Here is a 57,671-nt window from a genome sequence, read left to right as displayed (position 1 = left end):
TGCTCGATGACCGCATAACTACGTGCGCCAAGCCCTGTACCCAAGAACACATCGACCACATCACGGCGGCGACAGCGCGTACCATTGATAAAGTAGTCCGAGCGTCCCTCTAAATTTACCTGACGGCGGACAGACAGCTCGTGATAGAGATTAAATTCATGGCGAATCCCCGTCTGCTCGTCTTGGGTATGCTCAAAGGTCAGCTCAACACTGGCAACACTTTTGGCGGCTTTATCTTGCGTGCCGGCAAAGATGACATCACTCATCGCCCCGCCGCGTAATTGCTTGGCGGAAGTTTCGCCCAGCACCCAGCGTATGGCATCAATGACGTTGGATTTGCCGCAGCCGTTTGGCCCGACGATGGCGGTGATACCATGACGGAAGGTAAAAGTGGTTGGATTGGCAAAGGATTTAAAGCCTGCCAGCTTGAGAGATTTTAGGCGCATGAAATATCGATAAACTTAGCAAAAACAGGCGGCTATTCTACCGCAAATTGTGACGAGTTTTTAGAGTTTATGAGGAATGCTATAATAGTGCTGAGAATCTACATAATTCATCTAAAAAATAAAAATTAAGGCGATGACAATGACTGAAGACAATTTTGAAAAATATAATCCGCAAGAATTACAGCAAAAATATGAAGAATGGTGTGAGCTGCATCGTCAGCAGCTTGAAGCGCAGCAGCAGTTTTTGCGCGCTGAAGCCTTGCAAAACGAGTTGAAAAAGTACTATCTCAACCCGCAATGGATGACAGACCGTGAAGCGGATCTGCCGATTGAGCACTCGGGTCAAGCGCACTCAATCTTTAGTGAAGATGCGCTATGGAGTATGCTCAGCGACCATGATGAGCTGGCCAGAAAGTGGATGCGTTTGGGGCTTGATGCGATTGATAGGAGATAAAGTCTAAATCACCCCAATCCCACTTAACAACAACTGACCGCCTGCAAATAACAGCAGCACCCCAAAAGCGCGTTTCAGCGTCAGCGCGGGCAATACATGGGCAAGCTTAGCACCGACTTTTGCCATCGTAAAGCTAGCGACAGATATGCATAAAAAGCCCGTGATATGCACAAATCCTATCGTACCTATGGGCAGATTGACCACGTCTTGACCGAACCAGGCAAAGCCTATCGCACCAGCGACGGCAATGGGCAAACCGCAAGCAGCAGACGTACCGACCGATTGTTTCATCGGCAATCCTGCCCAGTTTAAAAACGGTACGGTCAAACTACCACCGCCAATCCCAAAAATAGACGACGCCAAACCAATCCCTGTCCCTGCCCCAAACTGAATGCCAGTTGACGGTAACGGCTTACCTATCTGCTCTTTGTTAGACAAAAACAACATTTTTAAAGCAACCAATAACGCCCCGACACCGATGATGGCTTGCAAGACTTTTCCGTCAATCATATCGGCGATACCGGCACCAACCAAACTGCCAATGACCAAGCCCAACGCCATTTTGCGCCACACTTCCCAGCGTACGCCGCCGCGCTTATTATGGGCAGTCAGTGAGCTGATAGAGGTCACCACAATTGTCGCTAGTGAGGTGCCAATCGCCAAATGGGTGACCACTTCGGGTGAAAAATGATAGGCGGTAAAAATCCAAACCAATGCAGGTACGATAATCATGCCACCACCGACGCCAAATAATCCGGCGCTGACACCCGCAAACGCCCCTGCAATCACAAACCACACATATAACATCATCGAATCGGCCTTTTATCCTGCCTCTTTTTTATTAAAATCGTATAATCATCTAATTGTATAGTCACTCGAACATTACCTGCTCAATCGCATTTGCTAAATCATAATCCGACCTTTATGCTGTTTATTTTGTATTGTTAATGAGCAACAATCGCTCAGTATATCAAAGTTTATCCACGCCAATTTACTCCATCGACGAAACTTATTATGCCGCCATTTAATCCATCATCTGACGCTTTGTCTGCCCAACCTTTTGAGTCATTGGAGTCATTAGAGCTTGAGCATTTACCTAAGCTTAACCATCACCACCTTGCGAGTAGCGGCTCGACCAATAGTGAGCTGATAGCAGCGTTGCAAAACGGCAGCCTGAATGCAGCCGAGATGCATCTACTAACAGCGGAAACCCAAAGCGCTGGTCGCGGACAACATGGGCGCTCTTGGCAGTCGCCACGCGGCAATGTTTACCTGTCGTTATATCATCCCGTGCACATGCCGATTAGCGGTTTATTGTCGCTGATTATCGGCGTTGAACTGGCAAAAATGCCTGTCATTCAAGCGCTCAATGAGCAATTGCGCAAGCAAGGCTTGGCAACAATCGGGGTAAAATGGGCCAATGATTTGGGCTTTTATTCAAAGCAATATTCGCAGCAGCATTCATTTCAAAAACAATCTGAACCTGAATCGAATGACGCTACTTTAAAGCCGCTTGAATCTACCAAACAAACCCTACCCTTTCATAAACTCGCTGGCATTTTAATAGAGCCCGTAACGAAGTCAGGTAAATTGGTCGGCGTGGTGATGGGCGTAGGTCTAAACGTGCAAGCTACGCCTAAGCTTACGGCGCAAACTTGCGAGGGTATGAGTTATCGAGCGATTAGCTTACGAGATATTGGTGCCATGCTTGAGCCAAAAGCGCCGCCTATTTCACTTCCAGACCTAAAAACACTTTATCAGCAAATGAGTGAAGCTTTAATAGCAGCGATGACCCGCTTTGAGTATTTAGGATTGGAGAAGCCAACCGGGCAGCGTTATTATTTGGACAGTTTTTTGGCGCAGTTTGACGCGATGGATGCATTGGCAGGGCTACGCTTGCGCGTCACCCAAGACTACAACGGCAATGTCGAGACGCTGACCGGTTATGCATGCGGTCTTGATACACATGGATGTTTGCAATTACGTGAATATAACGGTAAGATTTCTGCGCTTTTTACCGGTCGCATTGATGTGATTGGTGACGCTTAAACCTTTCAGCCTCACCCTTAAAAAACCATACTGAACGAGCACCATATAAAGGGATTTTTATGCTCTGGTTAGATCTTGGCAATACCCGTCTTAAATACTGGCTCACCGATGATATCGGGCAGATAGTTGCGCACGATGCCAAGCAGCATTTGCAAGCGCCCGCCGAACTGCTCATGGGTCTAACCGATCGTTTTGCGCGTTATGCGCCGGATTTTATTGGTATCTCGTCGGTATTGGGCGATGACTTAAATGTAAAAGTATCTGAAACCTTGAGCCGCCTAAATATTCCGTTTGAATTTGTCCACGTCGATGCTGAGCATGCCTTGATGAAAAGCGCCTATGATGACGAACAGCTCGGCTGCGATCGCTGGCTACAGATGCTAGGCGCGGTGGATAAGAAAAAACGCCAGTGTGTGATTGGTTGCGGTACAGCGGTGACGATTGATTTGATTGATCACGCTGAGCATTTAGGCGGTTATATTTTCCCCAGCATCTATCTGCAACGTGAGTCGTTATTTTCTGGTACCAAGCAAATTACGATTTCTAATGGCACTTTTGATAGCGTGAGCCCTGGTATCAACACAAAAGACGCCGTCCATCGCGGCATTATGTTGTCCATCGTTGGCGCGATTAATGAAATCAGTAACCGTTATCCAAACTTTGAGCTCATCATGACCGGCGGTGATGCGCATATCATTGCCCAACATATTAATCGTTCGGTGCGTATGCGCGATGATTTATTATTAAATGGTCTGGCCCGTTATTTTGACCATAGCAAACAGACATAGTGTTTTGAGCGTTTGTATAAATAAAAAAAGCAGGCCGTTTTAAGCGACCTGCTTTTTTATTTTTAGTTTATTCGATTTAAAAGCGATGCTAGGTGCTTATGGGATGATTTTTTTGCAGCCTCCGTCACGCCTACGAACAGCAAGCAAGAAAAAATTAGCCCATGAGCAAGAGTTTAGTATATAAAGAACATTCTATAATTTCTACTTAGTCTCGTTAAATAGCTCACGGCCGATTAGCATCCGACGAATCTCACTGGTACCTGCGCCGATTTCATACAACTTGGCATCACGCCAGTAGCGACCAAGTGGATATTCATTGGTATAGCCGTTACCGCCAAAGATTTGAATGCCCTCACCTGCCATCCACGTGGCTTTTTCGGCACACCATAAAATTACGCTGGCGCAATCTTTACGTACTTCGCGGCTATGACCGGCGCCGCGTTGATCGAGCATATCGAGATTTTTACCGACCGTATATAAGAAGCTGCGTCCCGCTTGCAGGATGGTATACATATCGGCGACTTTACCTTGGATAAGCTGAAATTCACCAATTGCTTGCCCAAACTGCTTGCGATCATGAATATAAGGCACGACGTTATCCATCACCGCTTGCATGATACCGATAGGACCTGCGGCGAGTACCGCGCGCTCATAATCAAGCCCGCTCATCAGCACTTTGACGCCTTCACCAACCCCGCCCAAGATATTTTCTTTGGGCACTTCAACATTATCAAAAGTCATCTCACCGGTATGACTACCGCGCATGCCAAGCTTATCGAGCTTTTGCGCTGTACCAAAACCTTCCATACCTTTTTCAACAATAAATGCGGTCATACCTTTTGCGCCAAGCTCTGGATTGGTCTTGGCATAAACCACCATTACGTCAGCATCTGGGCCATTGGTAATCCACATTTTGCTACCGTTTAACACATAATGTCCGTCCTTTTCTTCGGCTTTAAGCTTCATACTCACTACGTCTGAACCAGCGCCCGGCTCACTCATCGCTAATGCGCCAATGAATTCACCACTAATCAGCTTGGGCAGATATTTTTGCTTTTGTTCCTCTGAACCATTACGTTTGATTTGGTTAATACACAGGTTAGAATGCGCCCCGTAGCTGAGCGCCACAGAAGCAGAAGCCCGGCTGATTTCTTCCATCGCTACCATATGCGCGACATAGCCCATGTCAGATCCGCCGTACTCTTCAGGAACGGTAATACCATGCAGACCGAGCTCGCCCATTTTTTGCCATAAATCCATTGGGAACTCATCGCTGCTGTCGATTTCGGCTGCGCGTGGGGCAATTTCTTTTGCCGCAAACTGCTGCACCACATCACGTAATGCATCAATATCTTCGCCAAGCTGAAAATTTAATCCAGGTAAACTCATAGTCATTCCTTGTATGTAAAAGTTTTAAATCTTAAAAATTTAGATCCATTTAAAAAGAGACCATATAGCGGGTACAAATTTTTATCGCTTGCTGTACGACTGCATCACTCCAGAGGCTTCAAAAATGTATACCAGCTATCTATTTATTTATTTCTGTTCTTTTATTTCTGTTCTTTTATTTCTGTTCATTTATTTCTATTCATTTAGCTTATGACTGGCTTGATTTTTTAGTTAAGACTGACGTTTATTAATCAATGCTCGCGCCACGCTTGAACCATTGCGGCGACCCAAGAATTCACTGATACGCTCGCCAGCCACGACCAATTTATCCAAATCAATACCCGTACTGATACCCATACCGTGCAGCATATAAACGACATCTTCGGTGGCGACATTGCCGGTTGCGCCTTTGGCATACGGACAACCGCCAAGCCCAGCCACTGAGGTATCAAATTCGCTAACACCCATTTGTAAGGCAGCTAAGGTATTACTCACGGCTTGACCATAAGTATCATGAAAATGTCCTGATAGCATGCTGATATCAGCGTATTCTAAAGCGGCTTGCAGGGCGCGCTGTACTTTTAATGGCGTACCAACCCCAATCGTATCGGCAATACCAATCTGCTCAGCACCAATCTCAACCAAACGCTTGGTCACATAAGCCACTTCGCTAGGAGCAATCTCGCCTTCATAAGGGCAACCGACTGTGCAAGAGATGACGCCGCGTACTTTGATACCCTGCGCTTTTGCCGCAGCGGCAACGGGCGCAAAACGCTCAATGCTTTCGTCAATACTACAGTTGATGTTTTTTTGGCTAAAGGTTTCACTGGCTGAACCGAAAATGACGATTTCATCAGGACGATGGACAATAGCATTTTCAAAACCGCGCATATTTGGCACCAGTACCGAGTAGCACACCTCCGTCTGACGTGTAGGCGCTAGCGCGTCAAGTAGCGCGCTATTGTCGCCCATTTGTGACACCCATTTTGGCGAAACAAAACTGGTCGTTTCGAGCTTTTTGACGCCTGCTGCGATTAAATCGTTGATCAGCGTTTGCTTAACCGAAGTCGGTACCGTCATAGACTCATTTTGCAGGCCATCACGTGGACTAACATCAACGATTCTGACGTGGTCTGGGTACGAGAGTTGCATGTTTCTAATCCTTTTTTATGCGCCTTTTCATAGTAGTTTTCATTTAGAAATATTACAGGACTGCTGGAATAAATTTTGCGAAGCCTCTGGAGTGCGAAGCGCACAGCAAGCAAGGAAAATTCATACCAGCAGAGCGCTATTTTAAACGAACCACTTTTATATTGAATTGGCTATGTTATCAGCACCTCAGTTACTAGCCTTCACTCGTCTCACTATCGATGCGCAGTAGCTCGTCGCCATCGGCAACCAAATCGCCCGCGGCAAATAATAACTCTGCTACCACCCCATCCGTCGGTGCGGTAATCGTATGTTCAATTTTCATCGCTTCGATAACGGCAAGTGGCTCGCCTTTTTTCACACTATCGCCAACAGCGACTTTGAAGGCGACGACTTGTCCTGGCATTGGTGATTTTAAGCTACCGACCGCCGCAGACTCTTCACCGACATGTGCCATGATATCAATCAGCGTAATCTCATCACGCCCGCCATCGGTAAAGACATAAACGGTCTCGTTATTTGTCCAGCTTTGGGCGCTGATACGGGCGCCATCTAACCATAAGGTATGATTGTGCGCGTCAGTACTGTCATAGTTAATTTCACTTTCATAGACTTTTTCTGTCTGGGCGGCGACATTGGCATTGGTTTTTTCTTCGTTACTTGCGATTTCTTTTTCAATCACTAGGGTAAAGCTGCTGCTATTTTCAGCCCCTTTTTTACTTTCCGCACTATTTGCATTGTGCCAGTTGCTAATACGTGCTTGGTACGCCTGCTCATCATAAACCAAGCTAAACGAGCGCGTATAATCACTATAAGCACGGAAACCAGTCGGCTTACTGAATGGATCGATGTCTGACCCTTGTGCTGCGCCTTCACTAGCAAGCTGCTGCGTAATGGCAGTCACGACCAGCGTCGATAAATCAAGCGGATGCTGATTAAACAGCTCGTCCGCCTCACGCTCGATAAGCGCCGTATCAAGATTGGCTTGGCTAAACGACTCAGTATTTAAGATATAGCGCAAAAACGCCACGTTATTTGGCAAACCAACGATGCGCGTTTGTGCCAATGCGCGGTCGAGTTTCGCCAATGCTTGCTCGCGAGTAGGCGCATGGACGATAAGCTTCGCAATCATCGAATCGTAAAACGGGCTAATCACATCGCCCTCGCGCACGCCATCGTCGATACGCACATCGGTAATATTGAAGGTGCTGTGCTCAGGCTTTTGATAAGTAAATAAAGTACCCGTCGCTGGCAAAAAGCCGTTATCAGGATTTTCAGCGCAGATACGCGCTTCGATAGCATGCCCATTTATATTTAACTCGTCTTGCTTTTTCGGTAATGGTTTACCTGCTGCAACCAACAGTTGCCATTCAACCAAATCGACACCCGAAATCGCTTCACTAACTGGATGCTCCACTTGCAGGCGGGTATTCATCTCCATAAAATAGAAATTCATCGCCCCTTCGCGCTGCTCAACGATAAATTCAACCGTACCTGCACCAAAATAATTGACCGCACGCGCCGCTTCGATTGCCGCTGTTCCCATTGCTTCGCGCATGGCAGCGTCAACACCGGGTGCTGGCGCTTCTTCTAATACTTTTTGATGGCGGCGCTGTACCGAGCAATCTCGCTCAAACAAATGCACATAATTGCCATGCATATCGCCAAATACTTGAATTTCGATATGGCGAGGTTTTAGGGCATATTTTTCAATGAGTACTTGGTCGTCACCAAAACTGGTAATCGCTTCACGGCGACAGGAATCTAGTAAGTCAATAAAATCGCTGCTATTTTCTACAATACGCATGCCTTTACCGCCGCCGCCAGCGCTGGCTTTAATTAAGACGGGATAACCGATACTGTCTGCTTGCTGTTGTAAAAACTGGGCATCTTGATTGTCACCATGATAACCCGGTATTAATGGCACGCCAGCCGCTTCCATCAAACGCTTGGATTCAGACTTGCCGCCCATCGCCCGAATCGCGTCGGCAGATGGGCCAATAAACATCAAACCTGCATCCTGACAAGCCTGAGCAAAGTCCGCATTTTCACTTAAAAAACCATAGCCTGGATGGATTGCTTGGGCGCCAACATCGAGGGCAATCGCAATAATCGCATCGCCTTTAAGGTAGCTGTCTTTTGGTGCAGAACCACCTAAATAAACCGCTTCATCACAGACAGCAACGTGCTTGGCGCCGCGGTCAGCATCAGAATAAACAGCGACGGTACGAACACCCAAACGCTTGGCAGTCGCAGCAACACGGCAAGCAATTTCACCACGGTTGGCGATTAGAATTTTAGAAAACATAACTATCCCTGTAACTTATCGTTTTTATTTATCGGTTTGACTATCGTTTTTGCTACTATTCTGTCGTTAACCAATCAGGTTTACGCTTGTGCAAAAAGGCTTGCACGCCTTCCTTTCCTTGCGCTGAGGAGCGAATATCAGCAATACCTTTGACGGTATCAGCAACAAGCTCATCGGTAATCGGTGCACCTGCGACTTCGTGCAATAAACGCTTGCAAGTCTTGACCGCATTGGGGCTATTATTAACCATCTTGGCGCACAAGGCTGCGACTGTGTCGTTAAGTGATTCTTCACTAACGCGCTCATGGATAAAGCCAAGCTGCCGTGCCTTTTTGGCATCAAACACTTCCGCACTAAAGAAATAACGTTGTGAGGCTCTAGCCCCTAATGCTCTTACGACATATGGACTAATGGTGGCAGGGGCTAATCCCAGACGTACTTCGCTTAAGCAAAAATTGGCAATCTTAACCGCGATGGCTATATCACAGACGGCGACTAAGCCCATACCGCCTGCATAGACATCGCCTTGAATGGCAGCAACGGTTGGTTTTGGACATTCATAGATAGTTTTGAGCATTTGCGCCAGTTTATCAGCATCGGCAAGATTTTCTTCATAGCTATAATCTGCCATCGCCCGCATCCAATTAAGGTCAGCACCAGCGCAAAACGCTTTTCCCGCAGCTGCTAAAACGATGACACGCACATTATCATCAGCGCCAAGCGTGGTGAAAATCTCAGTCAGCTCGGCAATCATTTCATCGTTAAAGGCATTGCGTATCTCAGGACGGTTTAATGTCACCGTCGCGACGTGCTGCTCTACTTTAACCAGTAAGCTTTTATAATTATTCAGATTTTTTTCCATAACCTTCTCTATTTTTTATATACGTGAAATGCTTGCCCATATTCCGTTTAATGCTACATTCTAAACACCCCAAACGTCGTCTCTTCAACCGGGGCGTTATAGGCAGCGCTAAGTCCTAATGCTAATACATGACGAGTATCGGCGGGGTCAATCACCCCATCATCCCAAAGACGTGCTGTCGCATAATAAGGGTGACCTTGCTCTTCGTACATGTCGAGAATCGGCGCTTTAAATGCGGCTTCTTCTTCCAAGCTCCACTCTTCACCTTTACGATCAAAATTATCACGCTTGACGGTTGCCAGTACGGAGGCCGCTTGCTCTCCGCCCATCACCGAGATACGCGCATTTGGCCACATCCATAAAAAACGCGGACTATAAGCGCGGCCACACATGCCGTAGTTACCCGCACCGAATGAGCCGCCGACGATGACGGTGAATTTTGGTACTTTCGCGTTGGCAACCGCCATCACCATTTTGGCGCCATGACGCGCAATACCTTCGTTTTCGTATTTACGCCCGACCATAAAGCCAGTAATATTTTGCAAAAATACCAAAGGAATTTTACGTTTACAGCATAGCTCGATAAAGTGCGTGCCTTTTTGTGCTGATTCACTAAATAAGATGCCGTTGTTGGCGATAATACCTACTGGTATACCTTCGATATGGGCAAAACCGCAAACCAACGTCGTGCCAAAGCGCGCTTTAAATTCATCAAACTCGCTATCATCGACGATACGAGCGATGATTTCTTTAATATCAAAAGGTTTGCGCTTATCGGTTGGAATGATGCCGTATAACTCTTTGGCATCATAGCGCGGTGGACGCGGTTTGATTTGATTGGGGATTTGCTTAGCAGGACGGTTTAAGTGGCTAACGATATTACGCGCTATCGATAGCGCATGGGTATCATTTTGCGCCAGATGATCGACCACCCCTGACAGACGCGTATGCACATCGCCGCCGCCTAAGTCTTCAGCGGTGACCTCTTCACCCGTTGCCGCTTTAACGAGTGGCGGACCGCCCAAAAAGATAGTCCCTTGGTCTTTGACAATGATAGACTCATCACTCATCGCTGGCACATAAGCACCGCCTGCGGTACAACTACCCATAACCACAGCGATTTGCGGAATACCGGCCGCACTCAGGTTGGCTTGGTTAAAAAAGATACGGCCAAAGTCATCTTTATCAGGGAATACTTCGTCTTGATTGGGTAAGTTTGCACCGCCTGAATCGACCAAATACACGCAAGGTAAGTTATTTTCTTGGGCGATTTCTTGTGCACGTAAATGCTTTTTGACCGTCATCGGATAGTAAGTGCCGCCTTTTACGGTGGCATCATTACAGACAATCATACACTCGGTACCGTTGATGCGGCCGATACCCGCAATCACGCCCGCCGCTGGTATCTCTTCGCCATACATATCATGCGCTGCCATCGGCGCGACTTCTAAAAATGGCGTACCGACATCGAGCAGGCGCTCAACACGCTCACGAGGTAGCAGTTTGCCACGCGCTAAATGCTTGGCACGCGCGCGCTCTGAACCACCTTGAGCGACTTTACGCAGGTGCACATATAAGTCATCGACTATCTCTTGCATGGCGGCACGGTTTTGCTGAAAATCGGCAGCGTTCGGACTCAGTTTACTGGTTATAATAGCGCTCATGATATCCCTTTTTATACTTGTGTTTATTATTCAATAACTTCTTAAAATCTTGACCGATTTTTTGACTACTCTATTCCTAGCTCCGCCTTCATCTGCTCGATAATTTTATACTTTTGAATTTTACCGGTGATGGTCATCGGATATTCAGTCACAAAGCGATAATAAGTCGGCACTTTATAATGGGCGATATGCTCGCTACAGAATTGGCGCACTTCATCTTCGGTTAAGCAGCCCGGCTCTTTTGATATGATCAAAGCAGCAAGCACTTCTCCATAACGCTTATCTGGGATACCGACAACTTGGACGTCACGAATTTTTGGATGACGATACAGATAGTTTTCGATCTCAACTGGGTAAATGTTTTCACCGCCGCGAATGACCATATCTTTACTACGACCAACGATTTTGACATAGCCGTCCTCATCCATCGTCGCCAAATCACCGGTATGCATCCAGCCGTCTTGTATCGCTTCACGGGTTTTAAAGCGGCTGCCCCAATAGCCTTTCATCACCGAATAACCACGCGTTAGCAGCTCTCCCGTCTCCCCTAAAGGTACAATCTCGCCCGTTTCGGTATCGACGACTTTGACTTCAAGCGCAGGCTGCACAAGTCCGACCGTTGATACTTGTTTCTCTAATGGCGTATGCTCATTGGTCTGACAAGAAACCGGACTGGTCTCGGTCATGCCGTAAGCAATGGTCACCTCTTTCATATGCATCTTATCAATGACGCGGCGCATGACCTCAATCGGGCAGCTAGAGCCGGCCATAATGCCAGTCCGCAAGGTCGACAAATCAAATTTATCAAATTCCGGATGGTCAAGCTCGGCGATAAACATCGTCGGTACGCCATGCAAAGCCGTACATTTCTCTTCTTCAACCGCTTGCAAGACGCTTAAAGGCTCAAAACCATCGTTCGGATAAATGATACAACCGCCATGGGTCAAAATCGCTAAGTTGCCAAGCACCATACCAAAGCAATGATATAAAGGCACGGGAATACACAGTCTGTCTTCCTCAGTGAGATTCATGGCCTCACCGATAAAATAGCCGTTATTTAAAATATTGCGGTGGCTTAGGGTCGCGCCTTTTGGCGTGCCAGTCGTACCACTGGTAAACTGCACGTTAATCGCGTCGGTGTTTTTAAGCTGGGCTTGACGCTCGGCGACGCGTGGATCATTGGCATCGCCTTCCGCCATCCAAGCAGAGAACTTCTGCATAAATTTAAACTCTTCATCAGAGTCTGGCTCATCAATCCAAATAATGCGCTCAATGGTTGGAATCTCGACCAAATCCAGCTGGGTATAGTCTTTATGATAAATTTCAGGACAAAGCTCACGAATCAGCTGCGCATAATCGCTGCTTTTAAAGTGGCGCATCAATACCAAGGCTGAGCAGCCGAGTTTATTTAACGCATATTGCAGCTCAAAGGTACGGTAGGCAGGGTTGATATTAACGAGGATAACGCCGACTTTTGCGGTCGCTAATTGCATCAGCAGCCACTCAGCATTGTTGTGCGACCAGATACCGATGCGATCGCCAATCTCAAGCCCCATTTCAATCATGCTGCTGGCTAATTGATTGACCTGCTGTTGTAGCTCGCGATATGTCCAGCGGATATTTTGATGACGGACGACCAGCGCTTCACGCTCCGGATATTTGGAGACAATCGCATCAAAAAAATCGCCGATAGTCGCCTCAATCAGCGGTACATCGGGGCCTTTATCATAGCTTTGAATAAGCGGCGCATTTGCCGAGCGCGCGCCCATATTTACGGTGGGAATATTATTTAGAATGCTATCGAAGTCAGAAACTTGAGTCATAACGAGTCCTTTCGTTTTACTTTTTACAGCACGCCTGAATGGTGCTAATTTTTCGCTTGTTCCTATTCTTTTTTCCTTGAACAGGTCTTAACAAGCATGAGCTACTATACCGCCTTAAATCGAAGGCTGTCAATCATAGTAATACATTATGTATCATTTAAATTAATTAATAAAAAGCATTACCCAGTAAAAGATAGCATAAAATCACGCGGTTATTATATGCAAAAAAGCCAGTTATGTATTGCTACACAGCTGGCTTTTAATAAGCATTAAGACTAGAATTTAAAGCTAAAAGTTAAATCTGCAATGGTTAAGCATTGATTAAGATTTCACCATTGGCGGTGCTTTAATCGTTACCGTCGCAGTGACGGCATTGCTATTATCAAGCAAATCAATAACCAGCTCGTCATCCGTTTCAGTAGTCACTTGCCAATTACCAGCAGCCTGCGGTACGCCAGTGACCATCACCGAAATGGCTTTATTTTTTAAGCGAATCATCGGCGGCTTATGATCATAACCGCTGTGCTCGTGACCCAAGATATCGTCAGCAATCGTCGCTGCCTGCGCACGTAGTGGCGCGACATAGCGGCAGGCGACGCCGTTGATGGACATACAATCGCCAATCGCATACACATTGGACGCATGGGTACGTAACGTGGTGGCATCGACCACGATACCAGTGCGACGATTGAACTCAACTCCAGCAGCGGTTGGTAATTTATCATCGACCGTCAGACCCGTACTAGCAATCACATGATCAACGATTAATGGCTCTGGCTGCTGCGCCGTATCGCTGTCGGTAGCGGCAACTGGTGCATAGCTGACTTGCAATTTACCATCATCATGACGCGTGACATTGGATACTTGATAACCGCCTAAAAAGTGAATCCCTTGCGATTTTATTGCTTTAGCAATACGCGCGGTCGCTTGTGCCGGTAGCATTTGCGAGAGCGGCGCGTCATTTAAGTCAATCAACGTCACTTCATGACCCGCTTTTAATAAATCCTCAGCAATCTCCGTCCCGACCATACCAGCGCCAACGATAGCAACACGCTGACTGCCCGCTGCCAGCTTTTCTTGCAGCTGCCCAAAACGCTCGATATGATTGACATGCCAAACCAAATCTTCAGGCAGACTTTTTGGAAAAATAGGATGGGCGCCCATTGCCAGCACCAGTTTGTCATAGCTAATAGTGGCGTAATTGGTATACACGGGGTCCGAGCGCAGTGCTGAGATAAGCTGTACCGTTTGGCTAGCAGGGTCGATATCAGTCACTTGCGTATTGGCAAGCAAATTGATATTTGCCGCCTTTGCCGCATCGCTACCGGTCGCCCGTACCAAATCCGCGGCGTTTTTCTGCTGGCTAATTGCCATGGTTAGCATGGGTTTATGATAACGGTCGCCATTATCAGCTGTGATTAAGGTGATGGGAATGTTTTTATCTTTTGCGCGAATGGCATCAATCACGTGCCAGCCTGCTAAGCCTGCGCCAATAATCACAATACCTGCTGATTGGTTTTCTACACTCATAATGACTCCGAAACACTATTTATTATTTGTTATGAATTTGGAATAGGATTAAAAACTGATGGCGTCTATTGTAGCAGCAAACAGGGAACACTTGTAAGCTGAGAGTAATGAACAAAAAGTAAAAGACATAAAAAAGCGCCTTTATTAAAGACGCTTTGATAGATACTTAAAACACAGTACTTAGTTTCAATGATTGAGAATTTTTGATAAAAACAGCTGCGCGCGCTCACTTTTTGCGCCTTCAAAAAACTCATCCTTACTACAGTTTTCGACAATATGCCCTTCATCCATAAAAATAATCCGATTGGCCACCTGACTGGCAAAGCCCATTTCATGGGTCACGCACATCATGGTCATGCCATCGCGGGTCAACTCGACCATTACATCGAGCACTTCTTGAATCATCTCTGGGTCAAGTGCGGAAGTTGGCTCGTCAAATAGCATCGCTACCGGATCCATCGCCAAAGCACGCGCAATCGCTACCCGCTGCTGCTGTCCGCCTGATAGCTCGGCGGGGTATTTTGGCGCTTGCGCACTTAAGCCCACACGGTCGAGATAGGCCATGCCTTTTTTCTTAGCCTCATCTTCTTTACGGCCCAACACTTTGATTTGCGCGACCGTTAAGTTATCGATAATAGTCAGATGCGGAAACAACTCAAAATGCTGAAACACCATGCCTACGCTACTACGCAGCTTAGGCAAGTTGGTTTTTGCCGCGCCAACTGAGATACCATTGACCATGATATCGCCCTTTTGAAACGGTTCAAGGCCATTTACGGTTTTAATAAGGGTCGATTTGCCACTACCCGATGGACCACAAACCACCACCACATCGCCTTTATGCACGTGCGCGGTACAGTCAGTTAGCACCTGAAAGTCGCCGTACCATTTGCTAACGTCAGTCATTTTGATGACTATCTCGGCGCTTGCATGGCCATTGTCGGTGACCAGTCCGCCAAATTCATTTATATAGGTGTCAGCATTGTTTATCCCTAGCTCATTTATCACTGGCTCATTCATCGCTGGCTCCTAACCACTTTTTCCATCATTATTAAATGAAAATCTTAATAGTAAAATACTGCGCCAAATTTAAATTAAAACCTCAAGCGTTTTTGCAATTGCTGTACGCCGATAGAGGCACTTAAGCTGATGATAAAATAAACAGCTCCCGCACCTAAAATGTAAGGCGTCAGTAAACCCATCAGCTCACCACGGACGTAAGCGGCGCGGAAAAAATCCGTCAACCCAATAGCAAAAACCAATGTCGTATCTTGGAATAAAATAATACATTGCTGCAAAATCAGCGGTAGCATTTTGCGAAAGGCTTGCGGCAAAATCACCAAGCGCATGGTTTGGCCATAAGTCATGCCAAGTGCCTTTGCGGCATTCACTTGCCCGCTACCGATAGATTGGATACCTGCGCGCACCACCTCTGAGAAGTACGCCGCTTCAAACATCATAAAGGCAACAACACACGAGGTAAACGCGGTATCGAGCTGTAAATATTTACCGGCTATCCAAAAATACATCATCGGTACGGCAAAATAAAACCACAGCAATACCAATAGCAACGGCACAGAACGAAAATAATTGACGTATAATTTAGCAGGAATTTCTAGCGCTTTGATGCCGGACAAGCGCATTAAAGCCAATACCGTGCCTAAGCTAATACCGCCTAGGATAGCGAGAAACAGCACCTTTAAAGTGGTCAGCATACCTCCCATTAAGCCCGGATACGCCGTTGCAAGTTCGGTCATCATATTCATTTTTGACTCCCTGCAATCAGCCCAGGTACTCGTAATTTACGCTCAATCAGTCCCATAATGGCAATTAACGACAGATTAAAAACCAGATAAATAATGGTCGCATAAGTGTAAATCTCGAGGCTGTTTTGGGTATATTCACTGATGGTTTTGGTTTGGCTAATCAGCTCCATCACCCCGACAAGCGACGCTACCGACGCGTTTTTAAAACAGTTGGTGAGCTCCGAGCTTAGCGGTGGCAAAATAACACGAAATGCCTGCGGTAGTAGCACTTCTTTATAAGCTTGCGGAATCGTAAAGCCGAGCGCATAAGCGGCATTGATTTGCCCTTCAGGTAAAGACTCAATACCGGTACGCACCTGCTCAACGATACGCGCGGCGGTAAATAATCCCAAACCAATACTGGCGGACAGCATGGCTGAGGTATTAGGCGATAGGTCTTTATACCACCACTCTTGTAGCGCAGGCGTCAGCCAACCGGGGGCGATATAAAACCAAAAGAATAATTGTACAAGAAGAGGAATATTACGAAAAAATGTCACATAAGCGGTACCAATACTACGCGCGCCCTTATTTGGCAAGGTACGCATGATGCCCAAAATAGTACCAATCACCATGGCAATTGCCCAAGCGATACTGCCAATCAATAACAGCCAGCCAAGACCGGTCACCATCCAATGCAGGTAAAGCTCATTACCGATACCGGTTTGCTCAAAGAGCACACCCCAGTTCCAGCTATAATTCATGATGGTCTCTCCAAGCCAGGAGTAAAAAGCCAACGCCCCAGACTGATAAACAGCAGTCTGGGCGCGTCAGCAAGCTATGTTGAGGGACAAAAATTACTGAGCGGTTGCTTCTTTTGGCTGTGCGCTATCGTGTGGATTGGCAATCAAAGCTTTTAGATTGTCTGACATCTCAAAGTTTAGATTGACGTTTTTTGGCGGAATTGGGTTGGTGAACCACTTATCATAAATGCTATTAATCTCGCCTGAGCTAAAGACATTGGCAAGCGCTTCATCGACCACCGCTTTAAATTCAGGATCGTCTTTACGCATCATACAACCATAAATCTCAAACGATTGCGGCGTACCAACAATCACCCATTCATCTGGATTTTTGGCTTTGGCTTTTTCACCGGCAAGTAGTACATCATCCATCATAAAGGCATCGGCACGGCCGTTTTCTAGCATAAGGAAAGCTTCGCCATGGTCTTTTGCCGAGATGACATTGATGTCCATTTTATTTTTATCATTGTATTCACGAATATAACGCTCTGAGGTCGTACCAGCAGTCGTGACCAAAGTTTTACCTTTTAGGTCTTCAAAATCTTGAATACCTGAGTCTTTTTTGGTCAATAAACGCGTGCCAATTTCAAAGAAACCATTTGAGAAAGCCACTTGTTTTTGGCGCTCTTCGTTATTGGTGGTTGAGCCACATTCAAAATCGACCGTGCCGTTTTGCACCAGCGGAATACGCGTTTGCGAAGTAATCAAGTTATAACGAATTTTTAAATCCGGCATATTAAGCTTTTCTTTTACCGCATCGACCACTTTCATTTCTAAATCGTGCGCATAGCCAATCGGCTGATTTGGGTCATCAGCGATGTAAGAAAAGGGGATAGAAGAGTCTCGGTGACCGACCACGATAGTACCCGATTCTTTGATTTTTTGTAGCGTACCGTTGGTATTTTCTGCCGCTTCTGTCGTCGTTGCCCCATCTGCTGGCGGCGCTTCGGTGTTGGTTTGATTGCTATTGTTACAGCCCGCTAGGCCAAGTGCCATAAAGGCAACCAACGTTAGAGGTTTTGAGATTAAGTAGGTCATGAGATACATCCTTTTATCACATTTATACAAACTAGGAGGGGACTTTGACGGTATTTGCGCCATTATTCGACTTTATATAAGTCCTTGGCTAACTTTTCCGTCATGCATCCATGCTGTTGCTTTAAGTTATCACTATGCAACTTAATGTTACTGTACAACAATTTGCACGATGCGGGTAAACTTTTTTTAATGCGACTGATATTTTACAGATTTCGTTTAACAATCATTTAAATTACGCCAATAACTAAACCGCTATGATTGATAAATAACCATTAATCCCCATAAAGTTAACAACTTCTTAATACTAGTTATGACCTATGACCCAAGATACTCAAGTCCCAAATATTAATCAACAAGCGAGCAGCCACCGCGATAATGACGTACGCCAACGCTTTTTTATCGAAGACTCACCGGTGCGCGGCGATGTGGTGCGCCTATCGCGCAGCTATGCGACGACAATTGCCCAAAAAGCTTATCCTGAAGCCATTAAGCGCTTATTAGGTGAGATGCTGACGGCGGCAAGCTTGTTGATCAGTACCGTTAAAATTAATGGTCGCTTATCGATTCAATTACAATCATCAGATAGTGACAGCTTGCTCAATTGGGCAATGGCAGAATGCGACCAAGACGGTATCATTCGCGCCCTTGCCAGCTGGAAAAATGACACCGACGAGCAAGTGCAAGCGTGGGAAAATATGATCCATGCCAAAGACGCCTTTGCTGAGCTCGGCGCTGCTGGTCAAGGCGTGTTATTTATCAACATCCAGCCTGATGGCGGCGAGCCGTATCAAGGTATCGTTGAGCGTAGCCATGACAACTTAGCTGATTGCTTAGCGCATTATCAAAAACAATCGGCGCAGATTCCAACGCTGATCAATCTGGCATCCGATGGTTTGCAAGCCGGTGGTATCTTGGTGCAAATGCTACCTCGTACCGCAGCCGAGACCTATGAAGTCGAGCAAAACCAAGACGCAGGGATCGATGATGACTTGTGGACGCGCTTAAGTGTGCTCACGCGTACGCTAAAAGCAGAAGAGCTGACCACGCTTGATGCCAATGAAATCCTGTACCGTTTATATAACGAAGAAAAAGTCGTTGCCCCTGAGCCTGTAGCGTTATCGTTTGGCTGCACCTGCTCACGCGAGAAGTGTGAGATGGCAATTGAGCAAATCGGTGAAACCGAAGCGTTAGATATCGTGGACGAACAAGGCGGTACGTTTGAGATGGACTGCGGATTTTGCGGTGAGGTCTACAAATTTGATAAAGACGATGTAGCGGCTATTTTCGCTGAATAGCTTCTTATCTGTTTTCTACCGTCCCTAAAATTTAAAACCCTCAAGTGTCATGCTTGAGGGTTTTTCGTTTTTATAATTTTATTGATAATAACATTCATAGTGTTAACACCTTAAATCTCGACCTCGTAATCTATCGGATAAGAATAGATACGGCTATCAAGCCCATATTTGGCGTCATGCGCGTCGCCTAATCTATTGGCTGATAACCAAGAAATCACTTGCGCAAGCACCCGATCGTTATAAGTTAAATTCATATGATTGACGCCATAAAATATCGCCTTATGACCCTCAGGTACGCTCAATGTGTGCTCTTCAGTATATTCGCCAAGCGCCGACTCTACTGACACCAGCCCATCACCCAATAAGCTGGTGGTTTTATTTTCATAATGGGTTTCAATCAACGCCGCTGCGACCAGATAAGTATTGACGTGCAGCGGTAGGCGCGTCGGATGACGAAACTCTGCCGGTAGCACGCTGCGCTCCTCTAAAGATTTCCAATCGGCATCGCGAATACTGCCATAACGCAAATCGATAATACCAGCGCTACGTAAGTCGCCCAGTTTCGCCAATGACCCAGCAAAAGGCAGCTTAGCGATTTTATATTGCACAAAATTGCCAATCTGCTCCAAACTTGCGCCATGATGCGGTGTACCTAAAGTCACCAAATTACCCACACGCTCAACCCAGCTGAATCCCTGCTCTTTACCATAAAACAGTGCGCTACGGCTCAGCAGGCCGCCCATACTATGGCCGATTAAATCAAGCTGGGTAATGTCTGGATTGCTTTCGACCAAATCTTGCAAGACTTTAGCAAAGCTACGCCCATTACTGGAGATACGCCGACCGGTATTATAGTTCAAATATAAAACTGTACTGTCTGGCAACTTGTGGGTCAGCATAGCACCGAGATTATTTTCGCCCGCTATTTGCCAACTTAAATGACTCAAACAAAGCCCATGACACAAAACAATTACTCGCCCCGATAGTGCGCCACTTTGCACATAATTGTCTTTATCGTATAGCATCATCGACACGGCCAACGGATTGTCATGGGTGACAAGGTGGTCGCCCATCACGCCATTTAGGATATTGACCATACGCCGTAAGTTTAAAGGCAGTGGTTGTATTTTTTTGGGTTTTAAAACCGTGTTATACAAACGTAGCCCTATGGCAATATTGTTGCCGACCAATTGCATCGCTTGACGCACCGTACCATAAATGCGCCCGGTGATACCGCGCTGCCAGTGCTCAAGATTACCATTATTAAACCGCCCCAAAGGACGCAGCAAAATCTCACGGTGGATAGCTTCGACAATATCCGTTACTTCCACGACACCCATAGTAGCAAGCTGCGCCAAGCCTTCAAAAAAATCCACCAAAGAGATTGGTTGATGCGGTTTTATCACACTGTTATCGACATTTTTGGCGATCAGCTCATCGACATAAATATAGTCAAGTTCTGCTAGCGCTTCATAGACATCGTCTTGAAAGTCTGCTTTTGCGCTCAATTCACCATCAGAGGGACGCCGAGTGGTCGCAAATAAATCGTGTATGGTTTCTATAGGTCTTGGATTGGGCATAGTGTTGCTACAGCAAGCGATTAAGGGTAATTGCCATACTAGCCTGTAAATGCCATAAACAGAAGAAAATGATTTAACTATCAGGTATTTTTATGGTTAAAAAAACAGGGAACTATAAAATATCGAAACTTACCCATTAGTAGCTATCGCCTACAACACAAAAATCCTAAAGCCATGACTTAGGATTTTTATGTTTGTTCAGACGTATCATTACTCATGCAAATGGTTAACTAGACAAAGGATTCTGCCAGTATGACGTCACCATCTTCGCGTGTAATCATTACCGTGGCTGAGCGCGGAATCGTACCACCTGCAATGGCTCCCCAACTATTACCTGGATGCTGGATATTGATAAAGAGGGTTTTGAAGTCTGGCGTCATGGTAATACCTGTCACTTCGCAGCCTTCGGGACCGACAAAGAAACGTTTGATATTATCATTACTAGCAGGCATTCCAACTCGTGTTTGTTGTCCTGCCGACGTCGTTATGGCGGTTCCGTCACTGACTTTACCAGGCAACGCTGCCAGCAACATACAGCTGGTGGTATCGGTGTAAGCGCCATCATCTGTCTGAATCCACAATACTCCACGTGGGTCGAAGTACAGACCATCGGGAGATGACAAATCATTGCTATCATTTAACTGTGACAAATTTTCTGCAGCCAGATCATAAGGCGTGGCAAACAGATAAATATCCCACTCAAAACTCATCGCTGTATGATCGCCGCCTGCTTCTGCCCAGCGAATGATGTGACCATTTTCATTACCCCTAAGTTTACCATCAACGTTATAGCTGCGCGGATTAGAAGCAGAAAGTGGTTGGTCATCTTTGACGCCGCGATTGGTGTTATTGGTCAAGGTCACATATACCTCGCCTGTCATCGGACTGACTGACACCCACTCAGGTCGATCCATCTTAGTGGCACCAACCACATCAGCTGCTGCGCGGGCAAAAATCAATACTTCATCTTGTCCACTAAAAGGTAGCTCACTATTAGACGCATCCAAGCCATTTTGACCATGAATCAAGGCCTTCCATTCACCACTGCCATCTTCATTGAAAATAGCCACATATAGTGTGCCGTCATTCAGATATTTATCGCCTGCTTTTAAGCCGCCACCAATGTCATTGTTCGACCACACAGCTTTTGAGACAAACTTATAGATATATTCGCCTCGGGCATCATCACCCATATAAAAAACGACGGGCTTGCCTTGTTCCACGGGCGCATAGGCACAGTTTTCATGAGCAAAACGTCCCATCGCTGTGCGCTTTTGTGGCATAGATTTTGGGTCAAAAGGATCAATCTCTGTGATATAGCCAAAAGTATTGAAGCCATTACGGTAATCTTCAGTGGCACTTGTCCCAACTGCCGTCATATCCCAGCGTGAAAACTCATCTGGTATGATGGCGTCTTTTGCGTCAGGGGTATGCCATAAATATCTAGAGCCTGGAGAATTTTCTGATGCCCCATAACGCTCACGACCATAGTTGTGTCCAGCACTTAATTGACTGGCATCTTGCCCACGTGCGAACACACCTAAGAAGTTTTCTTCTGTGGTGAGGTATGTGCCCCAAGGTGACAACCCTGCGCCGCAATTGTTATTGATACCACGAGTTTGAAAGCCTGTTGGGTCAAACTTGGTCTTTACCAAATCAGATCCAGCTACGGGGCCAGCCAACTGCGAAGTCGTACTGCTGGTAATGCGGCGATTGTATTTTGACGTTGGTACCATCTCATAGCCTTTGCCGTCTGCACGGCGGGTCATCTCGACCACTGCTACTCCGTGACAGTTGACCTCTCGGCGGATATCACTGGCAAGACGACGACTTTGAAATAAAGGCGCGGCATCTTTATCTTGAGTGACGTAATAACCAAATGGGCTTAACTCTTCACTGTTCACATATTCATGATTCATTACCAGCAGACCACTTTCTGCGGCCTTGGCATCATATGCGTTGCCTTTTTTGCCAAAAAACCACATACCATCATGGTTGTCGCCCATGCGCCATTCAAAGGATTCAGCTGATTGCTCACGGTTGTCTTTCCAATCCTCAATCCCAGGCATGAGTGGTGTGCCAAGTGGCAATATGATTTCTGCTTTATAACCGTCTGCTACCGTCATTGTCTCAGCCGTTGAGTGCGCTACGGCATTGAACTTCAACGTTTCAGGGCGTTTTAAATCACCTTGAGCAGGAATGGCTGCATCATTGCCATTTTCTACGATAGGACGGCTATTATCGTCATCATCGCTACAACCCACCAAAGGTAGCGCCCCAAAGAATGCGGCTGCCGTCAATCCTGTACCGCCTTTTAAAATACTACGGCGATTCAGACGACGATTGATAATGGTCTGAAAATCAGTGTTATTGGTAGGATTTGAATCTTCAACGATTTCGTGCGCGAGTTCTAGCTCTTTATTTAACAATGTCATTATCAGTCACCTTGCTGTTAGGCTTGATTGGCATGAGAGAGTTGATTGCAGTCTTGTAATTGCAATCACCAAAATACGAATTATGCCTAATTCTACTGAGTGTTTATGACAGTACGTTGAAAACCAAATGCCGATTTGATAGTTATTTAATGATAAGCTTAGGATAAATGACTATCACCACTGATAAACCAAAAAAATCCCAAGCGTTCACTTGGGATTTTTTGATAGCGTTAAGCATTAATGCCTTTACAGATTAATAGGTGATAGCTGTGATAAAAACTTATTTAACCTCTGTCTGCCACTGATGAGCGCCTAGTTTTAAAGTCAACACATCGCCCGCATGTAAAGCGCCAACGCCGCTTGGCGTCCCGGTCATAATGACGTCGCCCGCTTGCAAACTAAAAGCATGACTGATATTAACCAATAACTCATAAACGGGAAATAGCATCAAGGCACTATCGCCGTCTTGCTTAAGTTCGTTATTAATATTCAGCTGATAATGCACGTTTTTGAAGTCGCCAAAGGCATTTACATCGAGCCAGTCAGCAAGCACACAAGCGCCATCAAAGCACTTAGCGCGCTCCCACGGATGACCTTTTTCTTTCAGCTCAGTTTGTAGCTCACGCAAGGTCAAATCTAGCCCCAATGTCACGCCGCCGATGGCTTGTTTCGCTTCTGCAAGCGTGGCTTTTGATAAGTCTGCTGCCAGCTGAATACAAAGCTCAGCTTCATAGTGGGTTTCACCAAAGATAGCAGGGTTTGGTCGCTCAATGCCTTGACGGAGAGATACCACCGAAGAGGCAGGCTTCATAAATAGCATCGGCGCGCTAGGCACTTCATTGCCCAATTCCTGCGCATGCGCCGCATAGTTGCGCCCGACGCAGACGACTTTACCGATAGAGGTACGCAGACGTTCGCTATTATCAATGCTGGTATCACTATTGGTATCAGTGGTGCCAGCAGTATCTTTCACATTACCAATAATAGCGTTGGCGATGGACATATGGGGCGATGAGCTCATACTATTTCCTTACGGCATGTTTTTGACATTTATGACCACTATAGCTTTTTTATTTTGCTATGCCTACTTTTAAGGAATGGTATTGGTAACCACGTCTGGCGGCACATAGCTGGCGTGACGATTCATACGTTTTTCAAACAATCTAAAGCTAAATAAAATCACCCACGATAGCAGCAGATAAACGACACCGGCCGCAAAGAACAATTCCATCAAGGTATAAGTGCGCGCACTAATCGTACGAGCAACACCCGTGATATCCATCAAAGCAATGGTGGATGCCAGCGCGCTTCCCTTTAGCATAAAAATAACTTCATTACTGTAGGCAGGAATCACAATACCAAAAGCGCGCGGTAAGGTAATACGCGTTAGTTTCTGCCATTTTGACATGCCAATGGCATCGGCGGCTTCAAGCTCGCCCACAGGAATATTTTGGATTGCACCGCGAATAATCTCTGCCAAATAGGCGCTGGTATTAAGGGTAAAGGCGATGATGGCACACCAATAAGCTTGGCTAAGTACCGGCTCCCATAAGAACGAGTTACGTACCGCTTCGAACTGCCCAAGCCCGTAATAAATCAAAAATATTTGTACCAGTAGCGGCGTGCCACGGAAAAAGAAGATATATAAAAATGGTAAAACTTGCACCAGCCAATTTCTGGACAGGCGCAATAATGCCAAAATCAAACCAAAAAACAACCCAATAATACCCGAGAATACAACGAGCTGGACGGTCAATACCGCGCCACCCATTAAATCAGGGATATGGTCAAAAATGACCTGCCAATTCCAATCCATAGTATCTCTCCTCTACCCTATGGTCGATTGACTTTGAGTGGTTTGATGGTGTGTTTGACGGCTGAGCTTTTTAGCATAACGCGCCGCCGGATTGGCACGCCACTCAAGCCACATCATAAAACCGGTAATCAACATGGTCAAACCCAAATAAATAATCGCCGCTGCCATATAAAAGGTAAACGGCTGCTGTGTCGACTGCGCCGCGCGCGAGGACTGATACATGATATCTTTTAGACCGACGACTGACACCAAGGCGGTATCTTTGAGCAATACCAAAAACAAATTGCCGAGACCTGGCAGTGCAATCTGCCAGACTTGCGGCAAAGTGATACGATAAAAAGTCTGAAAAGGTCGCATGCCAATCGCTTGCGCCGCTTCTCTTTGCCCTACCGGAATCTCTTGAATGGACATGCGAAAAATTTCGGTCGCGTACGCACCAAAGGCAATTGATAACGCCATGACCCCGCCCCAAAACGCGCTAATCTCGATATAGTCGTTATAGCCGAACTTTTTGAGGATACTCATGAGCAATATCGAGCCGCCGTAATAAATAAACAGCACCAATAACAGCTCAGGGATGCCGCGCATCGTGGCAGTATAGACCGTCGCAAGCTTACGCAGCAGCCAGACATTGGACATCTTGGCGGTCGCGCCAAGCAAGCCTAACGCCATACCGATGACCAAACTGGTCAGCGCCAGCTTTATAGTGACGGTAGCGCCGCTTAGTAATAGCGCGCCAAATCCTTGTAAATCAAACACAATTATCCACTCAGTCTCTTTATATTAGCAAGTTGCAAAATATGAGTTAAAAGAATCAGCATCAATAGCTGAGCGCTGCGCATAGTCGTATGACCAACCGCATAGATGGCGGTTTTTTGCGTCATAGAGTGACGTCAGATACATACGATTTTGGCGGCGGAAATTGACACAGTAGAAATGAGCGCTGATTTTATCATATTCGCTGCCAGCTATGTTAATACTCACGCATAAAAGCGCTGCCTAAATAGATACTTATCAGGATAAATAGCCTATAAATCAGTGATATCTGATAAAAGTTGACCCTTCATAATGCATAAAATTGTGGTGATTCTTTGAGTAAGGAATCATGATAATCATTTTTAAACAAAATCGATAGGATAACAACCAGATGCGAGTAGGATAAATTTTTCTTGCTTGCCGTGCGCTTTGCACTCCAGAGGCTTCGAAAAATTTATCCCCCTCGCCCTGTATCGGTTGTAAAGTAACCCTATTATTAAAGCAAAAAAGACATCACCCTGATGGTAATGTCTTTTTGCTTTTATGACTTCACGTTTACCACTAAATATGGAAAACCGTGATTAATATAACAATGATAATAAGCGCTTATTGCGCTGCATTTTCTACCGTTGGTTCGGGTGCTACCGACTCAGTGGTTGCCGCCTTTGCTGGTACGGCAAAATATTTTTGATTGATTTTATCGTACGTACCATTGGATTTTAGATTGGCCAAAGATTTATTAATTTTGGCTTGCAAGGCTTCGTCGTTAGGACGTACAGCAATTGCAAAATTATCATTGATATCTATCTCATCGCCTTTGATGGCATAATTGCTGCCTGACGGTGAGCCAAGCCATTCAAGTGCGGGCAATTTGTCCGATATCATGGCATCAACGCGACCAGAACCCAAATCCAAAAAGGCATTACTCAAGGTATCATAAAGCTTCATATCAGCTTTTGGATAGGCATTTTCTAACCACTGCGAAGAGATGGTCGAGCGCTGGGCGGCAATAGAATGGGCATTGATATCGCTGCTATTGGCAGGATCAAAGCTGCTGTCTTTTTTGGCTAAAAATACCAAGGCATTGCTAAAATATGGATCGGTAAAAGCCACTTGCTTTGCACGCTCTGGCGTGACCGACATTGCCGCGACGATGGCATCATATTTACCCGCTTTAAGCCCAGGAATAATACCGTCCCAATCTTGCGCTATGATTTCACAAGTCATCTGCAAATCGTCACAAATAGCATTGGCGATTTCAACATCGAAGCCGCCAAGCGTGCCGTCAGCATTGGTATAGTTAAAGGGTGCATAAGCGCCTTCGGTGCCGATACGTAGTACATTATCATCGTCGCTCGCCGCGCTATTATTATCGGCCGCTTCTGACGTTTTAGTCGTATCCGAGCTAGCAGTTTCGTTGGTCTCGTTTTGACCATTACTACAGCCCGATAAAGCTAATAGTGCCGCTAAGGCTAGCATCGATTTTGTCTTTAACAAGTGCTTACTGGCGGATGAGGTAACAGAGGACGTACTAGACATAGGGGCTAAAAGAAGATGGTTGCTCATAATCATCCTTGATGTTGTTATTTGGCATTATTAATTGGCATTGGTACTTAGGAAAGTATTGTAGATGGCATAAAGCACGCTTTAATTAAAACGTGCTTTATTAAAATCAGCGCTTATCTAATAGACTATTAGAGACAACTCTATTAATTAGTCGCCGTTTCTGCTTGCTCTTCTTTAGCAATTACTGCATTGGCATCGACATTACCATCATCAACGACCACCACTTCTTTGACGCCGTCAGTCGCTACTGCTTTTTGTGCCGCCGCTGTTGAGCTAGTACCAAAATAACTGCCTGTGATTTGATCGTAAATGCCGTTTTCTTTTAGTTCAGCCAAAGCTTTATTAAACTTGGCAACCAATGGATCGCCTTTACGGAAGGCAATACCCATCGCATCATCGCTGGTGCTGATTTCTTGACCTTTGACTTCGTAGTCTTTACCAGCTTCGGTTTTTAGCCAGTCGATACCAGTGACTTTATCAGACATCATGGCGCGCACGCGACCTGAGGTTAGGTCTAGATAAGCGTTGTCTTGAGTGTCATAAAGCTTGATATCAGAGTCGGCATGTTTTTCTTGTAGATATTGTGACGCAACCGTCGAGCGCTGTGAGGCAACTGGCTGACCTTTTAGGCCATCGACGGTAATATCATCGCCTTTTTTACCAATGAGGATAATGCCAGTATGAAAGTACGGGTCGCTGAATTCTACGACTTCTTTACGCTCAGGGGTGATTGACATGCCAGCGATGGCCGCATCAAATTTCTGTGCATTTAGCCCTGGAATGAGGCCGTCCCAATCTTGCGAGATAACTTCACATTCAGCTTTCATTTGCGCACATAAGGCGTCTACCAGCTCAATCTCGTAGCCGATTAATTTGCCATTAGCGTCGGTATAGCTAAAAGGCTTATAGCTCGATTCTGTGGCGATTTTTATATGTAAAGGGGCATCGCTTGTAGCAGCGGCGTCCGTATTTTCTGTAGGCGTTGAGCTGTTGTTACAAGCAGCAAGCATCAGCATCGCTGCACTAAGGGGCGCAAGCCATAGCGCTTTTTTGCTCATTGATGAGGTCATTGAAGTGATCATAGAGGTTATTCCTTAATATATTTACCAGCCGTTATTCATCCGCAATGGTTCAGACATTGGTTAATCGGCGCTTATTGAAACCGTCTGTTGACTAATAGCTATCAGTTAAAGACTTCTCGCAAAGCGCATCAAGCAAATTACTGACCGAAGTTTTCTTGCTCAAGACGGGCAAGCTCACCGTTGCTACGGATTTCACTCAGCGCTTTATTAAAGTCGTCTTTGATTGAGTCACCTTTACGGACAGCAATGGCAATATTATCGTCGTTATCAATCTCATCACCCACGATACCAAAACCTTCTGGATTGTCCGCTAACCATGATTTGGCAGAGACTTTTTCAGCAAGTACCGCATCGCTACGACCAGATTTTAGGTCTAAGTAGGCATTGTCATAATTATCATAAAGCTTGACGGTGTTGCCGTCTTTACCTTCATAATTGTCTTGTAAATACGCGCCAGGTGTCGTAGAGCGCTGACCACCAAGCGTTAGGTTTTTAATGGATTTGGGGTCAAAGCCGCCTTTGGTATCGGTAAGCCAAACCATGGTATTGGCGAAATACGGCTCGCTGAAATCAACCTTTTCTTGACGCTCTTCAGTGATTGACATACCAGCGATGACGGCGTCGTATTTTTGCGCCAATAGTCCTGGAATAATACCGTCCCAATCTTGAGCAACGATTTCACATTTGGCTTGCATTTGCGCACATAAGGCATTGGCGACGTCGATATCGAACCCCGCCAAGCTGCCATCGGCATTGGTATAGTTAAAGGGAGGGTATGCGCCCTCAGTGGCGATACGAATGGTCTTGCCGGCCGTTTCTGCGGCAGGGGCATCAGCGTTGCTATCAGTAGCGTCATTAGCAGGCTGACTACAAGCGCCAAGCATAAGCGCAGCGGTGACGGTCATCGATGACCACAATAGGCGAGAATTCGACATCATACATTCCTTAAATTCTGATGAGGTTTTGATATAGGGTTCTGATATTTTGTTCTCTGACGTCCCTGCCAGATAAGCAAGTCAATGAACATAAAGACATAAGCAGACGCCAGTTGCGACTGCCTATAAACCTTTTGATAATACCTGACTCAAATATCAAAAACAAACGTTTTGCATACCAACTGTGATTATTCGGTAATAAAAAGACTAAGAAAATTTAGGCCAAGAAAATTACTGAGGGCAACTTTTGTATCACAAGCGTTTTAGGTTTTTTGACATTCAACCAAACACCTGTCAAACACTCGCTTCTAGTTTTGACGATGTGATGCCATAAAGTCTTTAACGCGCTCAGATTTTGGATGATCAAATACCTGTTCAGGCGTACCAATCTCTTCGATGATACCTTGATGCAAGAACACCACTTTGCTTGATACCTCACGGGCAAAACGCATCTCGTGGGTAACAATCAGCATGGTACGCCCCTCTTCGGCAAGCTCACGCATGACCGCGAGCACCTCATTGACCAGTTCAGGGTCAAGTGCGGAGGTTGGTTCATCAAATAATAACACCTGTGGCTGCATAGCAAGGGCGCGCGCTATCGCCACACGCTGACGCTGACCGCCCGATAAATTCGCCGGATAAGCGTCTTTTTTATCGAGCAGACCCACTTTATCGAGCAGCTTTTCTGCATCGCTAATTGCTTGATCTTTTTTAATTTTTAAGACTTGCGTTGGTCCTTCGATGATATTTTGCAAAATGGTCTTATGCGGCCACAAGTTAAAGTTTTGAAACACAAAGCCCACGCGCGCGCGTAAGCTCTCTAATTGCTTGATATCTGCCGCTTGTAATTCGCCTGATTTGGCAGGCTTTAGCATCAGCTCATCATTGCCGATGATGATACGCCCCTGATTGGGTTTTTCGAGCAAGTTAATACAGCGCAGCAAGGTTGACTTACCGGAGCCAGACGAGCCTAAAATAGAGATAACGTCGCCATCATAAGCAGTTAGAGACACCCCTTTTAGCACCGCCAACGAGCCGTAGCTTTTATGGACATCTTGTAAATCTAAGGCGATAGGCCGAGTCGGATTCTTTGCAGTATCAAGCATGGTTTAGCAGACTTCCAATAAATATGAGTGAAAACATGAATAAAAAAATGCGCCATTGTCGCCTATAATGCGATAAAAAGGCAAACCCTGCCCCTTCAATTATTAAAGGTCATTAGAGTTTGACAGAATAATTTATTGCCGATAAAAAAATACTCAAAACGGCGCTCAGCTTAGATAACTCTAGCTAAGTAGCGCGGTATTCTTTTTAAAAGGAATCAACGACAAAATAAGGCCCATAACGCATAGTCAGTTATGGGCCTTATTTTATCATCTTAACGCCGCTAGCGCTGTTTTATCTGCTAAATAGTCAGTCGACGCTTGCAAGCGGCATTTAACAAGCTCAACTAGTAAGTCGAAATGTGCTCTTCGCTTTCAGTACCATCGAGGACTTCTGCATCATCAGCAGTTGCTACCGCGACATCATCATTCTCGCTAACGGCCATCCCGTCATTAGCATCGGCACTTGCAACCGCGACATCATCCGTGCTGTTTGCTGTTGCCACGCCGGTAGCGTTATTTTCTACTGGCGTCTGCGCGTCAGCGGTTGGTTCAACATCCATTGGCGCTTCGTCTTTTTTGCCGCAGGCGCTGACACTTAATGCTGCTGCTACTAAGCCTACTGTGAGCCAGTTTTTATAGGTTTTATTTTTAATAGCCATTTTTTTCTCCATAATGAGTCTTTAGTTTATTAATCTTTATAAAATTCATCACTTTATTGCATCAGCCAATTGCTATGTCTTTCATTGATAACGTATGAGATAGCGTATGAATTGACCGTCTTAGCGCCCACTATACTCACGATTGACCACGACTACCTTAGCAGTTGCAGCGCAGTTCTGTTAAAAATACGTAACAGACAGCATACTTTTTTATCTCCCATTACTTATAAACGCTATAAAAAGTTAAAAACCTTAAAATACAACATAAGAAAACTCCGCAGTGCTTGCTAAACGGTAGTTATTCACAAAATCGACTTTACTATCGTCCTCATCTCCTCTATGTTAAATAGCAGAGCGCCATTAGAGCGCTAAACGATATTTTTTAGATTATTGATGATAAAAGGACGTTAATTTATGACGCAATCGAATACCACAGATGTAACCGCCTATATGCGGACGGTCGGTAAGCAAGCGCGCGCGGCATCACGAGCATTAGCTGCGGCCAATACTGGCGATAAGAATTCGGCGCTGATGGCAATCTATGATGCGTTAAAAAGCGCCAAAGCTGATATTTTAGCGGCCAATAAAATCGATATGGATAAGGGGCAAAAAAACGACTTGGACGCTGCCTTACTCGATCGTCTAGAGCTAAACGATGCACGCTTCGATGGTATGCTGCAAGGGTTAAAAGACGTGGCGGCATTGCCTGACCCTATCGGTGAAGTGACCGACATGACTTATCGTCCATCAGGTATTCATTTAGGCAAAATGCGTGTGCCACTCGGGGTAGTCGGGATGATTTATGAGTCGCGTCCCAACGTTACCTTGGAAGCGGCTTCGCTGGCGCTAAAATCTGGTAACGCTATTATCTTGCGCGGTGGTTCTGAAGCCTTTGAGTCCAATCAAGCGATTGCCAAATGTATCTTACAGGGTTTAAAAAAGGTCGGTCTTTCTGAGCATAGCGTACAAGTGTTAGAAACCACTGACCGCGCTGCTGTTGGCGAGCTGATTACCATGACGGACTATGTCGATGTGATCGTACCACGCGGCGGTAAAGGTTTGATTGAACGTATCAGCCGCGATGCCCGCGTCCCTGTGATTAAGCATTTAGATGGTAATTGTCATACCTTTATCGATAGCGATGCCGATGCAGACACGGCGATTAAAGTCAGCGTCAATGCCAAAACTCACCGCTACGGTACTTGTAATACCATGGAGACGCTGTTGGTCGATAAAAATGTCGCCGATGAGTTATTGCCAAAGATTGCTGAAGCCATCGTAACAGCCGATGACGCCATGCAACTGCGCCTCGATGAGAAGTCACAGGCGATTTTAAATGACAATGCTACCCTGCAAGGTCATTTATCGGCAGCCACCAGCGAGGACTGGGACACCGAATATCTTGCGCCTATCTTGGCAGTTAAGGTGGTAGCGGGTATCGACGAGGCGATTGAACATATCAATACTCACGGCAGCCACCATACCGACGTCATCATTACCGACAACTATACCAAGTCGCAGCGCTTTATCCGCGAAGTCGATTCGGCAAGCGTGATGATTAACGCCTCGAGCCGTTTTGCCGATGGCTTTGAGTACGGACTTGGGGCGGAAATCGGTATCTCAACTGATAAAATCCATGCCCGTGGACCGGTTGGGCTTGAGGGTTTAACCTCGCAAAAATGGATTGTTTACGGTCACGGCGAAACACGCGCCTAGGGCATCAGTGCTGCACTATAATTTATTGCCTAATTCGAGTATAATCTTAAATAACGTCAGCTTAATTGCTGGCGTTTTTTTATTATTGATAAATATGCTATATATGGCATATAAAAATTATTTTGCTGAATAGAACCACGCTATAGGAAGCCGTGCCCATGCAAAGTGGCAAAATTAAACACTGGAATGCTGACAAAGGCTATGGCTTTATCGAAGTAGACAATCAAGGTGAAGATGTCTTCTTTCATATCAGCAGCGTGCGCTTATCGCGGCCGATAAGCGAGGGTCAACGTGTCTATTTTAACAGTCAGCGTAATGATAAAAACCAATTACGCGCAACCGAAGTCACCGCTAACGAATTAAGTATTTTAGAAACGGCAGACTCAAAAACACCGCTAGCAAATTCAACCAAACAACACGCAAAAAATACGCATAAAAATAACGCTAGCTATCATCGAAAAAACCAGTCAAAAAACAATCAAAGCAGTCAACATAAAAAAAGCGGTTTTTCTACCCTATTGAGTTTTATCGCGCTGTTTGCCATGGCGGTCTACTTCTTTGGCGATTTAACCTCCAGTTTTTTTGCAGACAGCACGCCAGCAACGTCTATAACGCAGACAGCTCCTAAAACCTCTAGCCCTGATACAGCGGCCACAGCAGCTATCACGGGTGACGCGCAAATTGACCAAACACTGGCGCTGATTCAGCAAGGTGGCCCGTTTCCTTATCCGAATAAAGATGGCACCACCTTTTATAATCGCGAAGGCAAATTGCCTGCCCAGTCGCAAGGCTATTATCGCGAATATACCGTGCCGACGCCCGGCGTTTCGCATCGCGGCGCACGGCGTATTGTCACCGGCGGTCATCCGCCAACCGTCTATTATTTGACCGTCGACCATTATGATAGCTTCCGACAATTACAGGTGAGATGATATGAGCCAAGCTATTTACTATATTAATAAAAACAACATTAATCAAAACAACATTAATCAAAACAACATTAATCAAAACGGCGTTGACCAAAACAGTATCAAGCAAAATAACATCAATCAAAGCGACTCTTCCCTCATTGACAGCATTCCTGAGCAAGCGCTTAACATTCCCATTGGCGATGTCTTGGATAAAGAAACACTACTAAATAGCTTAGCGAAAGTAGCCAATTTTCCCGACTATTTTGCCCATAATTGGGACAGCGCTTGGGACTGTTTAACCGATAGTGATATTACTCACCTCACACTTTACTTAAATGGGATAGAGAAAATTAACAGCGAGGACTTTAATGCCTTTAAGCGCCTGATCGAAGACGCCTATAAAGATTTTGGCAAACCGCAATTATGGATTATTGAGGCGTCAGACGATACCTACGAATAGCAAAACGAGCAGAACCTAAATTCGAGATAAAACTGGCTTTATCTCGAATTTAGGTGAATTCATATTTAGAGAAAGGATGAACTTATGGAAGTAACATTAAACGGATATTACACCCTAATTTTTGCCACATTGGTGCTGCTATTAGGGCGCTTTTTGGTGAAGAAAATTAAGTTTTTGGAAGACTTTAATATCCCAGAACCCGTGGCTGGTGGCTTGATTGCTGCTGTAATTGTTTATGCCCTTAATTTGATTTGGGGTTATAGCTTTAACTTCCACCAAGGACTACAAACAGCAACCATGCTGATGTTTTTTGCCTCTATCGGACTTAGTGCCGATTTTGGACGGCTGAAAGCAGGTGGTACACCTTTATTAATTTTCACTATCGTCGTCTCGGTCTTTATTATTTTACAAGACGTGGTTGGGGTAGCGATGGCCAGCGTATTGGGTCTTGATCCACTGCTTGGCTTGGTGACTGGCTCTATCGCCCTAACAGGCGGCCATGGTACCGCAGGCGCGTGGGGCGTTGTATTAGAAGAACAGTACAATGTGGTGGGTGCTACTACCCTTGGCATTGCCGTTGCTACCTATGGTTTGGTTGCAGGTGGTCTGGTTGGTGGTCCTGTTGCACGCCGATTGATCAATAAAATGGGGCTTAAACCCACCCCTGTTAATCCCAATCAAAGCGACGTTGAAAAGCTTGCTGGCAAGCAGTCGTTATATAGTACCAAACATAGCGAAGATGGCGATCATCGCCATGAAGAGATGTTTGAAAAACCTGACAATATCCGTCTGATTACCGCCTCTTCAACGATTGAGTCATTGGCTTTGTTTGCAGGGGCGTTGGCGTTTGCAGACATCATGACATTGGTTGCAGCAGATACCGCGTTTGAGCTGCCTACCTTCGTTTGGGCATTAGCAGGCGGCGTAATTATCCGTAATGCTTTAACCATGGTGTTCAATTTTGATATGTTCGACCGTGCTATCGATGTGATTGGTAATGCGTCATTAAGTCTATTTTTAGCCATGGCGCTGCTATCGCTAAAACTATGGGAGCTGACAGATTTGGCGGGTCCTGTATTGATTATCTTGGTCGTGCAGACTTTAGTCATGATTGGTTATGCTTATTTTGTTACCTTTAGAGTCATGGGTAAAGACTATGATGCCGCTGTTTTGGCAGCTGGACACTCTGGTTTTGGTATGGGCGCCACACCAACGGCTATTGCCAATATGCAGGCAGTGACCGATCGCTACTTGCCATCACCGAAAGCGTTTTTGATTGTACCAATGGTTGGTGCCTTCTTTGTCGATATCGTTAACGCGACTATTTTGCAGATATTTACCAAATTACCGTTTTAAGATATTGAAGTAACGTAGTTAGATTAAAAGGAATAAGGCTGAACTACGATAATGTAGCTCAGCCTTTTTATTTATTATTCAACCTTACCAAAAATTCTTTTGAACTAATTTATATTATTGCGTTAAGAAATTGATGTGAAGGAAAATAAGGTTATTAGGTTATTAGGTTATTAGGTTATTACAAGAAAATGTAGGAATACTATTGGATGGCTTAAAGCACTATAATAGCCTCTATAATATAAAAAATATTTTAAGAGAGCATTGAATTATGTATTACCATATTATTCTAAACCTTGATGATAAATATCACAAAAATGCATGGGACAAGACTGAAATTAAGTCAGATATCAGCGAATTACGAAGTGTTATAGAAAAATTTGTAGAACCTTATCAAACCGGAAAGCCTATCTTAATCAATGGCCGCACTATACCCATAGAGCAGGTAGAACGTCTACGAATTTTTTCAAGTGAAATATCCAGTAATATTTTGGAACATAATCAAGAATTAAAAAGAGAAGCTAGGGATAGGAATTCTAGTGTAGTCGCAATAGGCTTTTATTTTAATGATTTAGAAACAGCGATTCTACAAGAGAAAGAGATTACAGACGAGCTTATAACCTATGCAAAAGGTACAAAGAAGAATGAATTAAATGCAGAAGCTGATATGAAAACAAACTCTCCAACTAAAGTATTTATTGTTCATGGTCACGATGATGCATTAATAAATGAAGTTAAAGCGTTTTTACTATCTCAGTCAATCGAACCTATTATACTTAGGGAACAGCATGATGCTAGCATTACTATAATAGAAAAATTAGAGCGCTATACTAATAATCCTTCTATCGGTTTTGGTATAGTTTTATATACTGCTGATGATAAGGGACAAGCCATTGGAGAAGATGACTATCAATTTAGAGCTAGGCAAAATGTAGTTTTTGAGCACGGATTATTGATCGGATTATATGGCCGAGAAAAGGTGGTGAGCTTAGTGAAGAGAGAGGCTCACATTGAATTACCAGGTGATGTAAACGGCGTTATTTATACTGAATATGGTTCAGGTGATTGGCGGCTAAGTGTTGCACACATGTTAGATAAGTCTAATTACAAGATTGATTACAGAAAAATTACTTAAGTTACCAGTGTGAGTTAAAATTATGCTCAATACCATTTTTAATTCTGATATTAGTTTAAAGTAGAATCAGATCCAACAAATTTAATAGTATATACATTGCTTGAGCCACAAAAAAACCGCCTAGCCATTAAGCTAAGCGGTTTTTTATATCTAACTGTTAAAACTAAGCATTTAAAAACTACTGGTTCTTTTCGTAAACTGGTAACTCTTTACAGATCGCTTCTACTTTGCTGCGTACTTCAGCAGCAACTTTTTCATCACCGCGGCTATCTAGCACGTCACAAATCCAACCAGCCAAGTCGCCAGCTTGTGCTTCGTTAAAGCCGCGCGTGGTAATCGCTGGCGTACCGATACGGATACCTGAGGTAACAAATGGCGATTTTGGATCGTTTGGTACGGCGTTTTTATTCACGGTAATGTGCGCATCACCAAGCCATTTATCGGCTTCTTTACCCGTCATTTCTTGCTTGACTAGGCTGATAAGCATCAAGTGATTTTCAGTACCGCCAGAGATGATCTCATAGCCGCGGTCTTGAATCACTTTTGCCATTGCTTTGGCGTTTTTAACCACTTGCTGCTGATAAGTTTTGAAGTTATCTTCTAAGGCTTCTTTAAAGCAAACCGCTTTTGCCGCAATAACGTGCATGAGCGGGCCACCTTGGTTACCAGGGAATACGGCAGAATTTAGCTTTTTCGCCAATTCTTCATCACGTGCTAAAATCATACCTGAACGTGGGCCACGCAAGGTTTTGTGCGTGGTAGTCGTGACCACATCGGCAAATGGTACTGGGTTTGGGTAAACACCGCCCGCGACCAAACCAGCTACGTGAGCCATATCTACTAAAAGGTACGCACCAACTTCATCAGCGATATCACGGAAACGCTGCCAATCGACCACTTGCGAATAGGCTGAGAAACCAGCAATAATCATCTTAGGCTTGTGCTCTTTTGCCAAACGCTCAACTTCGTCATAATTGATCAGACCAGTTTCTTCAACCAAACCATACTGTACGGCGTTGTAGTTTAGACCTGAGAAGTTGATATGCGCGCCATGTGTCAAGTGACCACCAGCGTCTAGGCTCATGCCAAGGACGGTGTCATTGGCGTCTAATAACGCTAAGAAAACAGCCGAGTTTGCTTGGCTACCAGAATGCGGCTGAACGTTGACGTATTCTGCACCAAACAATTCTTTTGCACGGTCGATGGCCAATTGTTCGACCACATCAACGTGCTCACAACCACCATAATAACGCTTACCAGGATAGCCTTCAGCGTATTTATTGGTCAGGTCAGTGCCTTGGGCTTCCATCACTGCTTGTGAGCAGTAGTTTTCTGAAGCGATAAGCTCGATGTGGTTTTCTTGACGCACGCTTTCAGCGGCCATGGCTTCAGCAAGTACTGGATCAAACTCTTTGATAGAAATATCTTTAAACATAGTGATGTCCTAGGTAGTGGCTATCGTTAATGGTGATGCTCATTGAAAAGAGGCGAGTAATAAAAGAAGGTAAAATTGGCAAGCGCAGGCAATTGGCCTGTTAAAAACTTGTCCAAATCAGCAATAAAATCGGTGCGCAGAAGGGCATCGACATCATCGCTATAGCTTAAGTGTAGCATGAAACTTTGTGCGATGAGCGCAAAAAAATCTCACGGAAAGCTGAGAGATTTAAATGGCGTTATTAGAGAAATAAATGCGCAATAAAATAAATGACTTACTGATTTTGTATATCAGCTTTTATTGTAATTATTTAATCACTCTTGGACAAAAACGCTGCTAAAAAAGTCTCACTAATCAGGATTTTACGCCCGTACCAGTCATATAGCGTCTGCCGTTGCCAGCCGTCTGCCGTCTTTTCGATAGAACGTTGATTGGGTAAAGTACGGCGGCGCTTAAACAACACATAGCCAATCGGCGTACTTTTTAGCTGCTGTAAACGGCGAGCGCGCCCCTTCAAACTTACTAGCGGGAAAATGCTTTGTGCTTGTACCCATGGCTGCTCATTATCGCCATATAGCTGCGACTCGCGTACCCACGCCAATAACGGACGGTTTAACGCCGCGCCTTGCAAACCCAATTGCTTTTTTTGTGCTAAGGATAATAACCGATAGCCTTCAAAACTGCGCTCGACGCGTAACGGCTGCCCTGCTTTTACTTCGAGCATGGCCGTCAGCGACCCTTCGGTATTGAGAAAATCTACTAGCTCAGTGGGAGCGGATGATGGAGCAGAATGAGAAAAATGAGGAGTCATAGTTTACAGCTGATAGAAAAGTATTAGGTAGGAAGTCATTGGGCAAAGATTAGCAAAAAAATGATCGAGGATTAATCAGTACTATCAAACGTCGGCATATTATCAATATTAAAGGGCAATGCTGCAAAGGCTTGCTTGCGATATTGCGCCATATGCATGCGGTCTTTTAGGCAAAAATTACTAATCGCTGGGACAAAACGCCCATCGTAAATACGGTGCAACGAGTGAGTTTTGGTCGGAACAAAACCTCGGACTAATTTGTGCTCACCTTGGGTGCCGGGGTCAAAATACGTCAAACCTTGCTCAATCGCAAACTCGATACCTTGATAATAACACAGCTCAAAGTGTAGGCTATCATACTCAGCAAGCGCGCCCCAATAACGACCATAAAGCGTGGCGTTTTGGCTATTGGGTTTATCATAAAAAAACAAACTGCTAGCGATAATTTCACCATTGGCATCAAGTGCTTGTGCCAGCATCAAATGCTTAGGCATGCTAGCAGCCAGTCTTTTAAAAAAATCTAGCGTGAGATAAGGCTGCTGCCCACGTACCGCGTAGGTCATCACATAACAACGATAAAACGTCTGCCAATCCTCTGCAGTGATAGCAACCCCGCATTTACGCTGGCAAGAGATGCCTTGCTCGGCAACTTTACGCCGCTCAGCACGCACGGTTTTGCGTTTTTTGGCTCTAAAGGTTGCCAAAAATGCCTCGAAGTCGGCAAATTGTTTATTGTTTTGACTGACATTTTTATTTTGCCATAAAAACTGGCAGCCCTGCCGCTCAAGTATCGGTAGCTCAATCGGTTCTACTGTACCGCTATTTTTTTGATTATTAAGCGCCATTTCTATATCGATATCAGTCGGCATTGCTGTATTGGCAATAGCTACCATCTCAGACGTTGCAAACAAACCATGCCAGCTAGAGGCCTCTACTTGCTGGGCGATATCATCAACGCCTGCGATAGCTGTCTTTAAAATATCCGCATTTAGCGCCTCACCTTCTGCTAGCCACAGACGCTGGCCAGTCACGGGTGTATAAGGCGCGCTAGTCACCAAACGCGGATAATAATCAAGACCATACTGCGCATAAGCTTGTGCCCACGCATGGTCAAAGACGAACTCGCCTTGATGATGCCCTTTAATAAAAACAGGCATAACGGCAATAGGCTGCCCTATTGGTTCTGAAGTAAGCGCTGGCTGCGCAGCATTACTTTTATCATCATTCGCATTATTATCAATAACGCCATCTGTCTCATTTGGCCGATGGATTAAGACATAAATCGGCAACCAACCTGCTTGCTCACCAATTGCGCCTGTATCACTAAGTGCTTGCCAAAACTCAAATGTCATAAAAGGCGTATCTGGCGTTTGCCAACGCGCCATATCCTGCCAGCTATTATCACTGAGTAACGCATATTGTAAATTCATCATCACCACACTATTTTTAGAATTTATTATTAAGCTCATTGGTTTTATCGTTTAGCCTAGCAAATATCAGCGCTTTTGCTGTCACAATTTGCAAAAAACCAGAAGTTATCTAGCGCTAAAATACTTTTATGAAGAAGGGTTATCAACAAAGGCGCATAAAAATGCCCTACGGACAGATTACTAAGTCTTTTATTGATGGAGCGCAGGATTGGGTTTTGCTAGCGTTAGTGTGTTAAAAACAGATAATTTGAAGTATGTAGACTATTTCAACGTCGATAAGCCGATCATTTCAAAAACAAGCTTACAAAAGTAAAAATGGCACTAAAAGCGCGCTAATTACACGCAAAAGATGATATTGAGGGCGAGGACTGGTAGAATAAGGCTATTATTAGCTTAATATAATTCAGATACATAGGGTATGAGCGAAAATAGTATACTTAGTTCAATATACAACATTGACATCATATCAGATTTATAGTGGATCAACTATAATATAGCGTCAGCCATTCGCGCTCAGATCATTGTAAATCATGAGTATTGAGTCGCTGGTTTGCATAACTTTTTAACTAAGGTCTTTTGAGTGTGACCTTTTATAATGTTTTATAATCACTCTTTAATAAAGCTGGTACTTGATCGAGCGCCTGCTTTATAGAGACGAATAAACATAAATGGCTGGCGACGAAACTTTTCTCGCCGTCATACTCGCTCAAGAATGGCGATAAAAGACGACTGATGTATTTGAACCTCGAACCAACCCCGTAGACCATTATGGTATAAGGGCTGTATAAAGCTATTAAATGATACCGCAGCCTTATTAACCTCATTAATGACAACAAGGAATAATCTACTAACATGTCAAAAATTATTTATACAAAAACTGACGAAGCCCCAGCGCTTGCCACCTTATCATTTTTGCCGATTGTAAAAGCATTTGCCCAGACAGCAGGCGTCGACGTTGAAACCAGTGATATCTCGGTCGCGGCGCGTGTGTTGGCTGAATTTCCAGAATACTTAACCGAAGAGCAGCGCGTTCCAAATAACTTAGAAGCGCTTGGTAAATTGACTCAAGATCCAAACGCCAATATCATCAAACTACCAAATATCAGTGCTTCTGTACAGCAGCTAAAAGCGGCTATCAAAGAGCTACAAGCTAAAGGCTACGCGATTCCTGACTTTCCAGACGAGCCAAAAAACGCAGAAGAAGAAGAAATCCGTCGCCGTTATGGCAAAAGCTTAGGCAGCTCGGTCAACCCTGTATTACGTGAAGGTAACTCAGACCGCCGCGCGCCAAAAGCAGTCAAAAACTACGCGCGTAAACATCCGCACTCGATGGGCGAATGGAAGCAGTGGTCACAGACTCACGTTTCGCACATGCATAGCGGCGACTTTTATGACGGCGAGCAATCGATGACCTTGGATAAAGCGCGTACCGTGCGTATGGAGCTGTTGCTCGAAGACGGTACGACCAAGGTATTAAAACCAAAGATTGCCTTACTTGATAAAGAAGTCATCGACTTGATGTTTATGAGCAAAAAAGCGCTGCTTGAGTTCTATGAGCGTGAAATGGAAGATTGCCGCGAAGCCGGTATTTTATTCTCATTACATGTAAAAGCCACAATGATGAAGGTATCACACCCTATCGTCTTCGGTCACGCGGTGCGTATTTATTATAAAGACGCTTTCCAAAAACATGGCGCGTTATTTGATGAGCTAGGTATCAACGTCAATAACGGTATGGCAAGCTTGTACGAAAAAATCACCGAATTGCCAGCCAGCTTACGTGAAGAGATTGAGCGCGATCTCCATGCCTGCCAAGTACATCGTCCGCGTCTAGCGATGGTTGATTCTTCAAAAGGCATTACCAACTTCCATTCTCCAAGTGACGTGATTGTTGATGCGTCTATGCCGGCGATGATTCGTAACGGCGGTAAAATGTGGGGCGCTGATGGTAAATTATATGACTGTAAAGCGGTCATGCCTGAATCGACCTTTGCGCGTATTTACCAAGAAATGATTAATTTCTGTAAATGGCATGGTAACTTTGACCCAACCACCATGGGTACAGTACCAAACGTTGGTTTGATGGCGCAAAAAGCGGAAGAATACGGCTCGCACGACAAAACCTTTGAATCTAGCGACAATGGTATCGCGCGTATTGTCGATATCGACTCAGGCGAAGTTTTACTTGAGCAGCGTGTTGAAAAAGGTGATATCTGGCGCATGTGTCAGACCAAAGATGCCCCTATCCAAGACTGGGTGAAGCTTGCTGTTCGCCGTGCGCGCGAATCAGATACGCCGGTTATTTTCTGGCTCGACCCATACCGTCCGCACGAAAACGAGCTGATTAAAAAGGTAAAAACCTACCTAAAAGATCATGACACCAACGGTCTGCACATCGAAATCATGTCACAAGTTCGCGCCATGCGTTATACCCTAGAGCGCGTTGCCCGTGGTTTAGATACGATTTCTGCGACTGGTAATATTTTGCGTGATTATCTGACTGATTTGTTCCCGATTTTAGAATTGGGCACCAGTGCGAAAATGCTATCAGTTGTGCCACTAATGAAAGGCGGCGGTTTGTTCGAAACAGGTGCAGGCGGTTCAGCACCGAAGCACGTACAGCAGCTGCTTGAAGAAAACCACCTACGTTGGGATTCTCTCGGTGAGTTCCTAGCCTTGACCGAATCTTTAGAGCATTTGGCGAAAAATGATGATAATGCCAAAGCGAAAGTATTGGCAGACGCCCTTGATAGAGCCACCGAAACACTACTGTTAAATGACAAATCGCCATCACGTAAAACTGGCGAGCTTGATAACCGTGGTAGTCATTTCTATCTGGCAAAATACTGGGCAGAAGAACTGGCTGCTCAAGATGAAAATAGCGAGCTAAAAGCACAGTTTGCGCCGCTGGCACAAAAACTTGAAGAAAATGAAGCCGCTATCGTTGAGCAGCTAAATGAAGTTCAAGGTAAGTCGATGGATCTAAAAGGCTACTATTTAGCAGATGAAGCGTTGGCTGAAAAAGCCATGCGTCCAAGTCCGTTATTCAACGAAGCTATTGCTTCATTGTCATAAATGCTTCGTTGCAAATAAAACCCAAGCTGGCTGAACAAGTCTTGTTAACGTCAGTTTAAAACAAACGCCCCAATAGTCCTAGGCTATTGGGGCGTTTTTATGGCTTCCGTGCTGCTTAAAGCGTTCAAAGCAAACACCTACACCAATGTCTTATATAAAGCGCCCTACTGCTACGGTTAGATGACGCTAATGTTAAAATTATTTTTGAGCATTTACTGGGCCTAAGACTCAGCATAATACTGAGCGTATGGATGACATCTTATGATACTAGAAAAAATAACAACCGCCAGAGGGACTCTTTTTATTTATATCCTCACTGGCAGTATATGGTATTTACTGACGCATTTTTTACCGGACAATAGGTGGCGCGATATATTTACTATCGGCCTTGCCTTCTTGTTTTGCGGGATTTTTATGTGGTCGCTTTTTAGCACCTTGCAGCGCATCTATGGCGATGATGGCAATTTATGGAAAGAGCTTGCGATGACAACGCTTAATGTCTTTTTATTTTTGCTTACCTTTTCGGCACTTTATTACGAAGTCGGCATCGTCGACACCACGCTCGACGGCAATCCCATTTCGCAAGATTTTTGGGCGTGCTGCTACTATGCTGTCGTCACTTTCACTTCAACAGGCTATGGTGATTTTCGGCCACAAGGCATGACTCGGGTTTTTGCAAGTTTACAGGCGTTGATTGGCTACTTAGTGCTCGGTTTAATGGCTTCAACCAGCTTATCGGTGGTTAAATGGACAGCGAATGGTAGCGGTAAAAGTCGTGGTAAAAATGACAGCTAAACTTATTCTTCAATAATCAGTATAAAAACCATAAGCACAAAAAAACCATCTATAAAAATATAGATGGTTTATTGTTTGCGCTATAAATTATAAAATCACCTGCTATAAAGCCCTTACGCATCCATATGCTTAATAATGGCTTTGCCAAACTCCGAGCTACTGAGCAAAATGGCATCTGGCATCAAGCGCTCAAAGTCATAAGTGACGGTTTTATTTTTAATCGCGCCTTTGATACCTGCGATAACAAGGTCAGCCGCTTCTATCCAGCCCATATCACGCAGCATCATCTCTGCCGATAGAATCAACGAACCTGGATTGACCTTATCTTGACCAGCATATTTAGGCGCTGTGCCGTGGGTAGCTTCATAAACAGCGATTGAGCCGCCCTTATTGGCACCCGGCGCGATACCGATACCGCCAACTTCAGCAGCAAGCGCATCAGAGATATAATCACCGTTTAAGTTCAAGGTTGCAACGACTGAGTACTCAGCAGGGCGCATCAGGATTTGCTGCAGAAAAGCATCAGCTATGACGTCTTTGATAATAATGTCATTACCAGTTTTTGGATTTTTCATCGTCATCCAAGGTCCACCATCGAGCAGCTCCGCACCAAAACGTTCAGCGGCAAGCTCATAGCCCCATTCTTTAAACGCGCCTTCGGTAAACTTCATGATATTACCTTTGTGCACGAGAGTGACGCTCGGTAAGTCATTATCGATTGCATGCTGGATAGCTTTACGTACCAAACGCTGCGAGCCTTCTTTTGATACAGGCTTGATGCCGATACCGCAGTCATCTGAAAAACGGATTTTGGTTACGCCCATCTCTTCCTTTAGGAATTTAATGACTTTTTTGGCGTCATCACTGCCCGCTTTCCACTCGATACCGGCATAAATATCTTCTGAGTTTTCGCGGAAAATCACCATATCGGTCAGCTCTGGGCTATGTACAGGACTTGGCACACCTTCAAACCAACGTACGGGACGCTGACAGACGTACAGGTCAAGCTCTTGCCGTAGCGCGACGTTTAATGAGCGCATACCGCCGCCAACTGGCGTGGTCAGAGGCCCTTTAATGCTTATGACATACTCGCGCAAAATCTCTAGCGTTTCGGTCGGCATGTATTCGCCATCATAGATTTTAGATGCCTTTTCGCCGCAATAAACTTCCATCCAAACGATCGATTTTTTGCCTTTGTAGGCTTTTGATACGGCGGCATCGACCACTTTAATCATCACCGGCGTGATATCAACACCAATGCCATCACCTTCGATAAAGGGGATAATCGGATGATTAGGGACGTTTAGGGACAAATCAGCGTTGACGGTTATTTTTGCGCCGTCTCTTGGGACGATAACTTTATCATAGGGCATGGGGTCAAACTCCTTTTATATTTATATATTGGTTGCGCCAGTTTCCTTGGCGCTCTGTTATGCTAGCTAAAATATTTTGGCTTTAAAATGGCATTATGCTAGCGAGTTACGTATTAATAATTTACGTAAAATGCCGATACGCCAATAGGTTTAAAAGTATGTTAGATAATCGTTTTAAAAATCATATTTTTTGCCATTATTTCTATGACTAAAGCGCCGAAATTGCGTAAAGCAAAAATGTTGATTTTTATAATCTCTATCAGATTAATGACATTAAAATATCACCATTTACCTTCAATAGTGTACTAACATAAAAACATGACTGATAATTTTTCTTTTGCATACGTCAGTTTTACCAATCAATATTATAAATACCACAATATGAACAGGGTTATTTAATATCTCGTTTATTGTTATTGTTATTATTACGTTTGCTTATCTGAGTTATTTTTTAGCAACAGTCGGCTTTTTACTTTTGCGTAAAATCGACTTAAACTGCCATGCGTGTGCGTGCCACCGATTAGCAACCAATTTATTGTTAGGAAATGCCATTTTATGTCGACCTCTAGCTTAGTTTTATTCAACAAACCTTACGGCGTCCAAAGTCAATTTCGTGATGACAGCAATAATGACCACACCACTCTATCGCAATATTTCACTGACAAATCGCTGCGCGTTGCCGGCCGACTTGATGCAACCTCAGAAGGCTTGTTGATTTTGACCAGTGACGGACGGGTAAATAAAGCCATTACTCAGCCGCCGTCAGCCAAGAACTTCGCCCAAAACAAGCAAAAACAAGGGAAGACTTATTTGGTACAAGTCGAAGGTTTGGTAAGCGCGGCTCAACTAGAGCAATTGGCGGCGGGAGTACATTTAAAAGATGGCAAAACCTTGCCAGCAGTTGCACGACTGGTTGAGGAAGGTGATTTGCCGATTGACTTATGGCAACGAAATCCGCCCATTCGCGAGCGTAAAAACGTGCCAACGTCATGGCTAATGCTAACTATTTATGAGGGCAAAAATCGCCAAGTCAGACGCATGACCGCCCATGTTGGACTGCCTTGCTTGCGTCTGATTCGTTGGTCGGTGGCAGGATTTGAGCTTGGTTCGCTTGGCGTTGGTGAGTTTGTGCGTATTCACCTAAATAGTGAGCGCTGTCGGCAGTTAGGAATTGTCGATTAGATTAGCGTGGCAAATTAAACCTTATCCGCTTATATGAGCCAATTTTGCTCTGATTTAAATATTACGACTTATTAAACGGCGTGTCTCGAACGCGTAAGGTTTATTTGTTAAGATGCAAAACTGCGCTGACTTGCCAACCTTGCCGTATTTTCGCGTTTTATATCGGTTTAAATTTGGCCATTATTTATCTTGCTTTCTGTCTTATTCTTCGTTGAGCCTGTTTTCTGTTTTTTTTGATAGTAAGGATATATCATGATTGCCTCTCGTCATTTTGCTTTGTTTGCTACCAGTGTGGCTACTACCCTGCTGCTAATCGCCTGCCAGCCAGCAACTGAGGATAATGAGGTAATGCCAATAGAAGAGGCCACTCAAGCCACTAATGAACCATCTGAAACAGCTCCCGAGGATGCTCACGCTGGGCACGACGTCGCTGCCAATGATGTTACAGTAAACGCTGAAAAAATGTCAGATATGCTGAAAGACTATACAAAGTCAATGATCAGTATGCATAATGAAATGATGGTTGGTATGGGTTATAACGATCCTGATACCGCCTTTGCTAAAGGCATGCTCGGCCATCATCGCGGCGCGGTAGATATGGCAAAAATCGAGCTAAAGTACGGCACTGATGAAACCATGCGTAAACTTGCACAAGACATCATCGACTCGCAGCAGCTTGAGATTGATATTCTTAATAAATGGCTCGCAAGCCATCCTGATGCGCCCAAACCAAAACCCAATACCGAAGCCATGCAAGAAGCGTATGTAAAGGGAACGAATACCATGCATAGCGATATGATGCTCGGTATTGCTGAGCCTGTCGCTGATATGGCATTTGCGCGCGGTATGCTGCCGCATCATATTGGCGCAGTAGACATGGCAAAAGTGCAACTCCAATACGGTACCGATGAAGAAATGCGCAAATTGGCACAAGACATTATCGATGCTCAGCAGCCTGAGATTGAGTTGATACAAAACTGGATTGCGGCAAATAAAGTGCCTGATACCGCGACTATCAATAGTGATGACACCGTTATCAATGATGAAGCAATTGATAAAGAAGCAATCAAAGAAACCACTAAAGCGACAAGTTAAACAGCTATAACGTCTTAACTGTTATTTATAGTACTTTGAATATTAAAAATATAAACCCTTGCTAAGTACGCAGCTTAGCAAGGGTTTTTAATGTCTTCATGCTTTATTATTTATCTATTCACTTTGATGGCGTGCTAGCGCATTTAGCCATGTATTTTCAGTATTGGCGTACACGACAGAGTCCCCATCGCCTTCGCAATCGGTACTAGCCCTTGCTAGACGTAAGCTGACGCTATGTGGAAATGCTTTTTCATTATCGTCATGCGCGTCTTTATCAGCGAAATCAGATTTAGGTAAAACTTTCACCGTCATCAGCTCATCACGGCGGAATAAATGGCATTCCACAGCGCGCGTGGCCTTACTAAGCGTTGCTAATTGCTTGGTGTCTGCTTTAATCCCATCGATTGCAACAATGACGTCATGCGCTGAAATACCCGCCTTAGCGGCAGCGCTGTCACGGTTGACGCGATTAACCTTAAGTCCAAGCGGCGTCTCACTACAACGCATGCCCCACGGTATATTTTTATCGGCAGTCTCTTTAGTGTTGGTATGAATCTTAATACCATTTTCCGTAAGCAGCGTCTCTAGTGGTAGCTCCTCAACGCCATTAACATAACGGCGCTCAAACTCTTCCCAATCTGCTAACGGCATAAACTGCCCGATAACTGCACCCATATCGGCACTACTGATGCCAATACGTTTATTATCCTTTTGCTTTGCTTGGCTATAAAATTCTTTAACCACATCAAACAAACGATAACGCCCAGCACTTTTTGTAAGCAGGGTTAAATCCAAGCATAACGCCACCAACGCGCCTTTGTTGTAATAACTGATACCTGCATTGCCGGTATTTTCATCGTTGCGATACAGCTTAATCCAAGCATCAAAGCTCGACTCGGCGACACTCTGATGCGTGCGCCCCGGTGTTTGATAGTAGCGATTGATTTGCTCAGCCAGTAATTTAAGGTAACTTGCTTTATCAATGACACCTGACGCCTGCAACATAAAATCATCGATATAAGAGGTAAAACCTTCAAACACCCAAAGCAGCGGCGTAAAGGCTTCGCGGCGTAAATCCACCTCTAGCATCACATCTGGACGCACGGTTTTGACCCACCACGCATGAAAGTATTCATGGCTGCATAAGCCCAAAAAGCGTTGATAGTCGCTACTTGGTACTTTTGGCTCATCAGCATTGGGCAAATCGCGGCGCGGGGTAATCAAACTTGTCGAGTTGATATGCTCAAGCCCGCCATAATCCTGCCCACTGGCAAAGGTCATAAAGGTGTAATCGTTAAAGGGCGCATCACCAAGCCAATCTAGATAAGTCTGACAGATTTGGGTGACGTCTTGCTGCAAGCGTCCCATGTTAGCGCTATGCTTACCTGAAAGATAAAAATGATGGCTAAGCGTCTGATGGCTATTATCTTGAATAATAAAATCAAAGCTATCTTGTTCGGCTATCTCAAACGGATGATCGATAAGTTCGTGATAGCTGTCTGCTTGTAGAGTATATATTTGCGGTTTATCAATTTGCGCCTGTACTGCCTCAAGTCCACATGCCAAGCGCACAAGACTAGCGTCTTTATCAGCTAAAAATGCAGCTGGCACGATTAAATCAACTTCTACCTCTTGTTGTTCTTGCCCACCAATCGCTAATGCAAGCGAGGTAAAATTGCCATACAAACGCTGCTGATCGACATACGCCGTACGCACCGATAAATCATAACAATACACTTCATAAAGGACGCATATGCGTTGCCCTGCCTGCGCCTCTGGCAACTGCCATGTATTTTTATCGGTTTTTTGCGCGCGGTACGTGTTGATTTGTTTATCGTTAGAAACGACTTGACTGTCTAAAATTTCATAATGTACCGCAGTGATATTACGGGCAAATTCACGCATTAAATAGCTACCCGGTATCCAGGCGGGCAACCACAAACTTGGCGCGTCGGTATCAGCGTTGAAAGTCAGCGCGACATCGACCAAATGCTCTAAAAACCGCGCAAAGTCAAATTGATAAGAGATATCTGCACTCTGCTGATTCGAATTATTAATCGGTGAGGCTTGAGAAGATAAATTCATAATCGGTGTTATCCTTATGTTTATGACTATGGTAGAAGCCATCATGCAAAAACGCAACTGGCAAACTTTACCCTCTTATCCTTACCAACCACCAAAACTGAAAAATCATATTTATTTACATTAATTCGCCCAATAATTGCTATTTTTTCGGATTTTAACCTTGAAACCAATGGCAGGCATCGCAATTAAAGATGCTAACTGCTAAAGTTACCCTAATAAACTGATGATAATTAACTAATGACGTGGCTATTTGGCTGGCTGATTGGCTTTTTTAGGTTTATTGCAACCGTATTTAAATTTCAATAACGACATATTTAGGATAATTTATGACTACTATCGCAAAAGACACTGCCGTCAAGTTTAACTACACGCTAAAAGACGACGAAGGCAATATCCTTGACCAGTCTCCAGAAGGTCAACCGCTTGCGTATTTACATGGCCATAGCAACATCATCCCAGGTCTTGAGCAACAACTAGAAGGCAAATCTGCTGGCGAAAGAGTCAATGCCGTTGTAGAGCCTGCTGATGGTTACGGTGAATACCAAGAACAAGCGGTACAACATGTACCACGCGAAAACTTCCAAGGCGTTGATGATATCCAGCCTGGTATGCAGTTTCAGTCAGAAGCTGGCGGTCAAGTGATGCTAGTAACTGTGACTGACGTCAACGATAAGGAAGTGACGGTTGATGCAAACCATCCTTTAGCTGGTAAGCGTTTGACGTTCGATGTAGAAATTCAAGAAGTACGCGCAGCCACTGAAGATGAGCTAAACCACGGCCATATCCATGGCGCTGGTGGCGTTGAACACTAATCTCTTCTTGAGTTTGGCGTAAAATTTTCAGACGATAAGATGCTTAGACGAATAGTTAGTTATTAATGAATAGTTATTGATAATAATAGCGCCGTCTAGCTAAAAAGGTCAGTAGAGTAATCTACTGACCTTTTTTTGGATAAATTTTAAAGATTACAGACGTAACAAAGCCGCATAACAACAAGTATTATGCGGCTTTTATCACCAACCATCCATGTTAATGTTATCAGATACTTAATCCCGGAGCATCTTATAACGTACAGGCATCCAGCCTTATCTTCCCTAATCAGCAAACCACCTATCCCTGATGCGACCTTTGCGATACCAATCCCTAGTATCTATGAACCTTTTCGTTCAATCGTGCCGTACAGTTATAATCGCAGATTGGCATGAGGTTAGTAAGAGGTCTAAACGTCAATGCGTGTAAGCATATGCTTACACGCATTGACGTTGCCGATAATGACTGTTCAAGAGTTGCTTTTTTATAGCTTTTCTTCTGGGCTAGCCTGCACCTTTGGATCAGCGCTAAGCATGATATAAGCCGCTTCTTTAATGAACGCTTCATCCTCAGGTAATTCAGGACGCTCACTTTCTTTCATCTGACTGCGCTCTTCAAACTTTGCGTCCATAGCGGCTTGGTAAGTATTCCAATTGGCATAAGGACGCTCGCCCGTTGCAATCAGACGTTTATTTTCCGCTTCCAATGAGCGTTTTTCTATCAGCTGCATTTTTGCACGGCGACTATTGATATCAAGAGGAATCGGTTTTTTCTCATCTTCCATATTACGAATATCATTCAGCGTTGACAGATACACAAAATGCGGGTTTTGCTGCTGACGGATCTTTGATTGCTGATTTAACGTTGCTAAAGTATTGGCAGAGAATTTACCTTCAGGCTTATAAGGGGCAGTTTTAATCGTATCCCATGGTAAGGCTTTTTTCTGCGCGCGCTCGCCAAAGGTCGCATCATCGTAGATATTGACCAATTCAATATCAGGGACCACGCCTTTATTTTGTGTACTACCGCCAGTGACGCGGTAGAACTTACGCTGCGTGAGCGTCGCTGTACCCAAAGCCAAGCTGTCTAGCTGGATTTGCGCCGAACCTTTACCAGTCGTAGTACTACCGACCACCAGCCCGCGACCGTAATCCTGAATCGCAGCAGCAAAGATTTCACTGGCAGAGGCAGACGCTAAATTGGTCAAAACAACCACTTTGCCGTCATAAAGCTGCTCGCCGCCATCGTCATCGCGGTAGACTTGAATATTGCCGCGATTGTCACGAATTTGCACCAATGGGCCGCTTTTAATAAAGAAGCCGAGCATTTTCGCAACTTCATCGAGCGAGCCGCCTGGGTTATTACGTAAATCAACCACTAGACCGTCGATATTTTCTTTATTCAGCGCTTTAAGGGCTTTTTCGGTATCGTCACTGACACTACGGTACTCTTCACCATTGCGGCGCGCGCGATAGTTGAGATAAAAACTTGGTATCTCAAGCACACCGATACGTTTTGGCGTTTTATCGATATTGGGACGCTGTACTTCAACGACGCGCTGTTTTACGCCCGACTCTTCTTGCTGAATAATATCGCGTACTACCGTCACATTACGGGCGCTGGTATCGGGCGTATTTGGTTGACGCACCTTAATGGTCACCGAGGTGCCACGTTTACCGCGAATCAGACCGACGATTTCACGTGTTGACCAGCCAACCACATCAACCATATTCTCGCCGTCTTTGGCAATACCAATAATCAAATCATTGGGCTTAATCTGCCCCGATTTGGCTGCTGGGCCCCCATCTACCAAAGTGACAATGCGAGTATAATCTGGGTTTTTACGGTCAGGACGGATAGAAACCCCGATGCCTTCTAATTGCAGACTCGATTGAATTTGTAGTTCATTGGCTTGGATTGGCGCATAATAATTACTGTGCGGGTCATAAGTGAGCATTGCCGTATTTAAGATGGTTTCCATGATTTCATCATCTTTTAGACGGGCAAGCTGCTCTTGCTGACGTGATAAACGATTGAGCAAAATCTCACTTGGCGTGCGCTCATCATTACGCAGCAAGTCTTGACCGCGCGTAATATCAGGATTACTTAAAAAGACTTTTTCTTTCGCCTTCTCATCTTCTTGACCTAGGGTAATGCTCATCAACTGAAACTTCAGCTGGCGTGTCCAATAGTCGCGCTGTTCTTTTTTGGTTTTAAAATGACTGAGCTTTTCGCGGTCAAGGACAATGCTATCTTTACTGGTCAAATCTATCTTTGTTTTCAGCAGTTGTTTTGATAGGGTAAAATATTCATTAGAGCGCTGACGGTAACGCTCAAAAATCGCCACTCCAGCCGATAGGTCGCCACGTTTTAGGCGTGCAGCAAATTCGTCGGCATATTTTTTCTTAAATTCATCGACATCAGATTGCAAAAACAAGGTATGGTTTGGATCGAGACTGTCAATATACATAGACAAAATCTCGCTACCCATGGCGCTATCGAGCGGCTGATTGAGATAATGGCTACGATCCAGCAAGGCGGCTACTTGGCGGGTGGTAACCTGTTGCTCAGGGGTGGCTTTAAAGCCTGTTGTATTGCTATCAGCCACTGCGGTACTGTAGCTTTGAGTAAGGATAAGACCAGCGACGCCCACTGACGCTGCACTGAGTAACCACTGTGCTGGTTGTTTTTTCATCGTATATACCTAATTATTTTAAGTTAAAAGTATGCTGATTTGTTATTACTAATAAAGGTTATTTAATAGACTATGAGCCAAAAAATGTCGTGATTTTTTACCCTATTATATTTACCATTAAACCATAGGTTACGCTAGCATTGAAAGCAGGCAAATATAGGATAGTTATCTTAGGATAAGGCATTATTTTTATGGTTAAAAATCAATCAATACTAGCACAGCTATAAATACACCACTGTCTCAATCTGTATAAACAATCTTACACGCGGTCTGGCTATTTTTTAGCGCATCCATTGGTGCATTTGGTTATAAGCGTGAATCATCTTGTTTAAACTGATCATTTAAACCTAACTTATTTAAGCCAAGCAAACCGCTATTATGCGTCCCTTGCAATCACTGGCTTAATATAAGGTAAAAGTGAGTAGCGACAAACCATCCGTAACAGAAAGATTATCTATAAGAAAAAACCCTCTCATCTCTAAGCTCTGTCTCGATTTGACTTATAATATAGTGCAAATGGGAAAACAACCTTCTAGCCTGATAAGGATTACGCAATGTACGGCGTTTTAATGATTGATATCGATAGTACCGCACTGACTGCTGAAGATGTCAGTTTAATCAAACAAGCACAAGTAGGCGGGGTGATATTATTTGCCCGCAATGTGGCAGATGCGGCGCAAGTGCGCGCTTTGTGTGACGATATCCGCCAACACAATGCCGATTTATTGATTGGCGTCGATCAAGAAGGCGGTCGCGTTGCCAGATTACGTCAGGGTTTTACGCCATTACCGGCGATGGGCAGGCTCGGCGAATTATTTGACCAAGACCCTAGTCGCGCCTTGAGCCTTGCTTACGATTGTGGTTATTTGATGGCAGCAGAAGTATTGGCGGTCGGCATTGATTTGAGCTTTGCGCCGGTGCTCGATAGAGGCGGTATCAGCCAAGTGATCGGCGATCGCAGTTTTCATCAAACACCGCAGGCCATCATCGCTTTAGCAGGCCAGTTTATGCGCGGTATGAAAGCGGCGGGAATGGCAACCACGGGTAAGCACTTTCCCGGTCATGGAGCCGTCGCGCCTGACTCGCATGTGGCAGAAGCAATCGATACACGTAGTTTAGATGAGATTATCAATAGCGACATGCAGCCGTTTACGCAGACGCTGCCTTGGCTTGATGCCTTAATGCCGGCGCATGTGATTTTCTCACAAGTCGATAATAAACCCGCTGGATTTTCAAAAATTTGGCTCAAAGACATCATTCGCAAACAGCTGAATTTTGATGGGGTGTTATTTTCGGACGATTTATCGATGGCAGGTGCACAAGCTGCAGGTGATGTCAGCGCCCGCGTCAAAGCAGCAATTGAAGCAGGCTGTGATATTGCTCTGGTTTGTAATGACCGCGTTGCTGCTCACGAAGCAGCCAAAGCAGCCCAAGAGCTGCCCTATCCAGACCAAAAGCGTATCAAAGCCATGCGCGGACAAATACCTGTTTGGCAGGGCGACCTTGAATCGACATGTCAGCAGTTTGACTATTGGCACCAAGCAAAGGAAAATATCTTACAGACCTTTTTTGCCAGTCAAACGAAAGCACCTACTGAGTCAAAAGATCCAACTGCTTATAAGTAATTTATTTAACCAAATTGTTTTTATTTCAGTTTTTTTGATGTAATAAAAAACCGCACCTTAAACATAAGGTGCGGTCTTTTTAATATTAATACTAGCTATCGATAGACAACTATAAGTCAGTAGAACATTTATTAATTACTGGCTTTTGGGTCTAAGGCAGTACCACGACTGGCATCATCACCATCTGGTAAAACATCATCGTTATTGCGATCTAATGGATTTAAATCTGGGTCAATTGGTCTGCTATTCGATGTTGGTATCGAACTCTTCGGTGCCGGTAAATCGTTCCCTGTACGGTCATCGCTGTCAGGCATTAGATCATCATTATTACTGTCTAATGGATTTAAGTCTGGATCGAGCGCACCGTTACTAATCGCCACGCCATCATTGGCCATTGCCGTTTCATCATAGACGACGAACTCGATACGGCGGTTACGGAAACGACCTTGCTCTGTAGCGTTATCAGCGATTGGATCTGTCTCACCCATGCCTTTGGTCATTAGCTTACTTGGATCCGCACCTTGTGCGACCAGATAGTCTTTCATCGATTGCGCGCGCTCTTGTGACAACTGCATATTATAAGCAGCATCGGCGGTTTTATCGGTATGGCCGATAATCAGCAGCTTCATATCTGGCACTTGTTCCATAATCTGAACAGCATTGTCCAATAATGGCTTGTTAGCTTCTGGAATAACAGCTTTATCTACTTCAAAGTTCACGACTTGCAGGCTCAGCGCACGCGCCACATCACGAGGATCTGGGTCTTGACCAAGGTTCTGCATCGCCGCTTGTGATGCTGCTAAACTGCGATCAATCTCGCTTTGTGCATCGAGCGGACCTTCTGCTTGTACCGTCATAGCTGGCGCTGCGGCTTGTAAATCAGCAACCAATTTATCTAATGCTGCTGCGTCTGGCGCATTGACCGTAATGGTGTCGCCTTTAATCAGCATACTGGCATTTGGCACATTTTTGACGATTGGTAAAATAGAAGAAAGCTGAGCGGCAGCTGGCATATCGATCGAGAAGTTATCATCGACATCGGCGCGGCAATTATTGGCTTCATCACCAAATGTCGCTGTCAACGCGTCCATCACGTTGCCTTGTAGCGTCTCGTTACCAACGTTCATACGGCAGGCATATAGTCCACTATTTTCACCAGTCGCAATACGTAGTGAAGCCGGTTCTATATCGGCTGCAACCACTGTTTGTCCGTCATTAGCCGCTTGCTGCTCAGTGGCAACTGGCGTACCGACTGGCTCAGGATTGTCTTGACAACCTCTGAGTAGCGCCCACGCTAATGCGCCTAAGATAATCAAACCGATAATCGGTAGCAGCGCTTTCATAAAGCTGCCTTTTTCTTCTTCTTCACGGCGAATAGGTGCAGTGCTGACCGTATCAGACACATGAGCACCAGCTGGTGCGGCAATCATACCTGCAGGCAGAACGGCGCTTGCCCATGCCGGAATATGGTGCTGATAACTGGCAAGATTGTCATTTAAAAACTGTGGCACGGGCGTGGTTCCGGCCAAGCTTTTGATTTCGTGATACGCTAACGGTGCGGCCATCGCAATCAAACCACGGGCTGCAGTTGCATCAACGTTATGTTTACCCGCAAGCTCACGGGCAATTTGGTCGCGGTGGGCGCCATCGGTCCATACGCGGTCATAAAACCCTTGGTCATCACGGGCGATATTTTCATTAGCAAAACGTGTATAAGTCGTATTGTCTGCTAGACGTGCGGCAAAAATAGCATAAAATTGTTCAAGTAAGTTCTGTTTAGCGGGATTGCGATCATCGCCTAATACTGCAGGGCTAACCGTCCGCGTTAAGTGACTGATAATATCCATAATGTCATTCCTCAATAATTGTTATTTTGAATAATTGTTTTGTACCAAACTGCATTCTCAAAAAACTGAAAAGTTAATAGTACTGATATTTCTTAATAACGATATTTTTTAATATTAATATTTATATCAGCATTTAATAAACATTAGGTATTAAAAAGCGGCTTAATAAATATCAGCACTATCTATATTCAACTTTTGTCATTATAAAAGTATTAAGGTTGTATTCACAATCGATGGGCTGTTGTGCAATTGCTACGTTAAGTAATGTTTCAGTTGTGACACGTAACTGCGAAGTCTTTACAGTACAAATTACTAACATATCCATTATATCTGGAAATGACTGTCTATCTTTTTAGGCAAAAATAAAAAGGAGGATAGTCAATGATTGATCCTACCCTCCTTTATAGTCAAAGAACTTATAAATCGCCACACAGCCATAAGAAATAAAAGAACAGTGTGTCAACGCAATCTAGCCGCCACTCTTTACGTTTTTGTTTGACCCAAGCCCACATTTGCTCGATAGGATTCAAATCAGGACTGTAAGGTGGCAGCCATAAAAT

General features: G+C 44.8%; 47 protein-coding genes (1 of these 47 running past the window's edge). 15 read left to right on the top strand and 32 right to left on the bottom strand.

Annotation, left to right across the window (positions count from 1 at the left end; translation table 11 throughout):
* Positions 1–446, bottom strand: partial view of an AAA family ATPase gene (locus tag H9653_RS06995; protein WP_191691500.1) — the beginning only. Its footprint begins 3,478 nt before the window's first position; 446 of the gene's 3,924 nt are visible here — the first part of the coding sequence; it begins with the start codon at positions 444–446; its stop codon lies off the left edge, out of view.
* Between the two features lie 139 nt (positions 447–585).
* Between H9653_RS06995 and H9653_RS06990 the strand changes: the two genes are divergently transcribed.
* On the top strand, positions 586–900 hold the full coding sequence (locus H9653_RS06990) for a DUF4298 domain-containing protein (RefSeq protein ID WP_191691498.1): 315 nt from the start codon (positions 586–588) through the stop codon (positions 898–900).
* A 3-nt stretch (positions 901–903) separates the two neighbouring features.
* On the opposite strand, the gene H9653_RS06985 is transcribed toward H9653_RS06990, so the two are convergent.
* Positions 904–1,707 carry a sulfite exporter TauE/SafE family protein gene (locus H9653_RS06985; RefSeq protein WP_191691513.1) on the bottom strand — a complete coding sequence of 268 codons (804 nt, stop codon included), beginning with the start codon at positions 1,705–1,707 and terminating at the stop codon, positions 904–906.
* Positions 1,708–1,914: 207 nt separating this feature from the next.
* On the opposite strand from H9653_RS06985, the gene H9653_RS06980 reads away from it, so the two are divergent.
* Together H9653_RS06980 and H9653_RS06975 are read left to right on the top strand one after the other, a co-directional pair.
* Positions 1,915–2,949 carry a biotin--[acetyl-CoA-carboxylase] ligase gene (locus H9653_RS06980; protein WP_191691496.1) on the top strand — a complete coding sequence of 345 codons (1,035 nt, stop codon included), beginning with the start codon at positions 1,915–1,917 and terminating at the stop codon, positions 2,947–2,949.
* A 59-nt stretch (positions 2,950–3,008) separates the two neighbouring features.
* On the top strand, positions 3,009–3,737 hold the full coding sequence (locus tag H9653_RS06975; RefSeq protein WP_191691494.1) for a pantothenate kinase: 729 nt from the start codon (positions 3,009–3,011) through the stop codon (positions 3,735–3,737).
* Between the two features lie 201 nt (positions 3,738–3,938).
* Here H9653_RS06975 and H9653_RS06970 read toward each other — a convergent pair whose 3' ends face one another.
* The 11 genes from H9653_RS06970 to H9653_RS06920 all read right to left on the bottom strand — a co-directional run bounded on the left by H9653_RS06970 (position 3,939) and on the right by H9653_RS06920 (position 18,048).
* The gene (locus H9653_RS06970; protein WP_225211647.1) at positions 3,939–5,126 is read right to left on the bottom strand and encodes an isovaleryl-CoA dehydrogenase; all 1,188 of its coding nucleotides are present in this window, start codon (positions 5,124–5,126) and stop codon (positions 3,939–3,941) included.
* A 231-nt stretch (positions 5,127–5,357) separates the two neighbouring features.
* Positions 5,358–6,278, bottom strand: a complete 921-nt coding sequence (locus H9653_RS06965) for a hydroxymethylglutaryl-CoA lyase (RefSeq protein WP_191691490.1) — start codon at positions 6,276–6,278, stop codon at positions 5,358–5,360.
* 193 nt (positions 6,279–6,471) lie between these two features.
* The gene (locus tag H9653_RS06960; protein ID WP_191691488.1) at positions 6,472–8,583 is read right to left on the bottom strand and encodes an acetyl/propionyl/methylcrotonyl-CoA carboxylase subunit alpha; all 2,112 of its coding nucleotides are present in this window, start codon (positions 8,581–8,583) and stop codon (positions 6,472–6,474) included.
* 55 nt (positions 8,584–8,638) lie between these two features.
* Entirely contained in the window at positions 8,639–9,445 is an 807-nt protein-coding gene (locus H9653_RS06955) for an enoyl-CoA hydratase/isomerase family protein (RefSeq protein WP_191691486.1), read from the bottom strand.
* 53 nt (positions 9,446–9,498) lie between these two features.
* Positions 9,499–11,109 (bottom strand): carboxyl transferase domain-containing protein, encoded by a 1,611-nt coding sequence (locus H9653_RS06950; RefSeq protein ID WP_191691484.1) that lies wholly within the window; start codon positions 11,107–11,109, stop codon positions 9,499–9,501.
* 65 nt (positions 11,110–11,174) lie between these two features.
* On the bottom strand, positions 11,175–12,932 hold the full coding sequence (locus H9653_RS06945) for an AMP-binding protein (protein WP_191691482.1): 1,758 nt from the start codon (positions 12,930–12,932) through the stop codon (positions 11,175–11,177).
* Positions 12,933–13,253: 321 nt separating this feature from the next.
* Positions 13,254–14,462 carry an FAD-dependent oxidoreductase gene (locus H9653_RS06940; protein WP_191691480.1) on the bottom strand — a complete coding sequence of 403 codons (1,209 nt, stop codon included), beginning with the start codon at positions 14,460–14,462 and terminating at the stop codon, positions 13,254–13,256.
* A gap of 186 nt (positions 14,463–14,648) precedes the next feature.
* Entirely contained in the window at positions 14,649–15,368 is a 720-nt protein-coding gene (locus H9653_RS06935; protein WP_190295528.1) for an amino acid ABC transporter ATP-binding protein, read from the bottom strand.
* Between the two features lie 188 nt (positions 15,369–15,556).
* Positions 15,557–16,228 (bottom strand): ABC transporter permease subunit, encoded by a 672-nt coding sequence (locus H9653_RS06930; protein ID WP_068405974.1) that lies wholly within the window; start codon positions 16,226–16,228, stop codon positions 15,557–15,559.
* A complete protein-coding gene (locus H9653_RS06925; protein ID WP_191691478.1) occupies positions 16,225–16,971 on the bottom strand; it encodes an amino acid ABC transporter permease in 747 nt (248 codons plus the stop codon). Before H9653_RS06925 ends, H9653_RS06930 begins: the two co-directional genes overlap by 4 nt.
* Positions 16,972–17,064: 93 nt before the next feature.
* Entirely contained in the window at positions 17,065–18,048 is a 984-nt protein-coding gene (locus H9653_RS06920) for a glutamate/aspartate ABC transporter substrate-binding protein (RefSeq protein WP_191691476.1), read from the bottom strand.
* A gap of 317 nt (positions 18,049–18,365) precedes the next feature.
* On the opposite strand from H9653_RS06920, the gene hslO reads away from it, so the two are divergent.
* Positions 18,366–19,343 carry an Hsp33 family molecular chaperone HslO gene (gene hslO, locus H9653_RS06915; protein ID WP_191691474.1) on the top strand — a complete coding sequence of 326 codons (978 nt, stop codon included), beginning with the start codon at positions 18,366–18,368 and terminating at the stop codon, positions 19,341–19,343.
* Between the two features lie 110 nt (positions 19,344–19,453).
* Here hslO and H9653_RS06910 read toward each other — a convergent pair whose 3' ends face one another.
* The 10 genes from H9653_RS06910 to H9653_RS06865 form a co-directional block, all read right to left on the bottom strand.
* Entirely contained in the window at positions 19,454–20,923 is a 1,470-nt protein-coding gene (locus tag H9653_RS06910; protein ID WP_191691472.1) for a PGAP1-like alpha/beta domain-containing protein, read from the bottom strand.
* A 230-nt stretch (positions 20,924–21,153) separates the two neighbouring features.
* On the bottom strand, positions 21,154–23,358 hold the full coding sequence (locus tag H9653_RS06905) for a PhoX family protein (protein ID WP_191691470.1): 2,205 nt from the start codon (positions 23,356–23,358) through the stop codon (positions 21,154–21,156).
* 280 nt (positions 23,359–23,638) lie between these two features.
* Entirely contained in the window at positions 23,639–24,268 is a 630-nt protein-coding gene (locus H9653_RS06900; protein WP_404814807.1) for a fumarylacetoacetate hydrolase family protein, read from the bottom strand.
* A gap of 180 nt (positions 24,269–24,448) precedes the next feature.
* Complete coding sequence (locus H9653_RS06895) at positions 24,449–25,174, bottom strand: ABC transporter permease (RefSeq protein ID WP_191691466.1); 726 nt, start codon at positions 25,172–25,174, stop codon at positions 24,449–24,451.
* A 12-nt stretch (positions 25,175–25,186) separates the two neighbouring features.
* Positions 25,187–25,933, bottom strand: coding sequence for an ABC transporter permease (locus H9653_RS06890; RefSeq protein WP_068405995.1), 747 nt, complete (start codon positions 25,931–25,933; stop codon positions 25,187–25,189).
* Between the two features lie 603 nt (positions 25,934–26,536).
* Complete coding sequence (locus tag H9653_RS06885; protein ID WP_191691464.1) at positions 26,537–27,496, bottom strand: ABC transporter substrate-binding protein; 960 nt, start codon at positions 27,494–27,496, stop codon at positions 26,537–26,539.
* Positions 27,497–27,639: 143 nt separating this feature from the next.
* On the bottom strand, positions 27,640–28,578 hold the full coding sequence (locus H9653_RS06880) for a transporter substrate-binding domain-containing protein (protein ID WP_191691462.1): 939 nt from the start codon (positions 28,576–28,578) through the stop codon (positions 27,640–27,642).
* Positions 28,579–28,715: 137 nt separating this feature from the next.
* On the bottom strand, positions 28,716–29,516 hold the full coding sequence (locus H9653_RS06875; RefSeq protein WP_191691460.1) for a transporter substrate-binding domain-containing protein: 801 nt from the start codon (positions 29,514–29,516) through the stop codon (positions 28,716–28,718).
* A 305-nt stretch (positions 29,517–29,821) separates the two neighbouring features.
* Complete coding sequence (locus H9653_RS06870) at positions 29,822–30,619, bottom strand: ABC transporter ATP-binding protein (protein ID WP_068406004.1); 798 nt, start codon at positions 30,617–30,619, stop codon at positions 29,822–29,824.
* Between the two features lie 344 nt (positions 30,620–30,963).
* Positions 30,964–31,278, bottom strand: a complete 315-nt coding sequence (locus H9653_RS06865) for a hypothetical protein (RefSeq protein WP_191691458.1) — start codon at positions 31,276–31,278, stop codon at positions 30,964–30,966.
* 414 nt (positions 31,279–31,692) lie between these two features.
* On the opposite strand from H9653_RS06865, the gene H9653_RS06860 reads away from it, so the two are divergent.
* The 5 genes from H9653_RS06860 (at position 31,693) to H9653_RS06840 (ending at position 36,853) form a co-directional block, all read left to right on the top strand.
* Positions 31,693–32,994 carry a glutamate-5-semialdehyde dehydrogenase gene (locus H9653_RS06860; protein WP_191691456.1) on the top strand — a complete coding sequence of 434 codons (1,302 nt, stop codon included), beginning with the start codon at positions 31,693–31,695 and terminating at the stop codon, positions 32,992–32,994.
* Between the two features lie 152 nt (positions 32,995–33,146).
* On the top strand, positions 33,147–33,926 hold the full coding sequence (locus tag H9653_RS06855) for a ribonuclease domain-containing protein (protein WP_369811284.1): 780 nt from the start codon (positions 33,147–33,149) through the stop codon (positions 33,924–33,926).
* 1 nt (position 33,927) lies between these two features.
* The gene (locus H9653_RS06850) at positions 33,928–34,365 is read left to right on the top strand and encodes a barstar family protein (RefSeq protein ID WP_191691450.1); all 438 of its coding nucleotides are present in this window, start codon (positions 33,928–33,930) and stop codon (positions 34,363–34,365) included.
* An 84-nt stretch (positions 34,366–34,449) separates the two neighbouring features.
* Entirely contained in the window at positions 34,450–35,721 is a 1,272-nt protein-coding gene (gene gltS / locus H9653_RS06845; protein ID WP_191691449.1) for a sodium/glutamate symporter, read from the top strand.
* A 268-nt stretch (positions 35,722–35,989) separates the two neighbouring features.
* Positions 35,990–36,853, top strand: a complete 864-nt coding sequence (locus H9653_RS06840; RefSeq protein ID WP_191691447.1) for a TIR domain-containing protein — start codon at positions 35,990–35,992, stop codon at positions 36,851–36,853.
* A 178-nt stretch (positions 36,854–37,031) separates the two neighbouring features.
* Here H9653_RS06840 and glyA read toward each other — a convergent pair whose 3' ends face one another.
* From glyA to H9653_RS06825, 4 genes are all read right to left on the bottom strand, one after another.
* A complete protein-coding gene (gene glyA, locus H9653_RS06835; RefSeq protein WP_191691445.1) occupies positions 37,032–38,288 on the bottom strand; it encodes a serine hydroxymethyltransferase in 1,257 nt (418 codons plus the stop codon).
* A 26-nt stretch (positions 38,289–38,314) separates the two neighbouring features.
* Positions 38,315–38,467 (bottom strand): hypothetical protein, encoded by a 153-nt coding sequence (locus H9653_RS12505; protein WP_180952507.1) that lies wholly within the window; start codon positions 38,465–38,467, stop codon positions 38,315–38,317.
* Between the two features lie 131 nt (positions 38,468–38,598).
* Positions 38,599–39,099: a chorismate--pyruvate lyase family protein gene (locus tag H9653_RS06830; protein ID WP_191691443.1), complete on the bottom strand. Its 501-nt coding sequence runs from the start codon at positions 39,097–39,099 to the stop codon at positions 38,599–38,601.
* A 71-nt stretch (positions 39,100–39,170) separates the two neighbouring features.
* Complete coding sequence (locus tag H9653_RS06825) at positions 39,171–40,529, bottom strand: GNAT family N-acetyltransferase (protein ID WP_191691511.1); 1,359 nt, start codon at positions 40,527–40,529, stop codon at positions 39,171–39,173.
* A gap of 852 nt (positions 40,530–41,381) precedes the next feature.
* On the opposite strand from H9653_RS06825, the gene H9653_RS06820 reads away from it, so the two are divergent.
* Both H9653_RS06820 and H9653_RS06815 read left to right on the top strand, forming a co-directional pair.
* Complete coding sequence (locus H9653_RS06820) at positions 41,382–43,604, top strand: NADP-dependent isocitrate dehydrogenase (protein ID WP_191691441.1); 2,223 nt, start codon at positions 41,382–41,384, stop codon at positions 43,602–43,604.
* A gap of 414 nt (positions 43,605–44,018) precedes the next feature.
* Positions 44,019–44,399 carry a potassium channel family protein gene (locus H9653_RS06815; RefSeq protein ID WP_219621713.1) on the top strand — a complete coding sequence of 127 codons (381 nt, stop codon included), beginning with the start codon at positions 44,019–44,021 and terminating at the stop codon, positions 44,397–44,399.
* A gap of 113 nt (positions 44,400–44,512) precedes the next feature.
* Here the strand turns inward: H9653_RS06815 and icd are convergent, their stop codons facing one another.
* On the bottom strand, positions 44,513–45,772 hold the full coding sequence (gene icd, locus H9653_RS06810) for an NADP-dependent isocitrate dehydrogenase (RefSeq protein ID WP_191691439.1): 1,260 nt from the start codon (positions 45,770–45,772) through the stop codon (positions 44,513–44,515).
* Between the two features lie 555 nt (positions 45,773–46,327).
* Here icd and H9653_RS06805 point away from each other — a divergent pair.
* Entirely contained in the window at positions 46,328–46,954 is a 627-nt protein-coding gene (locus H9653_RS06805) for a pseudouridine synthase (protein ID WP_191691437.1), read from the top strand.
* A 252-nt stretch (positions 46,955–47,206) separates the two neighbouring features.
* Complete coding sequence (copM, locus tag H9653_RS06800; RefSeq protein WP_191691435.1) at positions 47,207–48,049, top strand: CopM family metallochaperone; 843 nt, start codon at positions 47,207–47,209, stop codon at positions 48,047–48,049.
* A gap of 114 nt (positions 48,050–48,163) precedes the next feature.
* Here copM and H9653_RS06795 read toward each other — a convergent pair whose 3' ends face one another.
* Positions 48,164–50,134, bottom strand: coding sequence for a M61 family metallopeptidase (locus H9653_RS06795; protein WP_191691433.1), 1,971 nt, complete (start codon positions 50,132–50,134; stop codon positions 48,164–48,166).
* Positions 50,135–50,460: 326 nt separating this feature from the next.
* Here H9653_RS06795 and H9653_RS06790 point away from each other — a divergent pair, with 326 nt between their 5' ends.
* Entirely contained in the window at positions 50,461–50,946 is a 486-nt protein-coding gene (locus tag H9653_RS06790; RefSeq protein ID WP_068407618.1) for an FKBP-type peptidyl-prolyl cis-trans isomerase, read from the top strand.
* A gap of 482 nt (positions 50,947–51,428) precedes the next feature.
* On the opposite strand, the gene H9653_RS06785 is transcribed toward H9653_RS06790, so the two are convergent.
* Positions 51,429–53,639: a carboxy terminal-processing peptidase gene (locus H9653_RS06785; protein WP_191691425.1), complete on the bottom strand. Its 2,211-nt coding sequence runs from the start codon at positions 53,637–53,639 to the stop codon at positions 51,429–51,431.
* 554 nt (positions 53,640–54,193) lie between these two features.
* Here H9653_RS06785 and nagZ point away from each other — a divergent pair.
* A complete protein-coding gene (gene nagZ, locus H9653_RS06780; protein ID WP_191691423.1) occupies positions 54,194–55,264 on the top strand; it encodes a beta-N-acetylhexosaminidase in 1,071 nt (356 codons plus the stop codon).
* A gap of 131 nt (positions 55,265–55,395) precedes the next feature.
* Here the strand turns inward: nagZ and H9653_RS06775 are convergent, their stop codons facing one another.
* Positions 55,396–57,111, bottom strand: coding sequence for an OmpA family protein (locus H9653_RS06775; RefSeq protein WP_191691421.1), 1,716 nt, complete (start codon positions 57,109–57,111; stop codon positions 55,396–55,398).
* Positions 57,112–57,527: 416 nt separating this feature from the next.
* Positions 57,528–57,623, bottom strand: coding sequence for a hypothetical protein (locus H9653_RS12705; protein ID WP_353888986.1), 96 nt, complete (start codon positions 57,621–57,623; stop codon positions 57,528–57,530).
* Positions 57,624–57,671: the final 48 nt, after the last annotated feature.

The sequence above is a fragment of the Psychrobacter communis genome, from assembly GCF_014836505.1.
Lineage (GTDB): Bacteria > Pseudomonadota > Gammaproteobacteria > Pseudomonadales > Moraxellaceae > Psychrobacter > Psychrobacter faecalis.
The sequence above is the reverse complement of the archived record's forward strand: the minus strand, read 5'-3'. Positions and strand labels throughout refer to the sequence as shown.

Coding starts and splice junctions, on each gene's coding strand:
- H9653_RS06990 (WP_191691498.1), top strand. CDS start 586: ATGACTGAAGACAATTTTGAAAAATATAATCCGCAAGAATTACAGCAA.
- H9653_RS06985 (WP_191691513.1), bottom strand. CDS start 1,707: ATGTTATATGTGTGGTTTGTGATTGCAGGGGCGTTTGCGGGTGTCAGC.
- H9653_RS06980 (WP_191691496.1), top strand. CDS start 1,915: ATGCCGCCATTTAATCCATCATCTGACGCTTTGTCTGCCCAACCTTTT.
- H9653_RS06975 (WP_191691494.1), top strand. CDS start 3,009: ATGCTCTGGTTAGATCTTGGCAATACCCGTCTTAAATACTGGCTCACC.
- H9653_RS06970 (WP_225211647.1), bottom strand. CDS start 5,126: ATGAGTTTACCTGGATTAAATTTTCAGCTTGGCGAAGATATTGATGCA.
- H9653_RS06965 (WP_191691490.1), bottom strand. CDS start 6,278: ATGCAACTCTCGTACCCAGACCACGTCAGAATCGTTGATGTTAGTCCA.
- H9653_RS06960 (WP_191691488.1), bottom strand. CDS start 8,583: ATGTTTTCTAAAATTCTAATCGCCAACCGTGGTGAAATTGCTTGCCGT.
- H9653_RS06955 (WP_191691486.1), bottom strand. CDS start 9,445: ATGGAAAAAAATCTGAATAATTATAAAAGCTTACTGGTTAAAGTAGAG.
- H9653_RS06950 (WP_191691484.1), bottom strand. CDS start 11,109: ATGAGCGCTATTATAACCAGTAAACTGAGTCCGAACGCTGCCGATTTT.
- H9653_RS06945 (WP_191691482.1), bottom strand. CDS start 12,932: ATGACTCAAGTTTCTGACTTCGATAGCATTCTAAATAATATTCCCACC.
- H9653_RS06940 (WP_191691480.1), bottom strand. CDS start 14,462: ATGAGTGTAGAAAACCAATCAGCAGGTATTGTGATTATTGGCGCAGGC.
- H9653_RS06935 (WP_190295528.1), bottom strand. CDS start 15,368: ATGACTGACGTTAGCAAATGGTACGGCGACTTTCAGGTGCTAACTGAC.
- H9653_RS06930 (WP_068405974.1), bottom strand. CDS start 16,228: ATGAATATGATGACCGAACTTGCAACGGCGTATCCGGGCTTAATGGGA.
- H9653_RS06925 (WP_191691478.1), bottom strand. CDS start 16,971: ATGAATTATAGCTGGAACTGGGGTGTGCTCTTTGAGCAAACCGGTATC.
- H9653_RS06920 (WP_191691476.1), bottom strand. CDS start 18,048: ATGACCTACTTAATCTCAAAACCTCTAACGTTGGTTGCCTTTATGGCA.
- hslO (WP_191691474.1), top strand. CDS start 18,366: ATGACCCAAGATACTCAAGTCCCAAATATTAATCAACAAGCGAGCAGC.
- H9653_RS06910 (WP_191691472.1), bottom strand. CDS start 20,923: ATGCCCAATCCAAGACCTATAGAAACCATACACGATTTATTTGCGACC.
- H9653_RS06905 (WP_191691470.1), bottom strand. CDS start 23,358: ATGACATTGTTAAATAAAGAGCTAGAACTCGCGCACGAAATCGTTGAA.
- H9653_RS06895 (WP_191691466.1), bottom strand. CDS start 25,174: ATGGATTGGAATTGGCAGGTCATTTTTGACCATATCCCTGATTTAATG.
- H9653_RS06885 (WP_191691464.1), bottom strand. CDS start 27,496: ATGAGCAACCATCTTCTTTTAGCCCCTATGTCTAGTACGTCCTCTGTT.
- H9653_RS06880 (WP_191691462.1), bottom strand. CDS start 28,578: ATGATCACTTCAATGACCTCATCAATGAGCAAAAAAGCGCTATGGCTT.
- H9653_RS06875 (WP_191691460.1), bottom strand. CDS start 29,516: ATGATGTCGAATTCTCGCCTATTGTGGTCATCGATGACCGTCACCGCT.
- H9653_RS06870 (WP_068406004.1), bottom strand. CDS start 30,619: ATGCTTGATACTGCAAAGAATCCGACTCGGCCTATCGCCTTAGATTTA.
- H9653_RS06865 (WP_191691458.1), bottom strand. CDS start 31,278: ATGGCTATTAAAAATAAAACCTATAAAAACTGGCTCACAGTAGGCTTA.
- H9653_RS06860 (WP_191691456.1), top strand. CDS start 31,693: ATGACGCAATCGAATACCACAGATGTAACCGCCTATATGCGGACGGTC.
- H9653_RS06850 (WP_191691450.1), top strand. CDS start 33,928: ATGAGCCAAGCTATTTACTATATTAATAAAAACAACATTAATCAAAAC.
- gltS (WP_191691449.1), top strand. CDS start 34,450: ATGGAAGTAACATTAAACGGATATTACACCCTAATTTTTGCCACATTG.
- H9653_RS06840 (WP_191691447.1), top strand. CDS start 35,990: ATGTATTACCATATTATTCTAAACCTTGATGATAAATATCACAAAAAT.
- glyA (WP_191691445.1), bottom strand. CDS start 38,288: ATGTTTAAAGATATTTCTATCAAAGAGTTTGATCCAGTACTTGCTGAA.
- H9653_RS12505 (WP_180952507.1), bottom strand. CDS start 38,467: ATGCTACACTTAAGCTATAGCGATGATGTCGATGCCCTTCTGCGCACC.
- H9653_RS06830 (WP_191691443.1), bottom strand. CDS start 39,099: ATGACTCCTCATTTTTCTCATTCTGCTCCATCATCCGCTCCCACTGAG.
- H9653_RS06825 (WP_191691511.1), bottom strand. CDS start 40,529: ATGAATTTACAATATGCGTTACTCAGTGATAATAGCTGGCAGGATATG.
- H9653_RS06820 (WP_191691441.1), top strand. CDS start 41,382: ATGTCAAAAATTATTTATACAAAAACTGACGAAGCCCCAGCGCTTGCC.
- H9653_RS06815 (WP_219621713.1), top strand. CDS start 44,019: ATGTGGTCGCTTTTTAGCACCTTGCAGCGCATCTATGGCGATGATGGC.
- icd (WP_191691439.1), bottom strand. CDS start 45,772: ATGCCCTATGATAAAGTTATCGTCCCAAGAGACGGCGCAAAAATAACC.
- H9653_RS06805 (WP_191691437.1), top strand. CDS start 46,328: ATGTCGACCTCTAGCTTAGTTTTATTCAACAAACCTTACGGCGTCCAA.
- copM (WP_191691435.1), top strand. CDS start 47,207: ATGATTGCCTCTCGTCATTTTGCTTTGTTTGCTACCAGTGTGGCTACT.
- H9653_RS06795 (WP_191691433.1), bottom strand. CDS start 50,134: ATGAATTTATCTTCTCAAGCCTCACCGATTAATAATTCGAATCAGCAG.
- H9653_RS06790 (WP_068407618.1), top strand. CDS start 50,461: ATGACTACTATCGCAAAAGACACTGCCGTCAAGTTTAACTACACGCTA.
- H9653_RS06785 (WP_191691425.1), bottom strand. CDS start 53,639: ATGAAAAAACAACCAGCACAGTGGTTACTCAGTGCAGCGTCAGTGGGC.
- nagZ (WP_191691423.1), top strand. CDS start 54,194: ATGTACGGCGTTTTAATGATTGATATCGATAGTACCGCACTGACTGCT.
- H9653_RS06775 (WP_191691421.1), bottom strand. CDS start 57,111: ATGGATATTATCAGTCACTTAACGCGGACGGTTAGCCCTGCAGTATTA.
- H9653_RS12705 (WP_353888986.1), bottom strand. CDS start 57,623: ATGTGGGCTTGGGTCAAACAAAAACGTAAAGAGTGGCGGCTAGATTGC.